This window comes from Cupriavidus sp. (genome assembly GCF_057315035.1).
In genome coordinates, this window is sequence record NZ_DBHKYV010000015.1 from 12,678 (window position 1) to 69,080 (window position 56,403).

The window sequence follows — 56,403 nt, forward strand, 5'->3', positions numbered from 1 at the left end:
TGGGCCTGCGAGTCGGCGGCGATGTCGCGCACGCTTTGCGACAGGGCGTCGCGGACTTCCTGCTGGTGCGTGGCGGCTAGCGTGCTGGCCTGTTGCCACTCGTCGCGCATGGTGGCGGCCATGCCGGCCAGTGTGTCGCGCCACGCGGCCAGGCGTGTCTCTTCCTGCAGGGCGAGTGCGGTCTGGCGGGCCGTATCCTGCGCGGCCAGTTGCGCTTGCAGGTCGGCGTGCGATTGGCTGACCGTGCCGGCGATATCGGCAGTGTGCTGCGCGAAAGCGGCCGAGGCGTCGGTCATGGCCTGGCGGTTGGCGCTGGCGAGTGCTTCGCCCGTAAGTTCAAGGCGCGACAGCGCGCTGTCCCACGTGCTGGCCGCGCCGGCGGTCGCCGTGTCGAGACGGGTGCCAATGCCATCGACCAGTGCGGCCGAACGTTGCGCGAAGGTTTCGCCAAAGCCATCGAGCGATGCACGCAGGTCAGATGTGAGCGTGACGTTTGCTTGCTGGTGGTCGGCGAGGGCAGCACGCCAGGTGTCGGCCACGCTGGTGGTGGTGGCGGCAAAGCGGGTAGAGAGGCTGTCCAGATGCTGCTGCACGGTCTGCGTGACGGTATCGCGCACGGTGGCTGCTTCATGGGCCAGGCCGGCCATGGTGGTGTCCACGGCGGGCTGGATTGCGGCGCTGGCTGCGCGGGCGCTGTCGGCGATGCCTTCCTTCAGTGACTGCCCGACGGTATCGGCCAGCCGCGCGTAGGCTGCCTCGGTGCGCGTGTGGAACGCGTCCTGGCTGGCCGACAGGCGCTCGCCCAGTGCTTCATTCTGGCGGGTCATCGCCACGGCCATGGTGTCGAGTCGATCCACCAGCGCGGGCATCAGTTCGGCCTGCCGTTGCAGCAATGCGAAAACCGTGTCGTGCTGGTGATGGCGGGAATGCACCCGCAACGTGGTGGCAATGCGTTCGTCCAGCAACTGCGCGGCCTGCACGCGCTCGCGGCGGACCAGCGTCGCAAGCAGCCCGAGCATGGCCGAGGTGGCTACGCCCGCCACCGAGGTGCCAAATGCGAAGCCAAGCCCCTTGACCGGTGCCGCCAGCGAGGCACGGATGGCTTGCAGGTCGGCGGCGCTTTCCAGCGCGACGCCGGTGGTGCGCAGCGTGCCTACCATGCCGAGGAAGGTGCCGAGCATGCCCAGCAGCACCAGCAGGCCGACCAGATACGGCGTCATCGACGGGCCGGGCAGCGCCACGCGTTCGCCTTCCACGCGCAGGCGCACGGCATTGCGCAGGCTCGGATGCAGGGTGTCGAGCCAAGCGCCAAGGTTGGCGGGCGGCGCGGTGAGCCTGGCAACCGCGGCGGTCAGCGTGGGCGTGGCCTGCCGGTAGCGGTGCAATTCGAATGCGCCGCCCACGTAGAACCCGCCGATGATCAGCGTGACGGCCAGCGCCAGCGCATTCGTGCCCGCGTAGCCAGCGCCGACCCAGCCGACGACGGCCAGGCCCGCGAGGAAGACTACGGGTGCAACGAGTGGTGTGAGGTGTCTGTTCATGTCAATCGGTCAGTTTTCGCGCAGGGCGGCGAGCAGGGCGTCTACCGGCTGGAAGCGGATCTCCAGCTCAGCCAGCAGCACGCTCCGCATGTCCATGCGAAATACGTTAAGCCACGCGCCTTCTGCACCGCGCAGGCGTGTGAAATGTGGTTCCAGCATCCCCGGCACCGCGGCAAGCACGGCCTGTTCCCGCGCGCCAAGCACCTGTTCCATGACGGTATCCAGCATGGCCAGTCGGGCTGCCTGTGGCGAGCGCGCTGCCAGTGCCGTCCGTAGCCGGCCGCGCAGGCCGCCGATCTCGCGCTCCATCTGCAGTTGCAGCGTGATATAGCGCTGGCGATGGACGGCAAAGTCGGACTCGGCCGCATCGGGCATGGCCTGACGTGCCGGCATGCGTCGGCGGCTGTCGGATGCAGCACCTTGCCCGGTGATCGCGGCAGTCAGCATGGCGCGCACATGGCTGCCGGCCGAGTCGCCAATGCCTGCACCGCTACCTTGGCGCGTGGGTGCCCCGGAGGGCACTTCCGGTGGATTGCCGTTAAGCGCCGCAGACAGCGAGATGGCGTCGGTCCAGCCAAGCCACCGGCTCATCACGGCGGACAGCGACGGCGCGGCGCCGGCGGCCTCCGCGTCGGTCAGGCGGGCCAGCAGGCGTAGCAGTTTCGGGCCGCTGAGACCCGTGCGCTGTGGCACTTGCGTCATGTCGCCTGGATGCAAAAAAACGGGAAGTTTACACGGTCGCGGCCGTGACGGAACGGGCTTCGGGTTTGTCCCTGCGAATAGGGGAGTCTGGAAGGAGCCTGGGCGAGCCTGAGTGGCTGCAGGGCCCCGAACCATCGCTGGTTCCGGTGGCCCCAAAACCGCGGGTCAACCGATGTGATCAGTCACTAACCATTAGTCACCAATCACTAATCACTAATCACGCTCAGCTGTCGGATTTCTCGCGTACCGCGTTACGCAGGTGCAGGCGCATGAAGTCGGCTGCGGCTTCTTGCTGGCCGGCCAGCAGCATGTCGATCAGCGTCAGGTGTTCGCGGCAGCGCCGCTCGGCCTGGTCGCGGTCCACCGCCTTGCGGTATTCCATAAGTCGGCGCAAGCGGTCCAGCCTGCGCAAGCCTTCGAGGATAAATGCGTTGCCCGAGCATGCGGCAATGGTTTCGTGCAGACGGCTGTTGGCGTCGAACAGGGCGGCCGCGGTTGCCGTGTGCGCGCCGCCGTTGGCCAGCGCTTCCTGTTCGGCGCGGCAGCGCAGCAGCGCTTCGCGGTCGAGTTCGAAGGTCGGTTCCAGGATGCCTGCGGCTTCGATCAGCAGGCGATAGCGGTAGCCCTGCTTGTAGGTCTCCGCGGAAGTCAGTACCGGCAAGAACATCCACCCGTGGCCGGGCAGCCGTTCGACCCATCCCTCCTGCGTCATGCGGCGCAGGATCGCGCCCAACTGGGCGCGCGTGATGCCGTACCGCCGCATCAACTCGTTTTCGGTGAAACGATCGGGCAGTCCGCCGTTGAGCCGCTCCTCCGCAATCCGGAAGTAAATCGCCTCGTTGTCATCGCCTTGCGTGGCATCGGGCTCCAGGCCGTTCGCCGGGACGGCAGGGCCGCCAACGGCTACGGCATAACCGCCCTCCGGGTGAGCGGTGACCACCGATTGCGATGCCAGCCGGCGCAGCGCTTCACGTACTGGCGAGCGCGACACCCGGAACTGCTCGGCTAGCGCACGTTCGGGCAGGCGAGTGCCCGGCGCCATGCCGGCTGCGGAAATGTACTGGTGGATGTTTGCCGCAAGGACGTCGGCAAGTTGGCGGGCCATGGGAGAGCGTTTCAAAGCGGTTGGCAGATGCTATCACATTAAACGTGGGTCTTTTAGCGCGTCAAAGTTCCATCATGTTGCAACGTTCACAGGCGTCTGTGATGCTTCACACCGGCTCGGCTATTCAGCTGTGTTTCGGGTAAACCATGGTGAAAGACCGCCAAGCCTTGCACAGCAAGGGCTACTGGGTTCTGTGGTTTCTGTTGGTTCTTTATAAATTCAAAAAACCCTTTACATGGTTCTTTGAATTTATAAAATGCCAACCATCGCGTCACTGGATGTCGACGCAACCACAACAACAGGAGACAACAGTGCATCGCAGACAAGTGCTTCAGGCCGGACTTGCGGCCATCGGCGGACTTTCTCTCATTGATGCGATGGCGGCCGATGCCACTGGCTTCACTACACAAGGAAACGCCGTGAACCCGGACCTCGTTCGTCACGTCAGCGCCCCGGCCTTCAAGCCGCCCCCCGGCAGTTGCGATTGCCATGTCCACGTTTTCGACGGTGCGCGCTTCCCGTTCGCGGCCAAGCGTTCGTACACGCCGGGCGCCGCGCGGGTGGAAGACCTGGTCGCTTTCGAGCAGCAGTTGGGCATCGACCGCATCGTGCTGGTGCAACCCAGTGTCTACGGTGTCGACAACGCCGCGCTGCTCGATGCCCTGGGCCGGTTGCGCGAGCGCGCACGCGGTGTGGCCGTAATCGATCTGGAGAAAGCCAATCACGCCGCGCTGCAGGGTATGCACGAGAAGGGCGTGCGTGGCATCCGCCTGAACCTTGAAGTCAGCGGCCAGCGCAATCACGACTTCGCATTGACCCAGTTGAAGCGTGCGGAGCAGGTGGTCGGGCCGCTTGGCTGGGCGGTCCAGGTCTATGCCGACGTGGACGTGATTGCCGAGTTGGCTGCCGCTATCGCCGAACTGAAAGTGCCGGTGGTGCTCGACCACTTTGCCGGTATCAAGACCCACAAGAAGGAAGAACAGAAGGGCGCCTTCGCGAGCGTGGTGGAACTGGTCAGGCGCGGCAATACGTACGTGAAGCTGTCTGCCCCGTATCGCGCGTCGCGCGCTGCGCCCGGCTTCGACGATGTCGGCGAGTTCGCCCTGGCCTTGATCCGGGCAAGACCGGACCGGATGGTATGGGCCTCCGATTGGCCGCACACGGGTAGCTCGGGCAATCGCAGCGGCAACCTTGACCAGATCGAGCCGTTCCGCAAGGAGGACGCGGGACGCGCATTGAACCAGCTTGCGTCGTGGGCGAATACGCCCGAGTTGCTGCATCGCATCCTCGTCGACAACCCGGCCCGGCTATACGGCTTTGGCCAGGCGACGGCCTGATCCATCCCGGTTCCTTTCTTGTTCACCACATACAGCGAGTTTTCTGGAGTTTCATCATGTCGATCAAGACCCCATCCGGCGCCGTGCTGCTCAAGCCGGATCAACTGCCAACTTTCGATCGCGGCGGCGGCGCCAGTACCACACCGCTGGTTGGCAAGTCGATCGGTTCGGACAGCTTCATCACCGGCTACACGACCTTCGCCCCCGGCGTCGAGATTCCGTTCCACAGCCACAACTGCCAGGAAAGCGTAGTGCTGGTGGAGGGCGACGCGATGCTCGATATCGACGATCTCGAATACCGGCTCAAGCCATTGGATACCACGTTCATTCCGCCCAATGTGCCGCACCGGTTCCGCAACCTGTCGAAGTCATCGCCAATGAAGATCCTGTGGATCTACGCCACGACAGACGCCACCCGCACCCTGGTCGAGAGCGGCGAAACACGCCCTGTATCGGCCGAGCACCACACCCCCAAGGCTTAACTGAGAGTTTCCATCATGCGTATTCTTGTTCTCCCGGGCGATGGCATTGGCCCCGAAATCGTTGCCGCCTCGATCGATGTCCTGAAGCAGGCCGACCAGGTCTTTGATCTGCAACTGCAGTTCGACTATGAGGATGTGGGGTTCGCCAGCCTCGAAAAATACGGCACCACGCTGCGCCAGGAGGTGCTGGACCGCGCCACGTCGTATGACGGCGTGATCCTGGGCACCCAGTCCCACGCTGACTATCCGACCCCGGACAAGGGCGGCCGCAATATCTCGGCGGCGTTCCGATGCGACCTGGACCTGTACGCCAACGTGCGTCCTTCCCGTTCGCGCGAGTTCCTGGGCAAGGGCGCCAGGAACATGGACCTCGTCATCATGCGTGAGGCCACCGAGGGCTTCTATCCCGACCGTAATATGTACGAAGGTTGGGGCGAGATGATGCCGTCGAAGGACATGGCCATCTCGGTGCGCAAGATCACGGCGCATTGCTCGGAGCGCATCGCCCGTCGTTCATTCGAACTGGCGATGAAGCGCAAGAAGCATGTCACGGCCATCCACAAGGCCAACAGCTTCCATATGACCGATGGACTGTTCCTGCGCGAAGTGCGCAAGGTAGCGGCCGAATTCCCCGAGGTGAAGTTCGATGACCTGCTGGTCGATGCGTCGACCGCTTACCTGGTGCGCGACCCGTCGCGCTTCGACGTGATCGTGGCGACCAATTTCTACGGCGACATCCTGTCGGACCTGGCCAGCGAACTGTCGGGCAGCCTGGGTCTCGGCGGCTCCGTGATGGCGGGAGATGCACTGTGCTGTGCGCAGGCCCAACATGGTTCGGCGCCCGATATCCAGGGGCTGGACAAGGCCAACCCGACGTCGATGATCCTGTCCGTCGCCATGCTCGTGCAGTGGCTTGGCGAACACCGCGACAAACCGAATTTTGTTGTGGCAGCCGCGGCCATCGACGCCGCCGTGGACAAGGTGCTGGCGAACCCCGCTACACGCACGGCAGACCTGGGCGGCACGATGGGTTGCGACGCATTCGGCAAGGCCGTGGCGCGGAGCATCTCCGCGGCCTGAGTCGCAGCCCCGCCTCGCCTTGCACGGACGCGGTGCCATACCTCGGCCACCGCGTCTCTTACATCCAGAAGAACATCCGGAGACAGCATGCACGCATTCAAGTCATGGCTGGCGGTGGCGCTCGCCAGTGTTTCGTTCATCGGCGGCGCCAGCGCCAACGACAGTTACCCGGCGAAGCCGGTCAGCATCATCGTGCCGTTCGCGCCAGGCGGCGGTAGCGACAACGTTTCGCGCTATATCGCCACGCGCCTTTCCGAAAAGACCAAGGCCACGTTCCTGATCGACAACCGTCCCGGTGCCGGCACCAATATCGGCAACGAGGCCGCGGCACGCGCGGCGCCCGATGGCCAGACGCTGCTGTTCGGCCAGGTGGCGTTGTCGATCAACCCGTTCGTCTACAAGAAGCTCCGCTACGACACCGAGAAAGACTTCGTGCCCGTCGTGCTGATTGCCACGTCACCGACCGTGCTGGTCGTGACGAAGGATTTTCCGGAGAAGGATCTCAAGGGTGTGATCCGGTATATCAGGGCCAATCCGGGCAAGGTCAACTTTGCGTCGGGCGGCAAGGGTACGTCGGTGCATCTGGCTGGCGAGCTGTTCCGCAGCATGATCCACGCCGACATGGTCCACGTGCCATACAAGGGCAGTGGTCCGGCCGTAACCGATTTGATCGGCGGACAGGTCCAGATGATGTTTGATACCGCCGCGTCCGCGTTGCCCCAGCTCAAGGGGGGCAAGCTGCGCGCCATCGCCGTCACGGGTACGCATCGTCTGCCCGAACTGTCCGATGTGCCGACCTTCGCCGAGGCCGGCCTGAATGGCTTCGAAGCCCCCGCATGGTACGGGTTGCTGGCACCGGCCGGCACGCCGAAGCCGGTGGTCCAGTTTCTCAATACGCAAGTCAATGACATCCTCAAGGAGCCTGCCACAAGGCAGCGGCTGGCGCAGCTTGGCGCCGAGCCCGCAGGTGGATCTCCCGAGGACCTCGCCCGCTTCATGCGCACCGAATCGGCCAGATGGTCGGCGGTTGTGAAGAGCGCGAACGTGGCAGCCGATTAGCCCCGACCAGTCCATTCCTCAACCCTCCGTCGCACCCGATAGCCATGAGCCAAACCATTACGACCTATGACCCCAGCACCGGTGACGTGCTGCAGACCTACCAGGGCTGGACCGCTGAACAGATTGAATCCGCCGTCAGCGCCGGCCATGCCGCAGCGCAGGCATGGGGCAAGCAAGCGTTGGCGGATCGCGTTGCGGCGGTGCGCCGCCTGGCTGCGGAACTGCGCCGCCAGGCCATGCCGTTTGCGGAGTTGATCACCGCCGAAATGGGCAAGGTCTTGCCAGAAGCCGTCGGCGAAATGGAAAAGTCCGCGGTCACCGCGCTCTACTACGCTGACAATGCCGCGCGCATCCTGGCCGGCGAACAGGCAGCCATCGAAGGCGTGGAAGCGTGGGTCAGCTACGAGCCGATCGGTCTGGTACTAGCGGTGATGCCGTGGAACTTCCCGGTGTGGCAGGTCATGCGTTTCGCGATCCCGGCGATTACAGCCGGTAACGGGGTGTTGCTCAAGCATTCGCCTAACGTTACCGGTTGCGCGTTGGCGCTGGAGAAACTGTTCCTCGACGCCGGATTGCCAAAGCATCTCGTTACCACGCTGGTCGTCGCCGAACCGCATGTGCCACAGGTGATCGATGGCCTGATCCACGACGACCGTATCGCGGCCGTGACGCTCACGGGTTCCAACCGCGCTGGTGCCGCCGTTGGCGCCGCCGCCGGTCGCGCGTCGAAGAAGTCGGTGCTGGAACTGGGCGGTTCCGATGCATTCATCGTGCTCGACGATGCCGACCTCGACAAGGCCGTGGCAGCGGCCGTCAAGGCGCGCTTTCACAACGCGGGCCAGAGTTGTGTCTGCGCCAAGCGCTTTATCGTCTCGGAGGGTATTGCCAACGCATTCACCGAACGGTTTGTGCAGGCCACACAGGCACTGGTCGTCGGCAATCCGAACGAGTCCGCCACGCAGATGGGACCGCTGGCACGTCCCGACCTGCGCGACGCGCTGGACCTGCAAGTGCGCCGCTCGGTCGACGCCGGGGCAGTGCTGCTGGCGGGCGGCAAGGCGGTGGAGGGGGCGGGGAATTTCTATGCGCCTACCGTGCTTGGCAATTTGCGGCCCGGCATGGCGGCCTTCGATGAAGAGACCTTCGGACCCTTGGCCGCCATCGCCGTGGCCGTGGACGATGCCGACGCGGTGCGTCTGGCCAACGCCACGCCGTTCGGCCTGTCGGTGAGTGTCTGGGCCGGCTCGAACCAGCGTGCGCTGGCGGTGGCCAAGGGCATTACCAGCGGTGCCGCCTTCATCAACGCGATCACAGCCTCCGATGCGCGCGTGCCATTCGGCGGCACGAAGAAGTCGGGATACGGTCGTGAGCTTGCCGCCGCGGGCATTCGCGAATTCACCAATGCCCGCACTTACTGGGCCGTGGCGCCTGCCTGAACCTGACTGCAGCTGCCATGCGCGCATAACGTTCTGCGCGTTTGTTCGTTCCTTGCGCGGGCGGCAGCCTCTAGAGTCGGTGGCTTGTCCCCATCCTGCCTTTCTGGCCATCGACATGAGCGCATCCCAAGCTTCGCTGCCTGCCGCCGCAGAACCCGACATTGCCAGCCGCCGCCATCGGGCCGTGGCCGCTTTTATCGCCGAGACGCGTCGGCTGCTCGGTAGCGCCGCGGTGACCGACAAGGCCCGGCTCGAACCCGTCGCACGGGCGCTGGAGGCGCTCGGCCAGCAACGCGAGCTGTTTCCGGAGCGGCACTTTCCGGTCTCGGCGGCCAACCCTGCGCAGGTGTACCGCCTCGCCGAGGATCTTGACGGAAGATTCGCACTGTATGTATCGGCCGGCTTGCCGGGAAAGGCCCAGCCGCCGCACGACCACACTACCTGGGCGATCATCGCGGGTATCACCGGTCGCGAACGGAACAACTTCTTCGCGCGTGAAGCCACCGACGATCCAACCCGCGACACGCTGAGAGAGATCAACGAATCGGATGTGGTCGCCGGCACATCGGTGACCTTGCTACCCGATGACGTGCACACGATCGAACTGATCGGCCAGGAAAACGGGCTGCATCTCCACTTCTACGGACTTGCGCTGGATCGGCTGTCTGGCCGCGTGGTGTTCGAAAGCAAGGCGGGTGGCGCCTACCGGCACTTTGGCCCGCCGCGGCGCTTGGCCGCGCCGGTGATCGATGCCGCGGCGTTGAAGTCGGCGCTGGCCGATGGGCGGGAGATTGCGCTGCTCGATGTCCGCGAGACCGGTGTCTACACGAAGGGCCATCCGCTGCTGGCCGCGTCGGCGCCGTTGTGGCGCCTGGAGTTGCTGATCGATCGTCTGGTGCCACGGCGCGACACGCGCATCGTGTTGCTCGACGGTGGCGATAACGCCGACGCGCTCGCCCACCAGGCCGCGGCAAAGCTGGTGCGCCTGGGCTGGGGCAATGTATCGGTGCTCGAAGGCGGTGTTGCCGCGTGGGCGGCGGCGGGCCATGAACTCTTTACCGGCAGCAATGTGCCCAGCAAAGCGTTCGGGGAGATCATCGAGCACCAGAAGCACACGCCGTGGATCGATGTGGACGAGTTGCATCGCCGTATCGAAGAAGGCGAGGATATCGTCGTGGTGGACAGCCGTACTACCGAGGAATTCGCCGACTTCAGCCTGCCGTTCGCGCATAGCTTGCCGGGTGCGGAACTGGTCTACCGGATTGGCGAACTGGCGCCGAACCCTGACACGCTGGTGGTGGTCAACTGCGCGGGCCGCACGCGCAGCATCGTGGGCGCGCAGACGCTGATCGACGCGGGCATTCCGAATCCGGTGGCTTCGCTCAAGGACGGCACCATGGCCTGGCTGCTGGGTGGCCGCACGCTTGCACACGGCCGCGTGACCCCGCTGCCGGAGCCTTCGACCGGCACGCTCGAAGGCGCCCGTGAGCGCGCCGCGCGCGTGGCAACGCAGGCAGGCGTGCGCCGGATCGACGCCGCCGGGCTTGAGCAACTGGTGGCTGCGTCGGAGGCGCGTTCGCTATTTCGGTTTGACGTCCGCACGCGCGGCGAGTATGAGTCGGGCCATCTGCCGGGCTGGCGCTGGGCGCCCGGTGGGCAACTGGTGCAGGCAACGGACGAGTATCTTGCCACGCGCCGCGCGCGTATCGTGCTGGCCGATTTCGATGGCGTGCGCGCGTTGACCACGGCGGCGTGGCTGGCGCAGCTTGGTGGGCATGAGGTCTTCGTGTACGCACCGTCCGCCGATGCGGAGCTCGTGACCGGTGCGGAGCCCGTGCGCGTGCTGGCATCGAGGCCTGCCGCGGCGTCGGTGTCGGCACAGCAGGCCTCGCAGCAGGAGGCGTCGGGCACCGCGAGGCTGTTTGACGTGGAGCGCCGCTCGGCCTATGAGAAGCGTCATGCAGCCGGTGCGTACTTTGCGGTGCCCGATCGCCTGGAGGCAGTGATTGCCGACCTCGCGGCCGATCATGCGATCCTGATCACCTCATCGGATGGCGTGCTGGCGCGTGTGGTCGCTGCGGAACTGGCTGCGCGCACCGGCCGCGATGTGCGTTACGTAAGCGGTGGCACGCAGGCCTGGGCGGCTGCGGGGTTGCCTGTGGGGGCGGGTGAGGAGAGGGTGCTGACTGGCGACGACGACTACTGGTTCAGCCCGTATCAGCATGCCGACGTGGCCCAGCGCAATGCCGGTTTCCAGGCGTATCTCGACTGGGAGGTCAATCTTGTGGAGCAGCTTGGGCGCGAAGGCGACATTGGCATCCGGTTGATCGGGGCAGCCGAAACCGCAAGCTGAGCCGAACGGTAGCGACAAACGACACGAACAAGGGGGCAGGCACTGCCCCCTTGTTTCATCTATCAGCCACGCCAGAGCGCATGCTCGTACAGTTCAGGGCCAAAATCGGGTGCCACATCGGCATGCGCACGGGCCTGATGTAGTTCCAGGTCCGCGGTGAACAGGTCGCGGCTCACACGTGACACGATCACCGGGATATCGCGCCGCATGCTCGGGATATCGCCCAGGGGCACGCCAGTGCTCGCATAGCCGGCCGGATTGAAGACATGGATTGCGCCGAGCCATGGCGCGGCGCCGCGATGCTTCTCGGTATATTCGTGGCCGCTGCCCAGGTAGGGCGAGGCGCCTAGTGCGTCGTCGCGCTCGCCTGGCAACGGCTCGTAGCGATCACGCCAGCGTGCGATCAGCGGTGCGATGCTGGCCAGTTCGGCGCGGTCGGCCGGGTCGGTGGTGTAGCCGGTGCCGGCAATCACAAAGTCGAACGCGAACGTGTGGCCTGCCACATGCGCCTCGACTACGCGATCACGCAAGGTAGCGGCCTCCCATGGTGAAGCCAGATGCAGATGGAAGTTGGCGTGGGCGGTGGCGCGCTTGACGGCGTCGGCGGGTGGCGTGGAGCCGGCGCGGCGGTAGCGTACCGCGTGTTGCCAGCGGTGTGCGTCCGACAGGCTCGCGTAGTTGTCGAAGAAGCCGGGATACATGCGTGGCTTGGCTGCGGCACGGGCGGCAATATGGTCGCGCCGGGCAAACAGGCGTACTGCATGCGCACCCGCTTCCAGCGCCACGGCGGCGGCATCGAATGCCGACGCGGCCGCACCGATCACCGCCACGGTCTTGCCGCGCAACGCCGCGAAGTCGATCCCGTCAGCCGTATGCGCTGCCAGGCCTGATTGCACCGCCGGGCGCAGGTAGCCCGGGATGTAAGGCGCACCATTGCCGGCCACCCCATTGGAAAGAATCAGCTTGCGAGTCGTTTCGAAGCGGCGCTCACCGTTGGTTTCGAGCGTGATCCGCAAGGCCGGCACGCCAGCGCCATCCCACGGGGTGATGTCGATCAGGCGCGTTGCATGGCGGACGTCGATATCAAGAAACTCGCGGAACCAGGCCAGGTATGCGGCCCAGTCCGCGCGCGGAATGCGGTCTAGCGCCGCAAAGGCTGCCTGGCCGTGCCGCGCTTCGAACCATTGCTGGAATCCCAACGCAGTGATGCCGAGTTCAGGTCCCACCAGCGACTTCAGCGTACGCAGCTTGTGCATGCGCGCGCGGGTCAGCCAAACGCCGGCGCCGGCGGCATCGGCCGCTGCGTCGATCACGGATACGCCGCCGATGCCAGCCCGCCGCAATGCGTGCGCGATGGCACAGCCACCCTGGCCGCCGCCTACGATCAGCACATTGTGGTCGATGCCGTCGCGTTGCGGCACCCAGTTGTCCGGGGCGGGGCCCAGCAGCCGCAGCGTGTCCCGCGCGAAATGGTCGATGTCGCTCATGTCAGGCTCAGGCAATGGAGAGTTGGAACGCTTGCCGCAGGTCCGCGATCAGGTCCGCTGGATCTTCCAGTCCAACGTGCAGACGGATGACCGGCGCGTTGTTGCCGCTATGCTGCCAGCTGCGGGACGCATTGAGCCGTTCGGGCGGTGCCACCAGCGCCAGGCTCTCGTAGCCGCCCCACGACGCACCGATCGAGAACAGCCGCAAGGCATTGACCAGCCGGCCGGCAGCGCTGTGGTCGGTGCCGTGCAGGGCAAACGACACCAGGCCGCTGGCGCCGGTGAAATCGCGTTTCCACAGCGCGTGGCCGGGGTCTTCGGGCAGCGCAGGGTAGAAGGTGCGCGCTACTGGCGACTGCTGTTGCAGCCATTGTGCAACCTCGGTGGCGTTGCGCTGGTGTTGCGCCAGCCGTACCGGCAGCGTGCGCAGCCCGCGCAGTGCCAGGTAGGCGTCGTCGGCGCCAATGGTCAGGCCCAGCGCTTCGTGCGTGGTGGCGATGCGTTCGGCCAGCGCGGGGCTGTCGACCACCAAGGCACCCTGCATCACGTCGGAATGGCCGGCAATGTACTTGGTGGCGGCCTGGATCGAGATATTGGCCCCGAGTCGCAGCGGCTGCAGGAACCAGCCGCCGCTCCACGTGTTGTCGATGGCCACGGGCACACCTTTCGCACGCGCGACCGCGGTCAGCGCGGGCAAATCAAGCACGTCAAACAGCAGCGAGCCCGGCGACTCCAGGTACACGAGCCGCGTGTTGGCGCGGATCAATGCATCGAGGTCGTCGTGTTGCGGCGAGAAGTACTCGATCTCCACGCCGAGCCGTTGCAGCAGCGTCTGGTCGACGCGGCGCAGAGGTGCGTACACGGTGTCCGAAACAAGTGCGTGGTCGCCGGGGCCCAGCAGCGACAGCAGCACCAGCGTAATCGCGGAGAGCCCGGAAGGTGCCAGAAATGCTCGATGTCCGCCTTCGAGCGTACACAGCGCGTCTTCGAGCGCTTCGTGCGTGTCGAGGCCGTGCCGGCCATAGGTTGCGATGCGTTCGCCGTGTGAGCGGCGATGTTGACGGTCGGCCAGCGTCTCGACATTCTCGAAGCGGACCGTGCTGGTTCGCACCACAGGTATGTTGACGGGGCCCACGCCATCGCGCAGGCGCGCGGAGCCGGCGTGCAACAGTCGCGTGTGGATGCCGTCTGTGGAATTCTGGCTCATCGATGGTCCTTGTCAGGCTTGAAGGGTTGCAGGTGCCGGCGCGAACGCCGCATTGAATTCGGCGGGCAGGCGCGGGATGGCGCCTAGCGCGCGACGCAGGAAGGCGCGCGTGCGTTCGTGGCCGGGGTTGCCAAAGATCTGCTCGGGCGGGCCGTGTTCGACGATGCGCCCGGCCTCGGTGAAATAGATGTGGTCACTGATCTCGGCGGCGAAGCGCATCTCGTGGGTGACCAGCACGCAGGTCATGCCGTCTTCCACGAGTTCGCGGATCACGGTCAGCACTTCGCCAACCGTTTCGGGGTCGAGCGCGGATGTCACCTCGTCGAACAGGATCAGTTCGGGCCGCATCGCCAGCGCCCGCGCAATGGCCACGCGTTGCTGCTGGCCGCCCGACAGTTCGCCCGGATAGGCATGGGCCTTGTCGGACAGCCGTACCTTGCCCAGCAGCGCATGGGCTTCCTGCTCGGCTTCGCGGCGGCTGCGGCCAATCACGCGCGTGGGGGCGATCACCAGGTTTTCGAGGACGGTCAGGTGCGGAAACAGGTTGTACTGCTGGAACACAAAGCCCACGCGCTTGCGCAGCGCGATCAACTCGTCCTCGGTGCGCAATGCTTCCACTGCGGTATCGCCAACGCGGATCTGCCCGGTCTGCGGGCGCAGCAATCCGGTGATGCATCGCAGGATCGTGCTCTTGCCAGAGCCCGACGGCCCGATAATGGTCACGGCCTCGCCACGCCGGACTTCGACATCGATGCCCTTGAGCACGGTGTTGTCGCCGAAGCTCAGGTGCACGTCGCGTAGCGCAACGAGCGGCGTGGCTGGCGCTGAAGTCTGGTGGTTACGCAAGAAGGAATCAGTGGCGGTCATGACGACGCTCCAGCGCGCGCGTGGCGCGCGCGATCGGATAGCAATAGGCAAAGAACAGGGCCAGCAGCGTGAAATAGACCAGCACCGTGAAGTCGGTGCGGGCCACGGTATTGCTGGCCACCTGGGCGGTATCGACCACGTCGTGTACGCCAACCAGCGAGGCCAGTGACGTGCTCATGGTGATGCTGGCGTAAAGGTTCATCCACGGCGGCAGCATGCGCCGCACGCATTGCGGCAGCACGATGAGCCGGAAGATCTGGCGGCGCCGGAAGGCCAGCGAATGGGCTGCCTCCCACTGCGCGCTCGGGATCGACTGGATGGCGCCGCGGAAGATCTCCGCCACATTGGCACTGGCTGGCAGCGCCAGGCCGAGCACGACCTTGATCCAGTCGGGAAACGGCACTGTCCACTGCCCGATGTGCAACTCGAACGGGAACACATAGGTGGTGAAGTACACGAGCACCAGGATCGGTGCGTTGCGGAACGCCTGGACCCACAGCCGCGCCGCATGGCGTACCCAGCCTTGCGTGGACAGCGACAGCGCGCCGATCAGCAGGCCAGCCAGCGTGCCGAGCGCCATCGCCAGGATGCTGATCTCGATGTTGGCCCACATGCCGCGCAGCAGCGCGGGCGACCACGTCCAGAGGTTGCGGAACGCGGCCGGGGTGCTGCCGGTGGCCGTCCAGAATCCGACGATGGCCAGCACGCACAGTGCCGCGAGCGCCCATGGACTACGCAGGACATCCCTGACGGGCCGTGGCGCGGGGCGCCAGGGTAGGGCAAGCGGGTTACTGGCCATAGCCGGGCATCCTTAGGCGTAGTTCCAGCCAGCGGCCCGTGCGGCTGACCAGCCAGGTCAGCACGCCGAAGAACGACAGGATCAATAGCAGCAGTTCCAGCACGTTGTCGCGCTGGGTCCAGATCATGATTGACTCGTATGTCACATCGCCCACGGCGATGGCCGATGCGACCGCGGTCATCTTGACCAGGTCTACGAGGTTGTTGACCAGCGCGGGCAGCGCGAAGCGCACCGCCAGTGGCAATTCCACCTGCAATAACAGCTGGCGGCGCGAGAAGCCCAGCGAGCGCGCGGCTTCGAGCGTGACGCGCGGCACGGCCTCGATACCGGCGCGCAGCGCTTCGGCGTGAAACACGGCCTTGTGCAGCGATACCACGGCGATGACCCAGAAGAACGGCGTAAGCGGATTACTGCTGCCCAGGCTGTTCAGATGCTGGGTGATCAGCATATTGAGCACCAGAAAGCCGCAATACAGCTGTACCAACGTAGGCGTGTTGCGCGTCAGTTCGACGAACGCACGCGCCGGCGTGGCCAGGGTTGCCTTGCCTGACGTCAGCAGCGCGGCCAGGATGGCCCCGGCCAGCAGGCTGCAGGGGATGGTCAGCGCGCACAGTTGCAGCGTGACGACCAGTCCATGAAGAAACGCCGTGCGCTCGGTGTGATCCAGCACGAAGGCATAGTTGAGGCCCAGCGGCTTGAGCGCGGCAACGATGGAGACAAGCCAGGCATCGATCATGGGCGGCTTTCGGTGTAGACCGCGAAGTCCTGGGGCGCCACATCGAACTTGCCCTGTTTGGCATGGTCGTGCGCGGGCCGGATATAGGCGCCGTCCGGCACGCCGGACTTGCGTGCCACGTTGAGCAGGAAGCCGCTGCGGTGCCAGTCGCGGATGGCCTTGTCGACGAAGGCGACCGTGTCCTGTTCGCCGCGCCGCGTCCAGACCACGGTAGGCGATGGAATCAACTGGTCGTCGGTGGCGAGCGTGAATGCGGTCCACTCGGCCTTGTTGGGGCCGCTCAGCGTCTGGTACAGCGCCGGCTGGATATGCACCGATGCGGCGCAGGTGCCGCCCTTGAGTGCCAGTAGCGATTCCGGAATGCCACGCAAGCCCTTGACGATGGCGCCATACTTTTCGGCCAGTGGCTTGGCGAAGTTGCTTCCCTGGGATACACAGGCGACCTTGCCGCGCAGGTCTTCCCAGCGCTTGATGCCACTCTGCTTCGAGACCATGGCCGCTCCGCCCACAAGGTCGTATGGCGTGGGTGCGAAGCTCAGGATTTCGCTGCGTTCCTGCGTCCACTGGATATTGGCCACCAGCAGGTCGACCTTGCCCGCCTGCAGGAATTGCACGCGCGTGGAGGCGGTCACGGGGACGGTTTCCAACTCCACGCCCAGGCGTCGCGCAAGATCAGCGGCCAGTTCGGTCTGGTAGCCGCCGGTCTTGCCGGTGGCGGTATCAAGAATGCCGAAGGGCGGACTGGGACCGTCGATGCCCACCGACAGCTTGCCGCGTTGCCTGATCTTGTCGAGCGTGGCGTCAGCCCACGCCGTGTGGGCTATGGCGATGCCGCCTAAAAGCAGGGTGGCCGATACGAGATGCCTGTTCATCATGTGTTCGCGCTCAGCCCTTGTATTTTGCTTGCAGTTCGGGCAGCAGCGGCTGCGGCGGCGTGATGCCGAGCCGCTTTTCGGTGCCGATCAGCCAGCCCGTGCGGTGCCACTCCTGTACGACCTTGTCCACGGCTGCCACGGTATCGGCATCGCCCTTGCGTGCCCAGACCACCGATGGCGCGGGCAGGATTTCCGTTGGGATCGGTGCGGTGTAGTTGGTCCACTCCGCATTGCTACGCAGCAGTGGGTGGATCAGCGTGGCGTCATGGACTGCCGCCACGCACTGTCCGCCGCGCAGCGCCAGCAGTGATTCGGAGGCGGTCTTGAATCCGCGTACCTGCGCGCCATACTGTTCCTGCAGCGGTTTCACGAAGCTGCTGCCTTGCGATGCGCATACGGTCTTGCCGCGCAGGTCTTCCCATTGGTGGATGCCGCTGGTCTTGAGCACCGCTGCGGTACCGCCCACGCGATAGAACGGCGTCGGGGCATACGAGAGCAGTTCGCCGCGATCGGCGTTGTATTCCATCGAGGCGATCAGCAGGTCGACCTTGCCTTGCTGCAGGAACTGCACGCGGTTGGACGGATTGACCTGTACGAGCTCGGCCTCGACACCGAGCCGCTTGGCCAGGTCTCGCGCGAGTTCCGGATTCCAGCCAACCAGTTGCTGGGTGGCGGGATCGATCGAGCCGAAGGGTCCGCCGTTGACCAGCACGCCGATGGCGACCTTGCCGCGCTGCTTGATCTTGTCGAGCGTGGCATCGGCGCGTGCCGGCTGGGTAGCGAAGGCCGTAAGCGTGGTAATAGCGAGCGCCGCGATGGCGCGCAGCGTGTGAGTGGTTTTCATAAGGCGTAGGAAAGTTAGTGCTGGGTAGCCGGATAAGGCTTGTGGATATGGGTTCGCTACTAGTTCAGCTTGATGCCCGATGACGCAATGACCGCCGCATAGCGCGGCAAGTCCTTCGACAACGTGTCATCGAGTGCCTGTGCCGATGAAGCAACCACGACGAAGCCGGCTTCTTCGAGCTGCTGCTTCGTCGCCGGTTGGGCCAGCACGGCCGTGGCGTCGCGATTGATGCGATCGACGATTTCAGCTGGTGTGTTGGCTGGCGCCAGCAGGCCTTGCCAGCTTTCCACGGCAAAGCCCGGTGCGCCCGCCTCGGCCATGGTGGGTACTTGCGGCAGCGCCTTCGAACGATACGGCGTAGTCACGGCCAGTGCGGTCAGGCGCCCGTTGCGCACATAGTCGGAAACGGCGGCCAGCGTGATCAGCGTGGCATCGATATGGCCGCCCAGCAGATCGAGCGTTGCGGGACCACCGCCGGGGTAGGGGATGTAGTTGACCGCGATGCCGAGCTGGCGCGACAGCATCTCATGCGCGACGTGAGCGATGCCGCCGTTGCCGGGCAGTCCCAATGCGAGTTCGCCAGGCTTGCGCCGCGTCAGCGCAAGGTATTCGCTGAAGGTCCGCACGCCCAGGTCGGGACGCACCACCAGTATCTGGGGGCTGACCACGGCCTTGATTACGCCGCGGAATGCATGGTGGGTGTCGTAGGGCAGCCGCTTGAACAGTGACGCGTTCAACGTCACGCCTTCGCCGCCAAGCAGCAGCGTGTAGCCGTCCGGCGCGGCGCGGGCTACCTGGCCGGCGCCGATCGTACCGCTGGCGCCCGACACGTTCTCAACCACCACGCTCTGGTGCCAGCGCTCGCTGAGCTTTTGTGCCAGCGTGCGGGCCAGCTTGTCCGCGCTGCCGCCAGCGGCCACCGGAACGACGATGCGGACCGTCTTTGCGGGAAACGTGTCGGCCGGTGTATTGGCGAAGGCAGGCGTGGCGCAACTGGCGTAGGCAAAGGCGACCAGTGCGGATTTCAGCAATTTCACGGAGTGAAGCAGTCTGCGGCGCAGCATGATGAAGGCAGGTATAAGCCCGGACGCGCCTGCCGACACGATGTCGGCATGTAGTAAAGCGATTAAGCGATGTCACGGACCAACCAGCTTATGGAGTGCGACGCGCGATACGAACAAATCTTTTCGTACTTCGATATGCACGGCGGACTTGCGCGCTCAATTGAACGGCGGTCGATCCGAGGCGTCGCCGTCCTTGTGCGGCGGGTACAGCGGATGGCGCAGTGCCACGTAGACGAGCACCACCACGCAAGTGGCCGTGAACCAGTCGAGAAGGTCGGTCATGGCAATGTCTCCGTGTTGGTTGAGGTTCGATCTCGTGGGCGGCCACCCGCCTCACTGCGGGTTCGGCAACTCAAGGTGCTCGCGCAACGTACGACCGTCATAGTCGCGCCGGAACGCGCCACGGTCCTGCAGGATCGGCACAACCTCGCGCGTGAAGTCTGCGAATCCACCGGGGAAGTAGGCGGGCATGATATTGAAGCCATCCGCTGCACCAGCCTCGACCCATTCGATCATGTGATCGGCGATCTGCGCCGCGGTGCCGACCACGATCTGGTGGCCGCGCGCACTGGCCACCAGGTGATAGAGCTGGCGCAGCGTCAGGTTGCGTTCGCGCGCCAGCTTGATCAGCAGCGCGCTGCGGCTATGCACGACGATGTCGGTGGGTAAAGTTGGTAGCGGCTCATCGAGCGCGAAGCCGGAAACATCGACGGCAAGTTGCTCGGCCAGGATGGCAAGCGCGTTCGACTGGTCCGTGAAGGATTGCAGTTGCGCGAGCTTGCCATGGGCCTCCGCCTCGGTCGCACCAATGATCGGCATCAGGCCCGGCATGATCAGGCAGTGCCGTGGATCGCGTCCCGCCTCCGCCACTTGCCGGCGCAGACCGGTAGCGAATGCAAGCGCCGAATCGAGATCCTGTTGCGCGGTGAATACCACTTCGGCATGGCGCGCGGCCAATGCCTGTCCGGGGCCCGACGAGCCGGCCTGAATCAGCACGGGCTGGCCCTGTTCGCTGTTGGTGACGTTAAGCGGACCGGCGACGGAAAAATGCCTTCCCTCGTGGTTCAGTGCGTGCATCTTGGCGGTGTCGATATAGACGCCGCGCGCCTTGTCCTGGACGTACGGATCCCGGTCCCAAGAGCGCCAGAGTCCCTTCACCACCGAGACAAACTCTTCCGCGATCGCGTAGCGTTCGTCATGATCGGGGTGGCGGCTGCGGCTGAAATTCACCGAGCCATCGGCGAAGGTGGTCACGATATTCCACGCCGCGCGGCCGTGCGACAGCTTGTCGACGGTAGCCAGCGTGCGCGCAAGGTTGAACGGTTCGCTATAGGTTGTGGATGCGGTGGCGGCCAGCCCGACATGCGTGGTCACCATCGACAGCGCTGCCAGCATCGCCAGTGGATCGGGCCGCGTGATCATGGACGGATGGGCGTCGGCGGACGTCAGCAGACGGTCGCCAAAGAACACCATGTCGAACTTCGCGCGCTCGGCGGCCTGGGTCATGCGCACCACCAGGTCGATATTCTCGGTGCCGGATTCGGCGCCGGGATACCGCCAGCCGGCCGCATGATGCCCGGCCGCGAGCAGGAACAATCCGAGTTTCATGATCGTCCCGGCTCAATTGCCCTGCATGGTGCGATCAGCCACCACGCGCGCAGCAATCTCGTGCACCTGGCGGATCCGTTGCGAGGTCTGCTCGGGCGTCAGGATCTGCACGTCCACCTGGACGCGGCTCAGTGCGGCTACGGTATCCGGCTCGGCCAGGATCTCGCCAATCCACTGGCGCAGTTTCGCTAGCACGTCGGGCGGAACGTTGCGAGGGGCGGTGATAAAGAACGCGCCGGCCAGGGAGTCTTCCCAGCCCTTGACGCCGGCATCGCGAATACTGGGCACGTTCGGCAGGTCCGGCGAACGTGCGCCGCCGAAGTAGGCCAGCGCGCGCAGCTTGCCTTGCTTGATGAACTGTGTGCTGAGCGGATCGAATACCAGATCGACGTGACCGGCTACCACATCGGCCACGGCGGGTGCGCTGCCCTTGTAGGGCACGTGGCGGATGTCGATGCCGGCCTGACGCTTGAGTAGTTCGCCGGCCAGGTGCCCCGGCGTGCCGTTGCCCGAACTGGCAAACGTGAGCTTGCCAGGATTGGCGCGCGCATAAGCGATCAGTTCCGGTAGCGTGCGGATCGGCAACGACGGGTTGATGGCCACGGTTGCAAGCGAGTTGCCAATATAGGCTACGGGAACGAGATCGTGGAATGGATCGAACCTAACGGTCATCAGTTGCGGCGCGATAGCGAGATTGCCAATCGACGTATTGAGCAACGTGTAGCCATCTGCCGGCGACGCAGCCACATAGCCCGCGCCGAGCGTGCCGCCCGCACCGGCCTTGTACTCGATGACCACCGGCTGTCCGGCTTTCTCGGCCAGACGCTTGGTGATGATCCGGGCAACGTTGTCATTGGTGCCGCCGGGCGTATAGGGCACCACGTAATTGATCGGCTTCGACGGGAACGGTTGTTGTGCCGACGCGGTCGCGGCGGTGACGTGAAGTACGGGCAGCGCTGCCAGCGCCACTAGTGCGGCGCGCACGGGCGCGGGGAAGGCAGGAAAGAAACGCATGACGATCGGATGGGACTGGAATTGGATGCATGAAGGAGACTGGTCATCGTAGGTTGATAACCCTGCAACCGGAACTGCCGATTCGTCATGTCGTTAGCCGCTCAGGTGATAAGCGGCGATGCAAGCTCGGAAGCTTGCGGCGCAACGGTGGCGGGATGTGGCGGCCGTTTCAGCCCGAGATGCTCACGCAGTGTCGAACCCGTGTACTCGGTGCGGAACAGGCCGCGGCGGCGCAGTTCCGGCAGTACCAGCCGGATGAAGTCGTGCAGCCCGCCGGGCAGGAACGGCGCCATGATGTTGTAGCCGTCCGCGCCGTAGTGGCGGAATCGTTCTTCGAGCTGGTCGGCGATCTGCGTCGCGGTGCCCACCAGTTGCCAATGCCCGCGCGCGCCGGCCACGCGCTGGTAGAGCTGGCGAATCGTCAGGTTCTCGCGGCGGGCCAGGTCCACCACCAGCTGCTGGCGGCTCTTGGTGCCATTGGTTTCGGGTAGGTCGGGAATCGGTCCGTCGAGCGGAAAGGACGACAGATCGAACCCGCCGGTCAGGTTCGAAACCAGCGTCAATCCCACCACAGGGTCGATCAGCGCCTGCAACTGCTCGAATTTTTCCTGCGCCTCCGCCTCGGATGCACCCACGACGGGGAATACGCCCGGCATGATCTTGAGGTCATCAGCCGTGCGGCCATGACGGGGCAGCCGTGACTTGAGGTCGGCGTAGAACGCGACCGCTTCATCCAGGGTCTGCTGGGCCGTGAAGACGACCTCGCCGCTTCGCGCCGCAAGCTCCTTGCCGGCTTCGGAGGATCCGGCCTGCACGACCACCGGGTGTCCTTGCGGCGGGCGCGAGACATTGAGCGGTCCCTGCACCTTGAAATGCTCGCCGTTGTGGTGCAGTACATGGCGCTTGTCGCGGTCGAAATAGACGCCAGCGGACTTGTCGCGCAGGAAGGCATCGTCTTCCCAGCTATCCCATAGTCCTGTTACGACGTCGACGAACTCCGTGGCGCGCGTGTAGCGGTCGGCGTGCAGAAAGTTGTGGTCGCGGTTGAAATTGCGGGCCTCGTGATCGTTGCCTGTGGTGACCACGTTCCAGCCGGCGCGGCCGCGGGACAGATGATCGAGCGACGCGAACTTGCGCGCGATATGATACGGCTCGTTGAACGAGGTTGACGCCGTGGCCACGAGGCCGATACGCTCGGTGACGACCGATAACGCCGACAGCAAGGTGATCGGCTCGAACTGCGCCTGGTAGTTGTGGGCCACGCGGCTCAGGAACTCGACGTTGTCGCCGCGCGTGCCGACACCATCGGCCAGGAAAATCAGGTCGAACTTTGCGGCTTCCGCGGCCCGCGCAAGGTCGGCATAGAAGCGCAAGTCCGTGCCACCGTCCGCCCGGGCCTGCGGATGACGCCAGGCGGCAATGTGATGGCCGGAGGGGTAAAGAAAGGCCCCGAGGGCAAGTTGTCCGGTGCCTTGTGGCATGGCGGTACGATGGATCGGCGTGATTCAAGCCTCTCAGCGTATCCAACCAGCGCTGCATTGCTAACGATGATTACCGCATGTCGATAACCATCCTGGCCGTCGATCGATATGCGAAACTGCAGTCGGCAACCATTCAACCCAATTCTGTTGACTGAAAATCTCCATGACAAACTGGAACCCGGACGTACCCGATACCGTCTCGCAACTCGATCTCGATCTGCTGCGCCAGTCGATTGCATTGTCGGACGAATCGAAACAACGCGGGCGCCATCCGTTTGCGGCACTCGTCGCCGACGAGGCAGGCAATATCATCGCTGCCGCAGGCAACAACTCGATGCCGCCGGAAGGCGATCCGACCCAGCATGCGGAACTTGTGGCTGCCGCGGCGGCCGCCCGTGCGCTGACGCCGGAACAGTTGGCGCACTGCACGCTGTACACCAGTGCCGAACCATGCTGCATGTGCGCTGGCGCGATCTACTGGACCGGCATCGGGCGCGTGGTCTACGCGCTGTCGGAACATGCGCTACTGGGCCTGACCGGCGATCATCCCGAGAATCCGACCTTCTCGCTACCATGTCGCGAAGTCTTTGCGCGGGGGCAACGCCGCGTGAAGGTGGCCGGTCCGATGCTCGAGGACGAAGCGGCGCGGCCGCATGAAGGGTTCTGGAAGTAAGGTACGGCGCCGCGGCAATCGGCTGCGGCTACCGTCTGCATCATTCCCGCTTCATTCCATCAGCTTCTCCTTGGTGATGGGAAGTTCGCGTATGCGTTTGCCGGTCGCGTGGAACACGGCGTTGGCAACGGCTGCGGCCAAGCCCGTAATGCCGATCTCCCCGATGCCGCGCGCGCCGAACTCGTTGAACCCGAGGTCGGGGTAGTCAAGCAGTATCACGTCGATTTCCGGTTGGTCGGCGTGTACCGGCACCGCGTACTCGGCATAGTTGTTGTTGCCCGGCATGCCATTGCGTTCGTCGTACTCGGCAGCCTCGAACAGGGCCATGCCCACGCCCATCACAATGGCGCCTTCCACCTGGTTGCGTGCCATGACCGGATTGATGACGCGGCCGACATCGATGGCACTGACTACGCGCGAGACGCGCAGGCGCGAGATTCCCGGGTCCCAGCGGACCTCGACGAAATGGGCGCCAAACGACATGTACGACACCTTGTCGAGGTTCGATGCGCCGCCGGTACGCGCAAAGCCTTCGGCGCTGGCAAAGCGCTGGCTGGTGAGGATCGACGCATAGTCGACGGTGCGCTGGCCATCGGTCAGTTGGCCATCCTGCAGTTTCAGTGCCTCGGGTGCGATGCCGGTGAACATCGCGCCGTCCTGCGTTGCGAACGCGCAAAGCTGGGCAATCGCGACACGCGTGGCCTCGGCCACGGCGGGCAGCACGCTGGCGGTGGCCCAGGATCCACCGGCCACCGGCGCAGCGGGGGATGACGAAGCGCCGAGGCGGACGTCGATTCTCTCGAACGGCAATCCTGTCAGATCGCTTACCGTCTGCGCCACGATTGTGTACATGCCAGTGCCGATATCCTGGATGGCGCAAGTCACCGATGCCGTGCCATCGCTGTTCAGGTGCACGCGCGCCTCGGCGGGCGTGCGCCATGCGTCCCAGTTGCATACCGCCATGCCATAGCCGACCACTTCAGTGCCGTCGACCATCGAGCCAGGGCGAGGATCCCGCTTGTCCCAGCCAAAAGCGCGGCCGCCTTGCACGATGGCTTCGCGCAGGTGGTTGCTGGACCACGGCAGGTCCATGCTTTCATCTCGCGTGGAGATATTGGCAAGACGAAACTGCAGCGGGTCCATGCCACAGGCCAGCGCCAGTTCATCGATCGCGGATTCCAGCGCGAACAGGCCCGGTGCCGCCCCCGGAGCCCGCATCGAAGTTGGCGCACCGCGATGCACATTGGTGGTGTGATGGCTGGCCATGACATGGGGGCATGCGTACAGGCTCTTGGTCATGCCGCCGCAGTTTTCGACGTACTGGTCGATAAACGACGTGGTGTTGACGGACTCGTGCCGGATCGATGTGATCCTGCCATCGGCACCGGCGGCCAGGCGCATGCGCTGGCGCGTTTCCGGCCGCTGCCCCGTGGTGGTAAACATTGCCGCGCGCGGCACCACCAGCTTGACCGGACGACCGGTCATCCGCGCGGCGGCGCTGGCCGCCACCGAATGCGGCCACAGGAACAGTTTCGCACCGAAGCCGGAACCGATAAACGGTGCATCGACGGTCACGTTCTCTGGCATCAGGCCGAAGATCTGCGCAATCGTATTGCGATGCACGGTCGCCCCTTGGGTGGCCTCGTACAGATGCAAGGCTTCGTCATCCCACCACGCCAGCGTGGCATGCATTTCCATGGGGTTGTGCACCTCCACGGGCGTACGGTACACCGCATCGACCTTGACCGCTGAATGATCGAAAGCGGACTCCGGCGTGCCGCGCGAATAGGCCTGGCCAGCCTCCTGCAGGCCGTTGGCCTCGATGCCGTGCTCGAGGTCGATGATCGCCTCGCCACTTTCGTACTGCACCTTGATGCGAAAGGCAGCTTCGCGCGCATGCTCGAACGTGTCGGCGACCACCAGCGCCACCATCTGACCGCCATAGTGGATCGTGTCGTCCTCGAACGGCAGCCGGTGTTCGTCGGTGATCGATGCGACCAGGATCGTGTCAAACGATATGGGGCTCTTCGGTGTCCGGTAGAGCCTTGGAAAATTGCCGTGGTGCAGGATTTCCGCTACGCCGGGTACGCGGCGGGCGTCGTCCAGTTCCATGCCGGCGATACGGCCGCTGGCAACGGTGCTGAACACCCCGTAGGCGTGAAGCATGCCGGGCAGTGCACGGTCGGCCGTGTACAGTGCGCCGCCGGTCACCTTGAGCCGGCCGTCGATGCGGCGCGGTGATGCGCCGATAGCAGTGTTGTTCACGCTGATCTCCCTTGCGGCGACGAAGCGCGTGGCGTCACGCGGTCAGGCGTGTCAGGTTGCGGATCACGGCCTGCTGGCCGAGCAGGAGCTTGAAGCCGTTTTGCCCGTAGGAGCGCGCGCCCGACATCGCAGCGGCGGCTGCCTGGCGAATCAGGGCCTCGGATACTGGCTTGCCGCGCATGACGGTCTCGGCCTCCACCGCTCGCCACGGCTTGGTGGTGACACCCCCGAGCGCGATGCGGATGTCGCGGACCGTCCCGCCATCGAGTGCGATCACCACGGCGCTGGACGCCAGCGCGAACTGATACGAGCCGCGGTCACGCAGTTTCAGGTAAGCGGATCTTGCGCCTGGCATAGGGGCATCCAGCGTGATGTGCGTGATGATCTCGCCGGCCTCCAGCGCGTGTTCCTTCCATGGCGTGTCGCCTGGCAACAGGTGGAAGTCCGCGAATGCGATATCGCGCTTGCCCTGCGGGCCCTGGGCGTGAACCGTGGCGCCGATCGCCACCATGGCCACGCACATGTCCGACGGGTGGGCGGCGATGCACTGCGCGCTGCCGCCCAGCACGGCATGCACGTTGCGGTTCAAACCATCGATGGCGGCGCAACCGGACCCCGGCTCGCGCTTGTTGCAAGGCGATATGCCGTCGCGGAAATAGCCACAGCGCGCGCGTTGCATCACGTTTCCGGCGGTTGTCGCCTTGTTCCGCAACTGAGTGCTGGCGCCTGACAGCAGCGCTTCCGACAGTGACGGATAGTGCTTGCGGATATGGTCATGTCGCGCGAGCTCGGTGTTGCTCACCATCGCGCCGATCCGCACCCGGTTGCCATCGAGCATTTCGATCTGATCGAGCCCGAGCTTGTGGATGTCCACCACATGGGCCGGTTGCATGATGTCGAGCTTCATCAAGTCCAGCAAGGTGGTTCCACCGGCCAGGTAGACCGTGCCGCCGCGTGCGTAAAGCGCGATGGCCTGTTCGACATTGTCGGCCCGCGCATAGTCGAAGTTTCTCATCAGGCTTTCCTTCCGATCTTCCCGCGCGCATCCTGGATGGCGGCCACAATGTTCTTGTATGCCCCGCAACGGCAGATGTTTCCGCTCATCGCCTCGCGTACCGCGGCATCGTCGGGTGGAATCCGCTGGTCCTGCAGGATACCCACGGCACTCATCAACTGGCCTGCGGTGCAATAACCGCACTGGTAAGCGTCGTGATCCCAGAAGGCCTGTTGCACGGGGTGCAGGCAGCCATCGGTGCACAGTCCCTCGACCGTGGTGATCTCGTCGCCGTCGTGCATGACGGATAGCGAGAGGCATGCGTTGACCGAGACACCGTTGACCAGCAGCGTGCACGCGCCGCACTGGCCATGGTCGCACCCCTTCTTGGTGCCGGTCAGGTGCAGCTGATCGCGCAGGGTGTCGAGCAGGATCGCATTGGCCGCAACGGTCAGGCGGTGCACGGTGCCGTTGACGTTCAGTGTCAGGGGATAGGCCGGCGATGTATCGCGTCCATCGCGTCCATCGTCAGGCCTGGCATCCGCGCGTTCGTCGGACAGGTTTGCGGGGCTTTCCATTGCGCTTTCTCCTTTCGGGGAGCGGGGCGGTGCGCTCTAACTGTATTCACATCGCCGACTTTTTCAAGGACGCTCGACTGGTCTGAGTAATTGCCTGCGCTGGGCCTGCGTTGGCGCGTAAATGTCTCTACATCTCGGCGTGAGCCGGCGTGGTGCGGCGTGGGGCGGCGTGGTGTGGGCGCCTGAATGAAGGAGCGCACTTCGATTGAGTATTTCTCAACCACATGCCAGAATCCACGCCATGGACCGTCTTCCTCCTCTCAATGCGATCCGGGCCTTCGAAGTGGTGGCGCGCCGGCTGAGCATCACGATTGCCGCCGAAGAGCTGCACGTCACGCCGGGCGCCGTCAGCCGCCAGATCCGCACGCTCGAGGATGCACTGGGTATTGCACTGCTGGTGCGCGGTCACCGGCAGATCGCGTTGACGCGCGCGGGCGAGGAATACTATCGAGCGGTGACCAAATCGATGGATGTCCTGCGCGAAGCCACGGTCCGTCTGACACGGCGCACACGTCGCACGCAATTGAAGGTGCGGGCCTACACGACGTTCGCCATGCGCTGGCTGATTCCGCGGCTATCGAGCTTTCATGCGGCCAATAGCGGCATCGAGGTGCTGCTGACGGCGTCGCTCGACCCGGTTGACTTTCGTCGCGAGGACATCGATGGAGCGATACGTCTTGGTGATGGCAAGTGGAGCGGCGCGAATGCCCACCGGCTGGTATCCAACATCCTGGTGCCGGTGTGCAGTCCGACGGTGGCAAAAAAAGTCCGCAAGCCGGCGGACCTGCAGCGCCAGGTGCTGCTCCACTCGATTGCACGTCCTGACGATTGGGCCTGCTGGCTTGCTGCGGCGAAGGTCGATGGCGAGGTCGATGCGCGCAGCGGCATGACCTATCAGAGTTCGGCGATGGCCTATGCGGCTGCACTCGAAGGGCAGGGATTCGCCATCGCGCAACGCTTTCTGGTGGAAGACGACCTTGGTTCGGGCAAGCTCGTGGCGCCGTTCCGCAAGGCCGTGGATATGGGCGACTTTACCTACTACCTTGTCACACCTGCTGACCGCAGCGAAAGCGCCAGCATGGCGACGTTCCGCAAATGGCTGCTCGCGCAGTTCGAGCAGGACCCGCCTGCCTAGCCCGGGCTAGGGCGTCATGGCTGGCGTGTCCGCGCGAACGTGGCAAGCAATAGCGCCGCGCGCGGCCAGCGTGGCGATCTGCTCCGCGTCGAATCCAAACCTCTGCAGGACCGTGGCGGTATCTTGCCCACAGGCAGGCGCCGGGCGCGCCGGCCGTGCATTGGCGCTGGCACTGCAGATCGGGAAGGCCGGCATGCGGATCGATCCCAGCGTTGGATGCGCGACCTCGTCAATCATCCGGTTAGCCGCTACCTGTGGATGGTCCACCACATCGGCGTAGGTGGCCACCGGCGCGCAGAGGATATCCACAGCCTGCAACGCCGCAAGCCACGCCGCCGTGGTGCGCGTGACAAACCGCCGGGTCAATGCGTCGACCATCGCGGCACGGTTCGCCACGCGCATGGGCGAGGTCGCGAAACGCGCGTCGTCGGTCAGGTCGCCAAGGTCCAGCGTCTCGCAAAGCCGGCGCCAGCGGTCGGGCATGTAGGCGGCCACCATGATCCAGCCATCCGCGGTTCGGAATGCCTGGTTCGGTGCCGAGTAGGGCGCTGCACTGCCCGTGCGTGCCGGCAGTTCGCGGTCGGCCAGGTAGCTGGTCAATGACGACTGCTGGAGCGCCAGCGCGGAGTTGAGCAGGTTCACATCCAGATGGCCGCCTTTGCCGTCGCGCTGGCGTTGCGCCAGTTTGGCGAGGACGCCGACCACTGCCACATAGCCGGTCATCACGTCGACCACCGGCGCCTGAACCTTGCATGGTTCGCTGTCCGCCATGCCGATCAGGCTCATCAGTCCCGCATCGGCCTGCAGGATGCCGTCCACCCCGGCGCGGTCCGCGTAAGGGCCGGTCTGGCCATAGGCGGAGATCGAGCAGTAGATCAGTGCCGGATGCTCGGCGGCCAGTTGCGGATAGCCCAGCCCGAGCCGCTCCATCACGCCGGGACGCATGCTTTCGACCACGATATCCGCGCTGGCGATCAGCCGCCGCGCCACCGCAAGGCCATCGGGCGTCTTGAGATCGAGCGCAATACCATCCTTGTTCCGGTTGAAGGCATGGAACAAGGCGCTTTCCTTGTTAGCCTCGTTGCCACCCTCGTCTCCAATCCATCCCGGCCCGAGTCCGCGTCCGAGTTCACCGGCAGGCGGCTCTACCTTGATCACGCGCGCGCCCATGTCAGCCATCAGCATGGTGGAGATCGGCCCAGCGGCGATCTGCGTGAAGTCGATCACGGTCAGTCCTTCGAGCGCATGACTCAGCATGGCGGTAACTCCTGTGCCCGTTTGAACGTGCCTTGTGCGGTAGCGATGCATCCGTCCGTATCGCTAACGAGTTCGGCCGACGAGAAATAGATATTGCGTCCAGCGTGGGTGACCGTGGCGCTGGCGCGTACGCGCCCGCTGCTCACTTTGCCGAGATAGCTGATCGACAGCATCAACGTGACGGCATGGCCCAAGGCACCATCAGCCTGCTGCAAGCCGGCGTAGCCGCAGGCCGCATCGAGCATCGTGGCACTCACGCCGCCTTGCAGCGTGCGCTGGCGATTCAGATGCCGCGGTTCGATCGCAAGTTCGAGAGTGCAGGTACCAGGCCCGACATCGATAAGCTCAACACCGAGCGATTCGAGCAGGGGGTTGTCGAGAAGGAGCGGGTTCACATGGACACCTTGATATGGTTCTCTGAGATCACGCGCTGCCAGCGTGCGAGCTCGTGGCTGATATAGGCCTTGAGTTCATCGGGCGTGGAGCCCTTGACCTCGAATCCCTGCCGGGTGAACTGGTCGGACAGGTCTGGTGATTTCAGCGCGGCCAGCAAGGCACTGTTGAGCTTGTCCACCACGGCGCGCGGCGTCTTGGCCGGGGCCAGCATGCTGTACCAGAGTTCGACGTCGTATCCCTTGAGTCCGGCTTCCGCAAAGGTGGGAAGGTCTGGCATCAACGGCGTCCGGCGTTGACCGGCGATGCCAAGTGCACGGAGCTTGCCAGCCTTTACATACTGGATGGCCGATGCGAAGGTCGCAAAGGAGACCTGTACCTGGTTGCCCATCAGATCGGAGATCGATGGCCCCGTGCCACGGTATGGCACATGCAGCAGGTCGGTCTTGTTGAGTTTGGCAAACACCTCGCCAGCCAGGTGTTGCGGCGTGCCGGGGCCAGGACTGCTGTAGCTGACCTTGCCCGGATTGGCGCGGGTGAAATCGACGAATTCCTTCAGCGTCTTGTACGGCTGCGTGGTGTTCGATACCAGCATCAGCGGTACCGAGCCGATGCGGCCGACCGGTTCGAAGTCCCGCTCGATATTGAATGGCACCTTCATGTCGAGGTACGGATTCATCGTGACCTGGCTCGACGCAATCACGAGCGTGTAGCCATCGGGCGCGGCATGCGCGACGTAGTCCGCCCCGAGGTTGCCACCGGCACCGGGCTTGTTCTCGATGATCACCGGTTGCCCGAGTTGCTGGCTCATCTTCGGTGCGATCAGCCGGGCCAGGATGTCATTGCCGCCGCCTGGCGCAAACGGCACCACGAGCGTGATTGGCTTGGACGGGAACGGTGCCTGCGCCGCGGCCGGAGCGGCAGCACTGGCGGCGTAGGCCGCGATGCCGACGAGGCCGGCGAGGCGCAGTACATGTCGTAGTCTGCGGGTTGCGGATCGGATGTTCATATTGGTCTCCTGTCTTGTTGGAATCGGTAATGGTGGGTAACCGCGCGCAGTGTCTAGCGGCCGGTGAACCGCGGTTGACGCTTTTCGGCGAATGCCTTGCGTCCTTCGATGCGGTCCGCGGTGTCGCGCAGCGCGCCCCAGTAGAGCTCGGTCAGGTCCTGCGCATCGGCCTCGCCCAGATGTGCGGTCTGGCGTGCGAGCTTCTTCACGGCCTGCACGGCCAGTGGCGCGTTGCCTGCCACCTTGTGTGCCAGTGCGAGTGCGCGATCGATCAGGTGCTCCGACGCAACGACTTCGGAAACCAGCCCGATACGCGCGGCCTCGGCTGCGTCGATACGCTCACCGGTCAGGACCATCTGCATCGCATGTGCCGAGGGCACGGCCTTGAGCAGCCGATGCAGTCCCGAGACCGCGGGAATCGAGCCCACACGCGCCTCGGGCAGCCCAAAGCTGGCCTGCGTGGCGGCCACCCGTATATCGCACTGGAGCGCGATCTCGAGGCCTGCGCCAAGGCAGTGCCCGTTGATTGCCGCAATCGTCGGCTTCCAGCATTGCAGGCCGCCCAGGTCCATCAGCCGGATATACAGGCCGAGTTCGGCTGCGGGATCGGGAGCCTGGAACAACGCCTCGGCGTAACTGGCCGGCGATGACTGGGTACCCTTGAGATCGGCGCCCGCGCAGAACGCCCGCGTGCCGGCGCCGGTGAGAACGGCGACATGGACGTCGGGGCGGTCGCGGACTTCGCAAAGGTGCTGGCGTAATGCACGCAACGTGGTGAGGTCCAGCGCGTTCAGCGCGTCGGGCCGGTCGATGGTCAACACGGCCACTGCGCCATCGAGGTTCATATGTACGGTCATCGCGGCTCCTTACACACTTGGCGACGACAGGCTGCGCCCGCCGCAGACATAAAGGGTCTGGCCGGTTACGTACGATGCCGCCGGGTCGACGAAGAAGCTGACCGCATTGGCGATGTCTTCCGCGCTGCCAATGCGCTGCACCGGCACCGACTTTTGCAGCCGCGTTTGCACGTCTGGCGCAAAGGTCCGGAACAGCGGCGTGTCGACGATGCCCGGTGCAATGGCGTTGACCGTAATGCCCTTTGCCGCGAATTCAATCGCCAGCGACCGGGTCAGGCTGACCACGCCGCCCTTGGCCGCGGAGTAGTTGGCCTGGCCGAAGCCGCCGAGCCAGGCACGCGATGAGATATTGACGATGCGCCCGTGGCCGCGCTCGACCATGCCGGGCAGCGCGGCGCGGCAGCACAGGAACTGGGCGCGCAGATTGGTATCGACCACTACATCCCAATCCTCGTCGCGCATCTTGAGAAAGCGCATGTCGCGCACCACGCCAGCATTGTTCACAAGGCAATCGACGGGTCCCAGCGTGGCGGTCACGTGCTCGAACGCCTGGTTGACCGCTGCGGAATCGGTCAGGTCGACCGTAACGCCCATGGCCCGATGGCCGTCGTGTATCAGGCCGGCCACCGCATCTGACAGCGCCGCGGCATCGCGATCGAGCAACGCTACGGCCATGCCCGACGCAGCCAGACGCGTGGCGATGCCCAGGCCGATGCCGCGCGCCGCGCCGGTGATGACGGCAACCTGCCGGGAGTCGGTGGAAGATGTGGAAGACGTGCTCATGTCAGGCTCCGAGGATATGTACCGACGACGCGGCATGGTCAACGCCGGCGATGCCGCCGCCCGTGCATTGCGTGAGGCCGATACGGGCATTGGCTACCTGGCGGCCGTCGGCCCGGTCCTGCAGGTGCCACATGACTTCCACCATCTGTGCGATCCCCGTGGCGCCAAGCGGATGTCCTTTTGCCAGCAGACCGCCGCTCGGATTTACCGGGACGCGGCCGCCGAGTCGCGTGGCGCCTGAACGCAGCAGCGGCACGGCATCGCCCGGTTTGGCCAGGCCCAGCGCTTCGTAATAGAGCAGTTCGGCGATCGTGAACGCGTCGTGCAGTTCCACCACGTTGACATCGTCCGGTCCAAGGCCGGCCTGCTCGTAGGCCTGTCGTGCGGCGCGGGCGGTGATTTCAGCGTCGAGGATGTCGTCATCGGCCTGTTCGCGCATGCCCGACACCACGACCGAGGAAAGTACCTTGACTGGCCTGGTCTGGCTTGGGCGTCGCGTGGTCATGACCACGGCAGCGGCGCCATCTACCTGTGACGGGCAGCACTGCAGCAGCGTCAGCGGATCGGCGATCATGCGCGAGGCCAATACTTCCTCGAGCGTGGTCTCGCTGCGTTGCTGCGCGAACGGATTCAGCGAGCCATGATGGCGGTTCTTGACGGCCACCGTGGCAAGGTCTGCGGCCGAGGCATCGCGTTCATGCAGGAAGCGGGTGCCGCGCATGGCATAGACCGCCGGAAGGACCATGCCTGCCGTTGCGTAAAGATCGGTCTTGGCGTCATTGCGCTGCATCGGGATGGTGCCTCCGCCCAGCGCTGTCAATTGCTCTATGCCGAAGACAAGCACGGTGGAGTACTGCTGCGCCAGCAACGCGTGGCGGGCAAGGTGCACGCCGGTGGCGCCACTGGCGCAAGCGTTCTCGACGTTATAGACCGGTATGCCACGCAGTCCCAGGTCACGCACGATCAACTGGCCAAGAATCATGCCGCCGAGCACATTGGCGCAGTACACCGCTTCGATGTCATCGAGCGCAATACCGGCGTCGTCGACGGCCTTGAGGATGGCCTGTTGCGCCAGTTCCGGCGCCAGTACGCCGGTGTGCCGGCCAAAGGTCGTCATGGCGCCGCCGGAAATGTAGATGTCTTGCATGATTTCGCTCAGTCCTGGATTGCCTGGAAAACGTAGCCGTAGGTGTCATCGGCCTGCGGTGCATAGCGGTCGCCGATTGCCGGGCGCGCCTTGCCCTGCAGGCGGCCGAAGATGCGCAGCGGGCCGTCGAAGTCGACGTAGCCCAGCGCGTAGGGCGGCAAGCCCGTTTTAGGCGCGGGATGAATCACGGTGAAGCTGTAGACCGTGCCGATGCCGGTCACCGGCACCGTGGCATGGTCCGGGGCGAGCGGTGAATGCGCGGGCAGGGCAGGGAACAGCCATTCGCCGGTGGTGTGGTGGCGCGATGCCAGCAGCCTGGGCTGGGCATCCGAACTCCATAGGGAAGGGGTGGCTGGGATGGTTGAGGCGGTGGTTGGCAAGAGAGTCTCCTTTGTCGATGCGATGCGCGTTGCCGTGCGTTGACTGGATAGTCGTATCTGGATGGCGTGGCGACAAACGAGTTTTCTGACTGCTTTGCTTGCGTTTTTCTCAAGCGAAAAGCCGCATCGAGGTCATTGGCATCGGACTCAGGAACGTCCTATCACTAGTGGCATAGGATCGATCGCGACGAAGATGACGTTTTTTTCTTGTTTGTCAGATTCGTCCCGATCGCATCGACCATGCGGAGGCCGGGATATGCGAATCGGAATGCTTGCCGGGTTGGCGTGCGCGCACGCGCTGGTCTTTTTCGATGGCGGCGTCATGGCCCAGACCGAAGCGGGCATGCCAAAGTCGTCGGCGCCCGCGCGACAGCTGATTGCCATTCAATGTGCCGAGGTGCTTGAGAAAACCGACTGGTTCACCAGCGAGAAGGATGTTGCGCCGTCGAGGCACTGCGGCGGACCGGTGGCCAAATCGATGGACAAGCCGGATCCGGCCGGCACGCTGGTCGGGGCCGGCGATGTTCGCGTGGCGGTCGACACGGCGTCGCTGCTGGCTGCAGCAGCGGATGCGAGCGCGGTTCCGGATCAGGTCCGGCTATTCCTGAACGGCATCGACATGGGGCGCAACGGCAGGCTGATTGCGCGTGAAGATGATGGCAATTTTTCGACACTGCGCTTTCATGTCGATGCAGGCAAGGATAGTCAGAAGCTGTGGGCGATGCTCTACCGCACGGTTGGCCTGACCAGCCAGGACGGGCTCAGCGTGGGCCTGGGGTGGGATGGCGGCACCGCCTCGCTTGCCTATACCGCGACGCAGGGCAATCTGCGCGTTGCGGTGACGCACGCCGCCATGCCATGGATTGCGCTGGCCGTGGTGGTAGCCCTGCTGCTGGTGTTCGTACGGCGCGGCGCCGCCAGCGATGTCTTTCGCGATGCGCCGACGCCGGCCTGGTGGCGCACGGCCATGGTGTTGAGGCGGCAGGTGAGGGCCGAGATGCGGCGCGGTCGCGATGAGCCTGATAGCGATGGTGGCGCCGCCAACTGGACCTCGGCCGCATTGTCGGTGCTTGCCGCGCAGAACGCTGGATTTGTAGCCGATGATCCGGCTGCCTGCGCGCGCGCGGCGCATGCGGCAAATGCTGCATTGTCCGGAAGGCTGCCCGACCCGCGCGACGAATCGATGACGATTGCCGGTCTGGTGCTGCGCCAGCAGGAATGGATGCCCGTGCGTGCCACGTTCAGCCTGACCCGCGTGCAGTTGGCACTCTGGTTCGCGTTCGCGGTCTGCGCGGGTGTTTTCCTGTGGGTCATCTATGGTGACCTGCCGCCCATCGACGGTTCCGTGCTGGTACTGCTCGGCATCAGCGTGGGCACGACCGGGGCCTCATTCGCGGTGGACCAGAATTTCGGCGGCCACCCGTTCGAGCCATCGGGTGGCTTCCTGCATGACCTCGTCACCGGGTTTGCCGACGACAAGCAGCAGATCCACCGGCTGCAGGCCGTGATCGTGAACCTGATGCTGCTGGTGGTGGGCATCGTGCATGTGGCGCAGAACCTGACCTACCCAACGTTCGAATCGACCTGGCTGGTGTTCCTCGGGGTCAGCGGTGGCACCATGGTGCTCGGCAAGCAGTATGTCGAAAAGTGATTGACAAAAAGTAAGTAACAGTCATATTTAGTGCGCTAAGGGCCTCATTTCACTACTGGAAGCAGGGTCCTTCCGAGCTTCCGGCCATTTTTGTGGCATGGTTACGGATTCCGTCCAATTTCCGGGTGTTTTACCCCCCCGGCGTGTTCTCCCGTGAGCAATCTCAACCAACAATCCGTTCTTTCCGTCCACCACTGGACCGATACGCTGTTCAGCTTCACCACCACGCGCGATCCCGGCTTCCGTTTCGAAAACGGCCAGTTCGCCATGGTTGGCCTGGAAGTGTCAGGTAAGCCGCTTTTGCGTGCCTATAGCATTGCAAGCGCCAATTACGAGGAAACGCTGGAGTTCTTCAGCATCAAGGTGCCGGACGGCCCGTTGACCTCGCGCCTGCAGCATCTGCAGCAAGGCGATTCGATTTTCGTTGGCAAGAAGGCCACCGGCACGCTGCTGGCAGACAACCTGCTGCCGGGCAAGACGCTCTGGCTGCTGGCCACTGGCACCGGGCTGGCGCCGTTCCTGTCGATCATTCGTGATCCCGATATCTATGAGCGGTACGACAAGATCGTGCTGACGCATACCTGCCGCTTCGTTGAAGAGCTGGCCTATCGCGAACTGATCCAGGAGCATTTGCCCAAGCATGAGTACCTGGGCGAACTGGTCAGCGAAAAGCTGGCCTATTTCCCGACCGTGACGCGCGAGGAATTCGAGAACCGTGGCCGTATCACGGACATGATCGAATCGGGCGAACTGTTCGATCGCCTGGGCGTGCCCGGGTTCTCGACCGAGAACGACCGCGTCATGCTCTGCGGCAGCCCCGACATGCTCAAGGAAGTTCGCACGCTGCTCGAAGCGCGTGGCTTTGTCGAAGGCAACATGAGCCATCCGGGCCATTTCGTGCTGGAAAAGGCGTTCGTCGGCTAAGCTGGTCGGCACTGACGCCTGCCCATCGCTGCATGGGCATCGAACCCCGCAAGACCCACGTCTTGCGGGGTTTTTGTTTTTGATGCCCTCGATATGCTGCCCTCTCCCCCGCACCTCTCCCGCCGTGCGGGAGTAGGGGAGACCACCACGGGCGTAACCAGCGCTTGCGGTGCTCCGCCCATGCTCCATTGGCCTTTTGGCCAATGGAGCATGGAACAGCCCGGCGCTAGAGTGCTTCGATTGGACGGCACATGCCGTACAGGAGAAAAGCAGATGACGATGACCGAGTCCCCGCGTCTCGCCGTTTTCGCATGTCTTGCGTCGATGTTGCTGGCCGGCTGCAACACGGCGCCGATTCCTCCTGGCAAGACGGTGCCGATCCAGGCTGCGCTCGACGCCATCGTCAGCGACGTGTGTGCATTCCAGCAGAAGTTCGCACAGACCCCGCAGGGCCAGCGTACCGGGGTGGAGTCTTATACGGTGGAGCTCGTGCTAAGTATCGATGCGGCCAAGGCAGCGCCGGTGTCGGTGGCGCCCGATATCGCATTCATGCCCACAGTGACCTATGGCAACACGCTCATGATGGCCAAGGACAGCCGGCTGATGGTCACCTTCAGGAATACCGGGCAGCCCGGCGGCCAGGGCGACTGCCCGATCCAGCCAGCGCCACAAGCTCCGCCGCCACCGGCTCAATAGGCCGCTCAGTATAGGCCGGCTCAGTACGCCGGCACGCCGGCCGAGGCCAGCCGCCACTGGCCCTGGTGCACCGACACGGTAGTCAGCGTGAGCGGCGCGATATCCAGTTGCCGGTACGCCTGTTCGGGCGCCTGCAACAGCTGGACGACAAAGGCCTTGATCACACTGGCATGGGTCATGACCAGCGTGTGTCCCGGTCCCCACGGATAGTCGGCGGCCCAATGTGCCACGCGTGCCAGTAGCACGCGCAGCGATTCGCCGCCGTGCGCGGCAGCCGATGGATCGGATAACCATGCCGCAAGCGCGTCGGGCTCTGCCTCGCCAACCTCCTTGAGCGACAGTCCGGCCCAGCGGCCATAGTCCATCTCGCGCAGCGCAGCTTCGGCATGTGCCTCGAACCCCAGCGCACCTACCGCATCGCGCGCGCATCGCATCGGACTGCACAGGACCCGATCCGGCGCTTCAAATGAAAATGCCGCGGATGCGGCAAGGGTGGCGAGTCCGTCGGTTTGCTCGGCATCGAGCGGTTCATCGGCCGGGAAGCGTCCCGCACGCAGGGCGGCGGTGGCGGGCAGGCAAAGCAGTGAGATGCGGATTGTCATGCGGTCGGTCTTCGAGTCGACTAGAATGCACGGATTCCGATGAGAGGAAGCCGGTGGGAATCCGGCACGGTCGCGCCACTGTATCTTGATCCGCAGGTTGTTTCGACAATGCGGATTGACAAGTCAGACCTTCTCACCGAGCCAACATCCGTTACGGGACGCGTCATCCTCAAGGAGAAACAACTTGCACGCAAGCGCTACGTTCACGCCCACCATCGCGCCGAACATCGCACCAATCTCGATCCCGCTGCGCGAACTGCTGCCATGGGCCGTGTTCGGCACGGTACTGATGCTGCTGGCCATCTATTTCGTCGGCGTGGAAGAAGGTGCCATGGCGATCTTCAATACCATGTATGTGCATGAGTTCGTCCACGATGGGCGGCATCTGCTCGGCTTTCCCTGCCACTGAGGAAGCGCGCGCATGGTAAGAAGTCTGCTGGTCCGCGGCATGCTCGCGGGCTTTCTGGCCAGCGTGCTGGCCTTTGGTTTTGCAAAGATGGTTGGCGAGCCCCAGGTAGAGGCTGCGATTGCCGTCGAGGAACAGATGGCCGAGGCGATGGGCGGCAGCCACGCGCATGAGATGCCGGAGCTGGTCAGCCGCGACGTGCAGTCGGGGCTTGGCCTGCTGGTCGGGCTTGGTGTGTTCGGCAGCGCCGTCGGCGGGCTGTTTGCGTTGGGCTTTGCCGCCGTGTACGGCCGCGTTGGCGCCATCGGTGCGCGCGCCACATCGCTGATGCTGGCGTTGCTCGGCTATATCGCCATCGTCCTGGTTCCCTTCCTCAAGTACCCACCCAATCCTCCGGGCGTAGGCGATCCGTCGACGATCGGCATGCGTACCGCACTGTTCTTCACCATGATTGGCCTGTCGCTGGCAGCCATGGTGATTGCGCTCGTGCTGGCCCGCAGGTTCGTGGTTCGTGTCGGCGCGTGGCGCGCATGGCTGGGCGCAGGCGCACTGTTCCTGGTCCTGACGGCACTGGCACAGGTGGTGCTGCCGGAAATCAACGAGATCCCCGGGCATTTCCCGGCGGTGCTGCTGTGGCAGTACCGGGTGGCCGCATTCGGTATCCAGGCCGTGATGTGGGGCGCGCTGGGGCTGCTGTTCGCCAGCCTTGCGCAGCCGTTGCTCGCGCGACGCTAGGTCCGGCGGGCAGGGCGCTCAGCCCGCGCTGTACACCAGGCTGGGTTCGATGTGAACGTAGACATCGCTGGCCTGTGGCACGTCCGGCATCAACAGCCCAAGGTTCATCGTCCGGCCTTGCGTGGCCTGCAGGAAGGTCCATGCCACGGTGCGGTCGCCGGCGCGCAGCGCCACCGACTCTCCCGATGCCACACGCACATGATGGATGCCGGGCGCGATCGTCACCGTGCGCGTCACGGTCTCGCTCGGTGCCGGAGCGCCAAACAGCCTGGCATCGGGGCTCACGGGCGCCGGCGTGCTCCAGGCAAGCGCGGGAGCGAGCAACAAGGCAGGGATCAAGGCGGTAATCGGCAGTGTCTTCGAAGTCATGATTCTTCTTTCGTTATGCGGTATGGACAGGGTAGTCGTCCGTTATCGATTCCAGAAATGACTTGAATTCACAGGGTGCAGTCGATTTTTTCCGCGCCATGTTTGTGATGTCTGCCCTGCGCCACGACCGTGCGCGCAACGGTGTAGTATCCGTGGCCGAACCTGTCTCAAAGTTGGAGAGCAAACATGATCGTATTTGTCACCGGTGCCACCGCGGGATTCGGCGCTGCCATTGCCAGGCGTTTTGCCACGGCCGGCCATCGTGTCATCGCCGCCGGCCGTCGTGAAGACCGGCTGCAGGCCCTGGCCGACGAGCTGGGCCGCGACAAGGTGCTGCCGCTGGTGCTCGACGTACGCGACCGCGACGCCGTGGCCGCCGCCGTGGCGGGCCTGCCGGCCGAATTCGCCGAAGTGGACCTGCTGGTGAACAACGCTGGCCTGGCCCTGGGTCTGGAGGCGGCACAGAATGCCGACCTCGATAACTGGGACGCGATGGTCGATACCAACGTCAAGGGCCTGATGTACATGACGCGAGCGATCTTGCCCGGCATGGTGGCCCGCAACCGCGGCCATGTGATCAATATCGGTTCTACTGCCGGCGCCTATGCGTATCCCGGCGGCAATGCCTATGGCGCCACCAAGGCGTTCGTGCGCCACTTCACGTTGAACCTGCGCGCCGACCTGCTCGGCACGCGCGTACGCGTGACCGACGTGGCCCCGGGTCTGGTGGGCGGCACCGAATTCTCGTCGGTGCGCTTCAATGGCGACCAGGCTCGCGCTGGCAAGGTGTATGAAGGCACCGAAGCGCTCGTGCCTGACGATATTGCCGAGACGGTGTTCTGGGCCGCCACGCTGCCGGCACGCGTCAACATCAACTTTGTCGAGGTGATGCCCGTGACGCAATCGTTTGGCCCGCTGATGATTCATCGCGAGAAGGCCTGAGGCAACAGGCAACACTCCGGCACCAGCAATGCGGAAGGGGTTTGAAAGCCTGGGGAGACGCAGGGCCGACCTGCGTTTTTTTTCGGGTGTGATGGAATAGCTGATCCGCCCCTGCGTATACCCGGTGAGTCTTCACTCATCGGGAGTCCGCATTGTCTGAAACATCTCCACATCAAGGGGCGCGCATCTGCGTGCCATGCCGCCTGGGTGCCATCGGGGCCGTGGTCCTGGTCCTGGCCGGCGGTTTTGCCTACACCGGTGGCTGGATCGCACCGCACCGGCTGTCCACCCAGACCATCATCGACCAGTTCCAGCGCAACGCGGGCCTGCACGAGGGCTATCGGCGCAATCACGCCAAGGGCGTCTGCATCGATGGCTTCTTCGAAAGCAATGGTGCGGCGGCTGCCCTGTCCAGCGCTGCGGTGTTCGCGGCGGGACGCACGCCGGTCACTGGCCGCCTGGCCATCCCGGGTGGCAATCCGCAGGCGCCCGATGGCAGCATACCGATTCGCAGCCTGGCGCTGATGTTCACGCAGGCGGACGGGCAGCAGTGGCGCACCGGCATGAATTCCGTGCCGCTGTTTCCGGTACGTACGCCCGCGCAGTTCTACCAGCAACTGGTGGCGGCGCAGCCTGACCCGGCCACCGGCAAGCCCGATCCCGCCAAAATGAAGGCGTTCGCCGAGGCCAACCCTGAGGTGAAGGGCTTCCAGGACTGGATCAAGTCGCATCCGCCATCGTCGAGCTATGCGAACGGCGCCTACTACAGCGTCAATGCGTTCTATCTGGTAGATGCCAGTGGCAAGCGCCAGGCCGTGCGCTGGTCGATGCAACCCGAGCTTGCATATGCGCCAGTCAGCGATGCCGACAAGGCCCAGCCATCGTGGCTGGCCGCCGATCTCACGCGCAAGCTCGAAGCCGGTCCGTTACGCTGGCACCTGATGCTGACCCTGGCCGCGCCCGGTGATGCCACCGACGATGCCACCCAAGCATGGCCAGATGACCGCAAGCAGGTGGATGCGGGCACGTTGGTAATCGAACATGCCAGTGCGCAGGACGATGGCGCATGCCGCGATGTCAATTTCGATCCGACCGTGTTGCCGGCTGGCATTGCTACCTCCAACGATCCGCTGCTGGCGGCACGTTCGGCCGCCTATGCGGTGTCCTACCAGCGCCGCACACGCGAGGTGGCGCTCGACGCGCAGCACCAGCAGGCACGCTAACAGGAGTCAGGGATGATGGTTTCGCAATCGATTTCGCTTTCACATACCCGCACGCGCTTCAGCGGCCTGCAGAAGCTGCTGCACTGGCTGATGGCCGTATTGATCCTGGCGATGCTGTTCGTTGGTGTCGGGATGGTCTTCACGGTTTCGCAAGCGCACGACACGCTGGTCAACCTGCATCGCCCGCTGGGCATTGCATTGCTGTTGCTTGTGATCGTACGCATCGTGGTGCGCCTGCGGCGCGGCGCCCCGGCATTGCCGGGCAGCATGCCCCCGCTGCAGCGCGCTGTGGCCAAGGGCTCGCATCTGGTGCTGTACGCGCTGATGCTGGCCATGCCCCTGATTGGATGGGGCATGGTGTCGGCCGGCGGTTATCCGGTGACGATGGCCGGCGCGTTCCACCTGCCGCCGATCCTGCCCGCCAATGTGCAACTGTTCGCGCTACTGCGCGCACTGCATACCTGGCTGGCGCTGGCACTGTTCGCCGTGGTGCTGATGCACCTGGCCGCCGCGCTGCTGCATGCGCTGATCCTGCGCGACGGCGTGTTTGCGACCATGGCCCCCGGCGCAGGGCAGCGCCGGTAGGCCGCAGGGGAAGCATAGGCAAACGCAGGCCGGTACGGTCAGGCCGGCACGGGCTCGTCGCTGAACGCGGCGAGCTCGTCGATCAGGCTACGCGCGGCCAGTGCCACCAGCGCGCCGCCTTTTTCCGGCGTGGCCTGGTTCGGATCCGAGCCCAGGCGGCCATCGGGGAAGCGTGCGCGGAAGTCCAGTGCTTCGCGGATCGGACCCGAGGGCGCGATGCGTGGCGCATAGTCGGCGTGCTTGATCGCTTGCGGAAACGCCCACTGCGTGATGGCAATCTCGGACGGCGTGGCGTGCGCGCCATGGCCGGTCGGGAATTGCTCGCGCGCCAGCTCGTTCACGCCAGCCAGGTCCCACCAGTTGCAGAGTTTCAGTGCAAAGCCGGCACGGCGCCCGGCAAAGCTAGATTCGGCATAGATCTCGGAGAACGCGGCCTCGATCGATGCGATGTTGCCGCCATGGCCGTTCAGGAACAGGATCTTTTCAAAGCCGTGGCGCGCCAGCGAATGTACCCAGTCAACCAGCGCCGCGATAAACGTGGAAGGGCGCAGCGAAATGGTGCCTGCGAAAGCCAGGTGATGCTGGGCCATGCCGATATTGAAGGTCGGCGCCACCAGGATATCGGCGTTTTCTTCCGCTTCGCGGCAGATGATCTCGGGGCACAGCCAGTCGGTGCCAAGCAAGCCCGTGGGGCCATGCTGCTCGTTGGAGCCGATCGGGATGACGATGGTCCGGCTACGCTTCAGGTATTGCTCGACTTCAGACCAGGTGGACAGGTGCAGCAACATGGTTCACTCCTTGTGGGGGGATGTTCGGGGATTCAGCGGCGCACGGGCAGCTTGTTGGCGAGGATGATCAAGGCGGCCGTCAATGGCATCGCGGCCATGATCAGCACGCCGGGATGCAGGCTACCGGTCGCGGTCTTGGCCCAGCCGATGATGGCGGGGCCCCAGAAGCCGCCGGACAGCCCGACGGTGTTGATCAAGGCAATGCCACCGGCCGCTGCAGGGCCCTTGATGTATTCGGACGGCATGGCCCAGAACACGGTGTAGGTCATCCATAGCGACGTGGTGCCCAGTGTCAGCAGCGCCAGCGTCAGCACGAGATTGCCGTCGGCCAGCGTCGAACCCGCCAGCAAAGCGGCACCGGCCAGCGCGGGAATCGCGGCGTGATAGCGGCGCTCGCGCTTGCGGTCGGAGCGGCGTCCCATATAGACCATGCCGATGGCACCGCCCACGTAGGGCAGGGCCGAGTACCAGCCAAGCTGCACGGTATCGGCCACGCCCTGCGCCTTGATCAGCGTCGGCAGCCAGAAGCTCAGTGCATAGATGGCGGCGATCACGCAGAAGTAGGCGAAGGCCAGCACGTAGACCTTGGGGTCGCGTGCCACGGCGCCGAACGAGTGCTTGTGCGCTGCCGGTACGGCCAGTTCCTGTTCGAGCAGGCGCTTCTCGTCGGCGGTGAGCCATTTCGCATCGGCGGGGCGGTCCGGCACCATTTTCAATGCCAGTATGCCGAGCACCAGGCATGGCAAGCCCTCGACCAGGAACATCCATTGCCAGCCGGCCAGGCCGCCATGCCCGGCCAGCGCGGTCATCAGCCACGCCGACGCGGGGCCGCCAACGATGCCACCGATCGGGCCCGCCAGGAACACGATGGCAATGGCGCGCGCCATGCGCTGCGGCCCATACCAGCACGACAGGTAATAGATCATGCCCGGGGCAAAGCCTGCCTCGAATACGCCCAGCATGAAGCGCATCGCGTAGAACGTGGGCACATCGCGCACGAACAGCATGCTGGCCGATGTAATGCCCCACAGCACCAGGATGCGGCTGAAGGTCTTGCGTGCCCCTACGCGTGGCAGCATCAGGTTGCTCGGGATCTCGAACAACACGTAGCCAATGAAGAAGATGCCGGCACCCACGCCGTAGGCCGCATCGGAGAAACCGAGGTCGCCCTGCATCTGCAGCTTGGCAAAGCCGATATTGACGCGGTCCAGGTAGGCAAACAGGTAGCAGACCAGCAGGAACGGCAGCAGCCGCAGGTTGATCTTGTTGTAGAGCGCCGCGGTGTCGTCGACGGTGCTGGTATTCGACATCACTAACATTGCCAGTCTCCAGAGCGTTGTGATGGTTGGGGGATTGGCTTTGATAGTGGCAGCGCCGTAGACTTGCACCAACAGCAACAAAGTCCACACTTCGTTCTTTCCAGGGCAACACAGCGCGCTGGTTGCTTGAATAAGTGCTTATTAAGACATATAAAGGTGCCAGGAACGCCATGCGCGAGATCAATCAGCAACGTTTGCGTTACTTCCGCGAGGTGCTGGCCCACGGCACGATTCGCGGTGCGGCGGAAAGCCTCAATACCTCGCCGTCGGTGATCACGCGGCAGATCCGCCTGCTGGAAGACGAACTGGGCACCACGCTGTTCGAGCGCCAGGCGCGCGGCGTCAGGCCCACCGAGGCTGCCGCGCATTTGCTGGAGTTCTGGCGCGGCTACCGTTCGCACCAGGAAAAGCTCGAAGACCAGCTGCATGCGCTTCAGGGCCTGCAGCAGGGCATGGTCCAGATCGTGTTGAGCGAGGGGTATGTCGACGCGCTGGTCAACGAGGTCATCGCGCCGTTCTGCGCGCAATATCCGATGGTGGATATCCGCATGGAGATCCTGCCGGTCGACGACGTGCTCAACGAGGTGGCGGAAAGCCGGGCCCATATTGGCCTGGCCTACAACCCGCCATTGCATCCACGCGTCGAGTACCGGGCCAGCGCGGCGCAGCCGATTGTCCTGCTGACTCGCCACGACCATCCGCTGGCGCTGCGCGGGGAGCCGGTCACGATCCACGAGGTAATGGCTTATCCGCTGGCGCTGATGCCGGAGTCGTACGGCATAGGCCATGCGGCAAAGATGCTCGAGTTTGCCGAGAACATCCGCATCCGGCCTACCCTGGTCACCAACTCGCTGTCGGCGCTCAAGCAGTTCGTGGCCTACGATAACTTCGTGACGCTGATTGGCCAGTTCGCGGCCTATCGCGAAGTGGCCGCCGGCAGCCTGGCCACGGTACCGATCGACCATGCGCTGTTCCGGGGTACGCAAGCCAGGCTGCTGGTAAAAGCGGGGCGGCCGTTGCCGGCGGCGGTGCTCGAAGTACTGGAGTTCATCACGCATCGGATGTCGATTTTTGCTGCGCCCGGGGTCGAAGGCTGAGGCGCTTTGATGCGATGTTGGCCGTGCCACGTATCCCGCGTGTGTGACGGCAGGCGGCTTTTGTATCGGCGTGTAGCCGGGCGCACGGATTTGGGGCCGGCAATGCCCCGCAAGACCCGGCGTGCCGCTACACTACCGGCGGGCACCAGCCCGTCCGGCCGGGAGGATGCATGTTCCAAGACATGTTTCGCATCGAGAATGGACCCAATGGCGAGCATCACCTGTTCGTCCATACCGACAGCCTGCTGGTGGCTATCGTGCTGGTGGCCGCGCTGCTGCTTGCCATCGTGCTGGCCAGTGTGGTCTGCTACTACATCACGCGCACCATCATGCTGTGGGTGGTCGGGCGCCTGGCACGCGGCCAGCATCGCAAGTGGCTGCGCGCGGCCGAACGGCGCGGCGTATTCCATCGGCTGGCGCCGATCGTGCCCGCGCTGATCGTCTACCTGTCGGCGCCGCTGCTCACGGGCATCACGTTCCCGGTGATCTCGATGCTGGGTACGCCGGTGGCCGTGGTAGCTGCATGCTTCATGGTGTTCACTGCGCTACGGGCCGGCTTTGCGTTCCTGGCCAGCATCGAGGACCGCTACAGCCACTATCCCAACGCCGGCGAACGACCCATCAAGAGCTTTCTGCAGGTGGCCACGATCATCCTGTACCTGATTGCTTTCATCGCCATGGTCTCGCTGCTGCTTGACCGCTCGCCAACGTACTTCCTGACCGGCGTCAGCGCGATGACCGCGCTGCTGATCATCGTCTTCCGCGATTCGCTGCTGGGCTTCGTGGCCAGCATCCAGCTTGCGTCGTACGACATGCTGCGCATCGGCGACTGGATCGAGGTGCCCGGCTATGTGGCAGATGGCGTGGTGACCGACATCGCACTGAACACCATCAAGGTGCGCAACTTCGACAATACGATCGTGACGCTGCCCAGCTACGTGCTGCTGACCAACGGCGTCAAGAACTGGCGCGGCATGGTGGAATCGGGCGGCCGGCGCGTGCAGCACAGCATCCCGCTCGATGCGGATAGTGTGCGGTTCTGTGACGAGGCGCTGCTTGGCGAACTCAATGCCTGCCGCGAACTGAAGGCACCGGTCAGCGCCAAGGCTGGTGAGCAGAGTCTGACCAACCTTGGCATGCTGCGCCGCTACATGATCGGCTATTTCCGTCAGCATCCGGCGATCCGGCAGGACTTGCCGCTGGTGGTGCGCCACGTGCAGTCGACCAGCCAGGGACTGCCGCTCGAAATCTTCCTGTACGTCAACGACACGCGCTGGGAAGTCTACGAACAGATCCAGTCAGACCTGTTCGACCATGTGTACGGCGTGCTGCCGGTATTCGGGTTGCGGGTCTGGCAGAAGCGGTAGGGGGTGGCGGGACCGCCTGGGCGGGCTTGATGTGCAATCGAGCCTGCTGCGACAAATCTCGCATTGCCATATGCGCCCCGTGCGGTTTTGGATAGAACAAACGCGTCGTTCGTGTCTTGGTCCTGCCGCAGTAAGGTGTCGAAAACCGCGCCGTGGCGTTGTTACCCGTCCGGCTTCTGCCGGCGTCACCGCGCCTGCGCCGCGCACCTTCCGACTCTCCATGACCGACCTTTCCGATATCCACGCCGTGGAACCACACGCCACGGCCCGACATGAACCGCGCCTTCCCAATCCGTCCCGCGTGCGCCGTATCCGTACCGATGCGGAAGCCATCGACGCGGCGCGCACGCTAGCCAGCGTTTTTCGACAGGGCGCATCCGCGCGCGACCGCGAACGGCTGCTTCCCTGGGAAGAGCTTGAACTCTGGTCCGAAAGCGGCCTGGGTGGCATCACCGTGCCAAAGGACCATGGCGGCGCCCAAGTCTCATTCGCCACGCTGTCTGAAGTCTTCGAGATTCTCAGCGCAGCCGACGCGTCGCTCGGACAGATTCCGCAGAACCACTTCGGCTTGCTGGGCGTGCTGCGCGAGGCGGGGACCGAAGCACAGCAGCGCCGGTTCCATGCCGAAGTCCTGGCAGGTCACCGGCTTGGCAACGCCGGCCCCGAGCGACGTTCCGCGGGCAGCCGAACCGTGCTCGACGGCAGCACGCGCCTGCAGCGCACGGCCCAGGGCCTGAGGCTCAGCGGCAAGCGATACTATTCGACAGGGGCGCTGTATGCCCACCGTGTTCCCACGCGTGCACTCGACGACGATGACCGGCCCGTCCAGGTTTGGGTCCCGCGCAACGCCGCCGGGTTGACCGTGGTCGACGACTGGTCATCGTTCGGCCAGCGCACGACTGCCAGCGGCACCGTGGTGTTCGATCAGGTTGCCATCTCTCAGGATGACGTGATTCCGCTTTGGCAACTGGCAGACAAGCCGGGGCTTTACGGGCCCAATTCCCAACTGCTCCAGGCAGCCATCGACCTCGGCATTGCCCAGGCAGCATTCGACGATGCGGTGCATTTCGTGCGGGAGTACGCCCGGCCGTGGATGGACGCCGGTATCCAACGCGCAAGCGACGACCCCCACCTGATCGCCGACGTCGGTCGGCTCGCGGTTGAGATCGAAGGCGCCCGCGCCGTGCTGCGCGAAGCCGGCCTGACACTCGACGAGCTTGCGGCGCATCCCGTCACCGAGGCATCGAGCGCTCGCGCATCCGTGGCCGTGGCAGAAGCCAAGGTGTTAACCACTGAGGCTGCGCTGCACGCGAGCGAGAAGCTCTTCGAGTTCGCCGGATCATCGGCAACGCGTGCGAAGCACAACCTCGACCGCCACTGGCGCAATGCACGCACTCACACGCTGCATGATCCCGTGCGCTGGAAGCTCCACCTGATCGGCAACTATCACCTTAACAACGCGCTGCCAAAGCGGCATTCCTGGAACTGACATGTCGTTGCTATTCACTCCGCCGCCGGCCGAAGGCCGCGCGCGTCCTGCGCCTGCGCCCGCGACCACACCGCATGTCATCGCTGACGATGCCGAAGCCATCACCATCGCGCATCGGCTCGCCGCGCAGTTCGCACCCGGCGCCACCAGACGTGACCGCGAGCGACTGCTGCCGTGGGACGAACTGGAGGCCTTCAGTGCCAGCGGCTTGTGGGGTATCACCGTGCCAGGCGAATACGGCGGGGCGGGCGTGTCCAGTGTGACGCTGGCTGAAGTCATCGCCATCATCGCCGCCGCGGACGGCTCCCTAGGACAAATTCCGCAGAATCATTTCTACGCACTGGAAGTGCTTCGCGTTGGCGGCACGCCGGCCCAGCAGGCCTTCTTTTATCAGCGCGCATTGGCGGGCGAACGCTTCGGCAACGCATTGGCCGAGATTGGCCACAAGGACTTCAAGCGCCGCACGCGACTGACGCGTGATGGCGATGGCTTCCGAGTGGATGGCCAGAAGTTCTACTGCACCGGCGCACTGTATGCGCACTGGATTCCAACGCTCGTGGTAAGCCAGGAGGAAGGCCGCGATGTGACGTGGCTCGCTTTCGTCCCGCGCACGGCGCAAGGCGTCAGCATTACCGACGACTGGGATGGCTTCGGCCAGCGCGTGACTGGCAGCGGATCGGTCACGTTCGAGAACGTGCAGATCGAGGCCGATTGGGTGATCCCGTTCCTGGCATCGTTCGAGCGTCCCACGACGATTGGCCCATTCGCACAGCTACTGCACGCCGCCATCGACCTTGGCATCGGACGTGGCGCGTTTGCCGCCACGCTGCCATACGTGCGCGACCAGGCGCGGCCATGGGTCGACGCCGCAGTGGCCAGCGCATCGCAGGATCCGCTGACGATTCATCAAGTCGGCGACACACAGGTCAGACTGCGCGCCGCCGAGGCGTTGGTGCGCCGGGCTGGCCGCGTTACCGACGCTGCACAGCAGGCACCCGACGAGCAGAGCGTCGCGCAGGCTTCGTTGGCGGTTGCCGCTGCGCGCGCAGCAACCACGACGGCATCGCTGCTCGCAGGCACGCGGCTGTTCGAACTCGGCGGCACATCGGCCACGCTCGACAACCAGGGGCTGGATCGGTTCTGGCGCAACGCGCGCACACATACGCTGCACGACCCCGTACGCTGGAAGTACCACGCCCTTGGCAATTTCCACCTCAACGACACATTGCCACCGCGGCATGGAGCCATCTGATGGGCGGTCATTCGCAGCGGCGGCACATCCTGCTCAACGCGTTCAATATGAACTGCGTCGGACATATCAACCACGGCTTGTGGACGCATCCGCGCGACCGATCCGTCGACTACAACACGCTCGACTACTGGATCGACCAGGCGCGCACATTGGAGCGGGGGCTCTTCGATGGTCTCTTTATTGCGGACATCGTCGGGGTGTACGACGTTTATCGCAATAACATCGACGTCGCGCTGCAGGAGTCGGTCCAGCTTCCGGTCAACGACCCGCTGCTCATCGTGCCCGCCATGGCCGCCGCCACGCGGCACCTTGGCTTCGGCGTCACGGTCAACCTGACCTACGAACAGCCCTACCTGCTGGCGCGCCGATTCTCGACGCTGGACCATCTGACGCGCGGCCGCGTGGGTTGGAACATCGTGACCGGATATCTCGACAGCGCGGCCCGCGCGATGGGCCTGGAGGCGCAACTGGCCCATGACGAACGTTACGAACGCGCCGACGAGTACCTGGAAGTGCTCTACAAACTCTGGGAAGGCAGCTGGCAGGACGGTGCGGCTCTGCGCGACAAATCTGCGCGGGTATTCGCCGATCCCGCGAAAGTCCGCAAGGTGAGTCACCACGGCCGCTACTACAAGGTCGATGGCTATCATTTGTCCGAGCCCTCGCCGCAACGCACACCCGTCCTGTTCCAGGCCGGCAGTTCCGGCCGAGGACAACGGTTTGCCGCGCGCCACGCCGAATGCGTGTTCATCTCCCCGCCCAGCAAGGACGCGGCGCGCAAGACAGTCGCGGCACTGCGCGAACAGCTTGCGGCAGCGGGGCGCCGCCCTGAGGACGTCAAGGTGTTCATGGGGGCAGCCGTCGTCACGGGCAGCACCGAGGCCGAGGCCCGTGAGAAACACGCCGAGTATCGCGACTATGCGAGCCGGGAAGCCGGCCTGGCCCACTTCGCCGCCAGCACGGGGGTGGACTTCGGTCGCTATGGATTGGACGATCCCGTCGATTATGGCGGGGGTAACGCGATCGAATCTGCCACAAAGACCGCCGCGCAGCACGGCTGGACGCGCCGCAAGCTGCTCGATCTGTTCGAGCTTGGGGGACGCTATCCGGCGATCGTCGGCGATCCATCCCAGGTGGCCGACACACTCGCGGAATGGATCGACGAGACCGGCATCGACGGCTTCAACCTGAGTCGTACCGTCGTGCCGGAAAGCTACGAAGACTTTGTCGACCTGGTGGTGCCCGCTTTGCAGGATCGCGGCCGCTACAAGACCGAGTATGCCGAAGGATCGCTCCGGCACAAGCTGTTCGCGGAAGGCGACCGGCTACCCCAGCGTCATGCTGCCTCAGCATTCCGCGCACTTTGAACCTCATCACCTGCCATCCACAACACTCATGAAGCGCCTCCTTTCCCATACGGTTGCCACACTGCTCACCTCGCTGACCCTCCTGTCGGCCCAATCGGCCCATGCCGCGCCGTTGCGGATCGGCGTCACACCGGGGGCGCTTGCCGATTCCGTCGAAGTGGCCGCCGCCGAAGCCCGCAAGCAGGGCCTGGACGTGAAGGTGGTGGAGTTCACGGACTGGACGACGCCGAACGTTGCCCTGTCGGCTGGCGATCTCGATCTGAATTACTTCCAGCACCAGGCCTTTCTTGATAATGCGGTCAAGGAGCGCGGCTACAAGTTTCGCAGCGTTGCCACCGGGGTGCTGCCCAATATCGGACTGTATTCCAGCCGCATCAAGCGCTTTGACGACCTGAAGGAAGGCGCCCGCGTTGGCGTGGCCAGCGATCCGGTCAATCAGGGCCGCGGGCTGTTGCTGTTGCAGAAGGCCGGACTGATCAAGTTGCGCGACGGCGTGGGGGCAAAAGGCAGCGTCAACGACATCGTGTCTAATCCAAAGAAGCTCAAGCTGATCGAGGTGGAGGGCCCGCAACTCGTGCGTGCACTTGACGACGTGGACCTGGCCCAGGGCTATCCGGCGCACTTTGTCAACGCCGGCAAGCCGCAGGTTGCCGGTGCCGGACTGCTGTATTCGGGCATCGACGACACCTATTTTGCAATCCGATTCGTCTCGCGCGAAGACAATGCCGCAGACTCCCGCGTGGCACGCTTCGTAAAGATCTACCAGGACTCGCCGGCGGTTCGCAAGCAACTGGCCGAGTCCTACGCCAACAATGACAAGCTCTACAGCCTGCCATGGCTCAAGGCGCAACCGTGACATTCCCGGCCATGACCACGCTCACTGCCTTGTGGCGACGCGGCCCGCTGCCCAACAGGGCCGCCGGCGCCACCGCGCGCGTCGAGACCCGTGCGGCCACCGACCATCGGACGCCATCTGGCGGACACATCCGTTTCGAGAAAGTCTCGAAACGATATGCCAGCAGCGCCGGCGTGGTTCAGGCGCTGACCGACATCGATCTGGACATTCCCGCAGGCAGCATCTTCGGCATCATCGGACGCAGCGGCGCGGGCAAGTCATCGCTACTGCGCACCATCAACGGGCTGGAAGCGCCCACGGACGGACGTGTGCTGGTGGACCACGAGAACGTCGCCACGCTGGACGACGACGGTCGCGTGGCGTTGCGCCGCCGGATCGGCATGATCTTCCAGCACTTCAACCTGCTGTCAGCGAAGACAGTGCGGCAAAACGTGGCGCTTCCCTTGAAGGTTGCCGGTGTCCCGCGCGACATCATCGAACAGCGTGTGGATGAGGTACTGGAGCTGGTGGGCCTGAGCGACCGGAAGCACAGCTACCCGGGGCGGCTCTCTGGAGGCCAGAAGCAGCGCGTGGGCATTGCCAGGGCGCTGGTGCATCGGCCGGAAATTCTACTGTGCGATGAAGCCACGTCGGCGCTGGATCCCGAAACCACGCAGTCGATCCTGCAATTGTTGCGCGACATCAACCAACGGCTGGGCATCACCATCGTACTCATCACGCATGAGATGCGCGTGATACGCGAGATCTGCGACGAGGTCCTGGTGCTGGAACGCGGCGCGATTGCGGAAACCGGTCCCGTGTGGCAGGTTTTCGGACATCCGCGCCATGCGGCCACCCAGGCGCTGCTGGCACCGCTGGTGCCAGGCGTGCCGGACGACATTGCGGCAAGGCTGCTGGATTCGCCGCCTCCAGCGGGCGCCTGCCAGCGCATCCTCGAACTACACCACACAGGCGATGCCGGCCCCCCAGCGCTGGGAGAGCTGACTGCCGTACTCGGGGCCGACGTGCGCCTCCTGCACGCGTACCTGGATCGCATCCAGGGGCACACTCAGGGACGACTGCTACTGTCCGTTCCGAATGCAAACGCCACTTCCCTTCCGCAGACTTTCCGGACACTGGGCTATGTCGCCGATTCTCATTGACCGCCTCTGGCAAGGATTTGTCGATACCCTGACCATGGTTGGCGCTTCGTCGGCCTTTGCCGCGCTGGCTGGTATCCCGCTCGCACTCATACTGGTTGTCTCCGCGCCCGGCGGCGTGCGACCGGCACCGCGACTGCATCGCGTGCTGGGCAGCGTGGTGAACGGCTTTCGCGCGACGCCGTTTATCGTGCTGCTCGTCGCCTTGCTGCCATTCACCAAGCTGGTCGTCGGGGCCACCATCGGCGTTTGGGCCGCCGTGGTGCCGTTGGCGATCAGTGCCACGCCGTTCTTCGCGCGCATCGCCGAAGTCAGCTTGCGCGAAGTCGATGCTGGGCTGGTCGAGGCCGCCCAGGCAATGGGCTGTCGGCGCCGCCACATTCTTCTGCACGTGCTGCTGCCTGAGGCGCTGCCGGGCATCGTCGGCGGCTTTACCATCACCGTGGTTTCGCTGATTGGTGCGTCCGCAATGGCCGGCGCGGTGGGCGCGGGCGGCCTGGGCGATCTGGCCATCCGCTACGGCTATCAACGGTTCGATACCACGGTCATGGTGATCGTTATCGTGATCCTTATTGCGCTCGTAACGGTCGTGCAAACGGTAGGGGACCGAGTGGTACGGCGTCTGCATGATCGCTAGCGTCGAGTTGTGATCTCGTTAGCCGCGAGTTGGCGTTTGATGAGGTGCCGCGCTGGGCCGGTTTGGACCGGTCTGGTCCGGCTGACGACCGAATGAGAACAAATCCCTAGCGGTGCCGCAATGGCGCCACGCCCGGTACATCGCTCGATTCGACCAGGCGGATCATCATCAGCATGAAGAACTGGCGCTCGGCAGGTGTCAGCGCCTCGATCGTGCGGTCATGGGCGCGCACCACCGCCTCCTGCATGCGCTGTACCAGCGCGCGGCCCTTGCGCGCGATGCGTACCAGCTTGACCCGGCCATCGAGTGGCGACTGGCGCCGTTCGATCAGTCCGCGCGTTTCCAGGCGCGGTAGCACTTCGGCCACGCTGGTGCGCTCCAGTCCGATCTCCATCGCCAGCGAGATCTGGTCGAGTTCTCCCTGTTCCAGCAATGCCGACAGCAGGCTGTATTGCACCGGCGTGATATTGAACTCGCTGGTCTCTTCGAGGAACAGGCCGCTGTGGAGCTGGTGCAGACGCCGGATGAGGAAGCCGGGGCGCGCATAAAGAACCGATCGTTGCTGGATGCTGGCGAGTTCCGCTTCAAGCATGGGCAGGCTGTCTTCGCGAATCATGTGGACAGGGCAGGTGGTGCCGTACGTGATGATTTACGAAGTATGCCACGTATATTTTCATGGTGAGAAGCCCCGTGACTGGTAGGCCAAGATGCGGCCTGCATGTATTCCGTGCATGACATGAAACGGGGTATGCCCCATTTCTGCGTATGGCGCCGGGTTAGGTCATCGCGCTGGTGCAGTTGCACCGGTTGCCTGGTCGGTCTTCGGCCTGATTAGGGGGTATGGCCCTTAATTCGCTGCTGATTTTTTCCATGCCAGATCAATGGGTTATAGCAGGAGGGTGGTGCGGGTGATGCGCGTGTGGCACGGCGGTTGCTTTATGAAGCCGCAACCATAACCAGATTTGCGAACACGCCCCCGCTCATGAATGCTCCACCCACCAGGGAATCTCTTGCGCCGCCGGTCCGTGCCCAGGGCATTGGCGAACGCGTGCCGCGCAAGGAAGACCAACGCCTGCTATTGGGGCGCGGTCAGTTTGTTGGCGACATGCGCATGCCCGACATGCTTGAGGTGGCATTCGTGCGCAGCCCAGTGGCCCATGCACGGCTGAATGGCATCCACAAGCCCGACGGTCTTGAGTCCCTGGTGTTCACGATGGCTGACCTGACCGGCGTCAAGCCGATCCTGGCGGCCTCGGGGCTGCCCGGTTTCAAGCGCTCGGTGCAGTTTCCGCTGGCCAGCGACAAGGTGCGCCATGTGGGTGAACTGGTGGCGGCCTGCATCGCACCGACGCGTGCGCGTGCGGAAGACATTGCCGCGCAGGTCGAGGTCGACTACCAGGACCTGCCGGTGGTGGCCAGCATGGAGACCGCGCGTGATCCACACGATGTGGCGGCGCGTGTGCATGACGCATGGGCTGACAATGTCTACGTCGAAACCCATGTCGAGAAGGGTGAGATGCCGGTGGGCAAGTCACTGCGGCGCTATCACCGGCGCCTGCGTACCGCGCGCCAGTGCATGATGCCGATGGAAGGCCGCGCCGTGCTGTGCTGGTGGGACCATCGGCTCGATCAACTGGTCATGTACTCGGCGGCGCAGGTGCCGCACGTCAATCGCACCGGACTGGCGGAATGCCTGGGGCTCGACGAAGGGCAGGTGCGCGTGATCTCGCCCGATGTGGGTGGCGGATTTGGCTACAAGGGCATCCTGTTGCCCGAGGAAATCTGTTGCGCATGGCTGGCGCGGCATCTGAATCGCCCGGTGCGCTGGCTCGAAGACCGTCGCGAGCAGTTGAGCGCCAACGCCAACTGCCGCGAGCATGCCTATGACATCGCCATCGAGGTGGAGCCTGATGGGCGGCTGGTCAGTATCGCTTGCGATGCGATGGTCGATTCCGGCGCCTACTCGCTCTATCCGTTCAGCGCCTGCCTGGAAGGCGCGCAGGTGGCATCGATCCTGCCCGGTCCGTACATGATGGACCACTATGTCTGCCACACACGCTCGATGGCGACAAACAAGCCGGGCATCCTGCCGTATCGCGGCGTGGCGCGTACCGGCGTGTGTTTTGCAATCGAACTGATCCTCGATGCGGCCGCGCGCGACCTCGGCATCGAGCCTCATGCGCTGCGTGCACGCAGCCTGGTGCCAGCCAGTGCCATGCCGTACGTGAACATCACGGGCAAGCTGTTCGATTCGGGCGACTACGCGGCCAGCATGGAGCAGGCCGTGGCGGCGCTGGACTGGGACGCGTGGCGCGCACGGCAACGGACCCACAACGCCGGGGACGCCACGCGGCGTATCGGGCTTGGCCTGTCGGTCTATTGCGAGCAGGGCGCGCACGGTACCTCGGTCT

The 56,403-nt window shown here is 64.5% G+C and carries 55 protein-coding genes (1 of these 55 cut by a window edge); 25 read left to right on the forward strand and 30 right to left on the reverse strand.

The annotated features are described in order from the left end of the window. From ACO550_RS18765 to ACO550_RS18775, 3 genes are all read right to left on the reverse strand, one after another. Window positions 1–1,541 (reverse strand): DUF802 domain-containing protein (locus tag ACO550_RS18765; RefSeq protein WP_485994934.1); only part of this gene is annotated, 1,541 nt, incomplete at its 3' end. Window positions 1,542–1,550: 9 nt separating this feature from the next. After that, window positions 1,551–2,243, reverse strand: a complete 693-nt coding sequence (locus tag ACO550_RS18770) for a DUF3348 family protein (protein WP_315593981.1) — start codon at window positions 2,241–2,243, stop codon at window positions 1,551–1,553. A 223-nt stretch (window positions 2,244–2,466) separates the two neighbouring features. Then, entirely contained in the window at window positions 2,467–3,348 is an 882-nt protein-coding gene (locus tag ACO550_RS18775; RefSeq protein ID WP_315593982.1) for a GntR family transcriptional regulator, read from the reverse strand. Window positions 3,349–3,659: 311 nt separating this feature from the next. Here ACO550_RS18775 and ACO550_RS18780 point away from each other — a divergent pair, with 311 nt between their 5' ends. From ACO550_RS18780 to ACO550_RS18805, 6 genes are all read left to right on the forward strand, one after another. Then, on the forward strand, window positions 3,660–4,685 hold the full coding sequence (locus tag ACO550_RS18780; protein ID WP_315593983.1) for an amidohydrolase family protein: 1,026 nt from the start codon (window positions 3,660–3,662) through the stop codon (window positions 4,683–4,685). A gap of 56 nt (window positions 4,686–4,741) precedes the next feature. After that, window positions 4,742–5,167: a cupin domain-containing protein gene (locus ACO550_RS18785; RefSeq protein WP_315593984.1), complete on the forward strand. Its 426-nt coding sequence runs from the start codon at window positions 4,742–4,744 to the stop codon at window positions 5,165–5,167. Window positions 5,168–5,182: 15 nt separating this feature from the next. Next, window positions 5,183–6,247 carry an isocitrate/isopropylmalate dehydrogenase family protein gene (locus ACO550_RS18790; protein WP_315593985.1) on the forward strand — a complete coding sequence of 355 codons (1,065 nt, stop codon included), beginning with the start codon at window positions 5,183–5,185 and terminating at the stop codon, window positions 6,245–6,247. Between the two features lie 87 nt (window positions 6,248–6,334). Next, entirely contained in the window at window positions 6,335–7,306 is a 972-nt protein-coding gene (locus ACO550_RS18795) for a tripartite tricarboxylate transporter substrate-binding protein (protein WP_315593986.1), read from the forward strand. Window positions 7,307–7,350: 44 nt separating this feature from the next. Next, complete coding sequence (locus ACO550_RS18800; protein WP_315593987.1) at window positions 7,351–8,742, forward strand: aldehyde dehydrogenase family protein; 1,392 nt, start codon at window positions 7,351–7,353, stop codon at window positions 8,740–8,742. Window positions 8,743–8,857: 115 nt separating this feature from the next. Further along, window positions 8,858–11,095 carry a rhodanese-like domain-containing protein gene (locus tag ACO550_RS18805; RefSeq protein WP_315593988.1) on the forward strand — a complete coding sequence of 746 codons (2,238 nt, stop codon included), beginning with the start codon at window positions 8,858–8,860 and terminating at the stop codon, window positions 11,093–11,095. Window positions 11,096–11,157: 62 nt separating this feature from the next. Here the strand turns inward: ACO550_RS18805 and ACO550_RS18810 are convergent, their stop codons facing one another. From ACO550_RS18810 to ACO550_RS18865, 12 genes are all read right to left on the reverse strand, one after another. Then, window positions 11,158–12,582: an FAD-dependent oxidoreductase gene (locus ACO550_RS18810; RefSeq protein WP_315593989.1), complete on the reverse strand. Its 1,425-nt coding sequence runs from the start codon at window positions 12,580–12,582 to the stop codon at window positions 11,158–11,160. A gap of 7 nt (window positions 12,583–12,589) precedes the next feature. After that, window positions 12,590–13,789, reverse strand: coding sequence for a cystathionine beta-lyase (metC, locus tag ACO550_RS18815; protein WP_315593990.1), 1,200 nt, complete (start codon window positions 13,787–13,789; stop codon window positions 12,590–12,592). A gap of 12 nt (window positions 13,790–13,801) precedes the next feature. Next, window positions 13,802–14,656: an ATP-binding cassette domain-containing protein gene (locus ACO550_RS18820; protein WP_315593991.1), complete on the reverse strand. Its 855-nt coding sequence runs from the start codon at window positions 14,654–14,656 to the stop codon at window positions 13,802–13,804. Then, the gene (locus tag ACO550_RS18825; protein ID WP_315593992.1) at window positions 14,643–15,455 is read right to left on the reverse strand and encodes an ABC transporter permease subunit; all 813 of its coding nucleotides are present in this window, start codon (window positions 15,453–15,455) and stop codon (window positions 14,643–14,645) included. Before ACO550_RS18825 ends, ACO550_RS18820 begins: the two co-directional genes overlap by 14 nt. Beyond that, window positions 15,445–16,191 carry an amino acid ABC transporter permease gene (locus ACO550_RS18830; RefSeq protein WP_315593993.1) on the reverse strand — a complete coding sequence of 249 codons (747 nt, stop codon included), beginning with the start codon at window positions 16,189–16,191 and terminating at the stop codon, window positions 15,445–15,447. Before ACO550_RS18830 ends, ACO550_RS18825 begins: the two co-directional genes overlap by 11 nt. Then, window positions 16,188–17,063 (reverse strand): transporter substrate-binding domain-containing protein, encoded by an 876-nt coding sequence (locus ACO550_RS18835; RefSeq protein ID WP_315594103.1) that lies wholly within the window; start codon window positions 17,061–17,063, stop codon window positions 16,188–16,190. Before ACO550_RS18835 ends, ACO550_RS18830 begins: the two co-directional genes overlap by 4 nt. Before the next feature lie 13 nt (window positions 17,064–17,076). After that, the gene (locus ACO550_RS18840) at window positions 17,077–17,910 is read right to left on the reverse strand and encodes a transporter substrate-binding domain-containing protein (protein ID WP_315593994.1); all 834 of its coding nucleotides are present in this window, start codon (window positions 17,908–17,910) and stop codon (window positions 17,077–17,079) included. A 59-nt stretch (window positions 17,911–17,969) separates the two neighbouring features. Continuing rightward, window positions 17,970–18,974, reverse strand: a complete 1,005-nt coding sequence (locus ACO550_RS18845; protein WP_315593995.1) for a tripartite tricarboxylate transporter substrate-binding protein — start codon at window positions 18,972–18,974, stop codon at window positions 17,970–17,972. Window positions 18,975–19,130: 156 nt separating this feature from the next. Next, window positions 19,131–19,256: a hypothetical protein gene (locus ACO550_RS18850; protein WP_315593996.1), complete on the reverse strand. Its 126-nt coding sequence runs from the start codon at window positions 19,254–19,256 to the stop codon at window positions 19,131–19,133. Between the two features lie 51 nt (window positions 19,257–19,307). Beyond that, window positions 19,308–20,582: an LLM class flavin-dependent oxidoreductase gene (locus ACO550_RS18855; protein WP_315593997.1), complete on the reverse strand. Its 1,275-nt coding sequence runs from the start codon at window positions 20,580–20,582 to the stop codon at window positions 19,308–19,310. A gap of 12 nt (window positions 20,583–20,594) precedes the next feature. Further along, window positions 20,595–21,596 (reverse strand): tripartite tricarboxylate transporter substrate binding protein, encoded by a 1,002-nt coding sequence (locus ACO550_RS18860; protein WP_315593998.1) that lies wholly within the window; start codon window positions 21,594–21,596, stop codon window positions 20,595–20,597. 101 nt (window positions 21,597–21,697) lie between these two features. Further along, entirely contained in the window at window positions 21,698–23,077 is a 1,380-nt protein-coding gene (locus ACO550_RS18865; RefSeq protein ID WP_315593999.1) for an NtaA/DmoA family FMN-dependent monooxygenase, read from the reverse strand. 163 nt (window positions 23,078–23,240) lie between these two features. Between ACO550_RS18865 and ACO550_RS18870 the strand changes: the two genes are divergently transcribed. Then, window positions 23,241–23,750 (forward strand): deaminase, encoded by a 510-nt coding sequence (locus ACO550_RS18870; RefSeq protein ID WP_315594000.1) that lies wholly within the window; start codon window positions 23,241–23,243, stop codon window positions 23,748–23,750. Between the two features lie 51 nt (window positions 23,751–23,801). On the opposite strand, the gene ACO550_RS18875 is transcribed toward ACO550_RS18870, so the two are convergent. Genes ACO550_RS18875 through ACO550_RS18885 form a run of 3 tightly spaced genes read right to left on the reverse strand, consistent with a single transcriptional unit; the run spans window position 23,802 to window position 27,587 of the window. Then, entirely contained in the window at window positions 23,802–26,015 is a 2,214-nt protein-coding gene (locus ACO550_RS18875) for a xanthine dehydrogenase family protein molybdopterin-binding subunit (RefSeq protein ID WP_315594001.1), read from the reverse strand. 34 nt (window positions 26,016–26,049) lie between these two features. After that, a complete protein-coding gene (locus tag ACO550_RS18880; protein WP_315594002.1) occupies window positions 26,050–27,030 on the reverse strand; it encodes an FAD binding domain-containing protein in 981 nt (326 codons plus the stop codon). Then, window positions 27,030–27,587 (reverse strand): (2Fe-2S)-binding protein, encoded by a 558-nt coding sequence (locus ACO550_RS18885; protein ID WP_315594003.1) that lies wholly within the window; start codon window positions 27,585–27,587, stop codon window positions 27,030–27,032. Before ACO550_RS18885 ends, ACO550_RS18880 begins: the two co-directional genes overlap by 1 nt. Before the next feature lie 241 nt (window positions 27,588–27,828). Between ACO550_RS18885 and gcvA the strand changes: the two genes are divergently transcribed. Further along, a complete protein-coding gene (gcvA, locus tag ACO550_RS18890; RefSeq protein ID WP_315594004.1) occupies window positions 27,829–28,722 on the forward strand; it encodes a transcriptional regulator GcvA in 894 nt (297 codons plus the stop codon). A 6-nt stretch (window positions 28,723–28,728) separates the two neighbouring features. Here gcvA and ACO550_RS18895 read toward each other — a convergent pair whose 3' ends face one another. Genes ACO550_RS18895 through ACO550_RS18925 form a run of 7 tightly spaced genes read right to left on the reverse strand, consistent with a single transcriptional unit; the run spans window position 28,729 to window position 34,548 of the window. Further along, on the reverse strand, window positions 28,729–29,979 hold the full coding sequence (locus tag ACO550_RS18895; RefSeq protein WP_315594005.1) for a CoA transferase: 1,251 nt from the start codon (window positions 29,977–29,979) through the stop codon (window positions 28,729–28,731). Beyond that, the gene (locus ACO550_RS18900; protein ID WP_315594006.1) at window positions 29,973–30,374 is read right to left on the reverse strand and encodes a hotdog fold thioesterase; all 402 of its coding nucleotides are present in this window, start codon (window positions 30,372–30,374) and stop codon (window positions 29,973–29,975) included. Before ACO550_RS18900 ends, ACO550_RS18895 begins: the two co-directional genes overlap by 7 nt. Further along, window positions 30,371–31,381, reverse strand: coding sequence for a tripartite tricarboxylate transporter substrate binding protein (locus ACO550_RS18905; RefSeq protein ID WP_315594007.1), 1,011 nt, complete (start codon window positions 31,379–31,381; stop codon window positions 30,371–30,373). Before ACO550_RS18905 ends, ACO550_RS18900 begins: the two co-directional genes overlap by 4 nt. A 53-nt stretch (window positions 31,382–31,434) precedes the next feature. Further along, window positions 31,435–32,238, reverse strand: a complete 804-nt coding sequence (locus tag ACO550_RS18910) for an enoyl-CoA hydratase/isomerase family protein (RefSeq protein WP_315594008.1) — start codon at window positions 32,236–32,238, stop codon at window positions 31,435–31,437. Window positions 32,239–32,247: 9 nt separating this feature from the next. Next, the gene (locus ACO550_RS18915) at window positions 32,248–33,021 is read right to left on the reverse strand and encodes a 3-oxoacyl-ACP reductase FabG (protein WP_315594009.1); all 774 of its coding nucleotides are present in this window, start codon (window positions 33,019–33,021) and stop codon (window positions 32,248–32,250) included. 1 nt (window position 33,022) lies between these two features. Continuing rightward, a complete protein-coding gene (locus tag ACO550_RS18920; protein WP_315594010.1) occupies window positions 33,023–34,168 on the reverse strand; it encodes a thiolase C-terminal domain-containing protein in 1,146 nt (381 codons plus the stop codon). An 8-nt stretch (window positions 34,169–34,176) separates the two neighbouring features. Next, window positions 34,177–34,548: an OB-fold domain-containing protein gene (locus tag ACO550_RS18925; RefSeq protein ID WP_315594011.1), complete on the reverse strand. Its 372-nt coding sequence runs from the start codon at window positions 34,546–34,548 to the stop codon at window positions 34,177–34,179. A gap of 256 nt (window positions 34,549–34,804) precedes the next feature. Here ACO550_RS18925 and ACO550_RS18930 point away from each other — a divergent pair, with 256 nt between their 5' ends. From ACO550_RS18930 to ACO550_RS18940, 3 genes are all read left to right on the forward strand, one after another. Then, window positions 34,805–36,199, forward strand: a complete 1,395-nt coding sequence (locus ACO550_RS18930) for a hypothetical protein (protein ID WP_315594012.1) — start codon at window positions 34,805–34,807, stop codon at window positions 36,197–36,199. 153 nt (window positions 36,200–36,352) lie between these two features. Next, the gene (locus ACO550_RS18935) at window positions 36,353–37,123 is read left to right on the forward strand and encodes an FAD-binding oxidoreductase (protein ID WP_315594013.1); all 771 of its coding nucleotides are present in this window, start codon (window positions 36,353–36,355) and stop codon (window positions 37,121–37,123) included. 273 nt (window positions 37,124–37,396) lie between these two features. Beyond that, a complete protein-coding gene (locus tag ACO550_RS18940; RefSeq protein WP_315594014.1) occupies window positions 37,397–37,819 on the forward strand; it encodes a hypothetical protein in 423 nt (140 codons plus the stop codon). Window positions 37,820–37,839: 20 nt separating this feature from the next. On the opposite strand, the gene ACO550_RS18945 is transcribed toward ACO550_RS18940, so the two are convergent. Further along, window positions 37,840–38,421 (reverse strand): histidine phosphatase family protein, encoded by a 582-nt coding sequence (locus ACO550_RS18945; RefSeq protein WP_315594015.1) that lies wholly within the window; start codon window positions 38,419–38,421, stop codon window positions 37,840–37,842. Window positions 38,422–38,605: 184 nt separating this feature from the next. Here ACO550_RS18945 and ACO550_RS18950 point away from each other — a divergent pair, with 184 nt between their 5' ends. Together ACO550_RS18950 and ACO550_RS18955 are read left to right on the forward strand one after the other, a co-directional pair. Next, window positions 38,606–38,830, forward strand: coding sequence for a CbtB domain-containing protein (locus ACO550_RS18950; RefSeq protein ID WP_315594016.1), 225 nt, complete (start codon window positions 38,606–38,608; stop codon window positions 38,828–38,830). 12 nt (window positions 38,831–38,842) lie between these two features. Beyond that, entirely contained in the window at window positions 38,843–39,562 is a 720-nt protein-coding gene (locus ACO550_RS18955) for a CbtA family protein (protein ID WP_315594017.1), read from the forward strand. A gap of 18 nt (window positions 39,563–39,580) precedes the next feature. On the opposite strand, the gene ACO550_RS18960 is transcribed toward ACO550_RS18955, so the two are convergent. Next, complete coding sequence (locus ACO550_RS18960; protein ID WP_315594018.1) at window positions 39,581–39,931, reverse strand: CzcE family metal-binding protein; 351 nt, start codon at window positions 39,929–39,931, stop codon at window positions 39,581–39,583. A gap of 186 nt (window positions 39,932–40,117) precedes the next feature. Here ACO550_RS18960 and ACO550_RS18965 point away from each other — a divergent pair, with 186 nt between their 5' ends. The 3 genes from ACO550_RS18965 (at window position 40,118) to ACO550_RS18975 (ending at window position 42,681) form a co-directional block, all read left to right on the forward strand. Beyond that, window positions 40,118–40,873, forward strand: a complete 756-nt coding sequence (locus ACO550_RS18965; protein WP_315594019.1) for an SDR family NAD(P)-dependent oxidoreductase — start codon at window positions 40,118–40,120, stop codon at window positions 40,871–40,873. A gap of 152 nt (window positions 40,874–41,025) precedes the next feature. Further along, window positions 41,026–42,096, forward strand: coding sequence for a catalase family peroxidase (locus tag ACO550_RS18970; protein ID WP_485994935.1), 1,071 nt, complete (start codon window positions 41,026–41,028; stop codon window positions 42,094–42,096). 12 nt (window positions 42,097–42,108) lie between these two features. After that, complete coding sequence (locus ACO550_RS18975) at window positions 42,109–42,681, forward strand: cytochrome b/b6 domain-containing protein (RefSeq protein WP_315594020.1); 573 nt, start codon at window positions 42,109–42,111, stop codon at window positions 42,679–42,681. Between the two features lie 38 nt (window positions 42,682–42,719). Here ACO550_RS18975 and ACO550_RS18980 read toward each other — a convergent pair whose 3' ends face one another. Together ACO550_RS18980 and ACO550_RS18985 are read right to left on the reverse strand one after the other, a co-directional pair. Continuing rightward, window positions 42,720–43,469: a creatininase family protein gene (locus ACO550_RS18980; protein WP_315594021.1), complete on the reverse strand. Its 750-nt coding sequence runs from the start codon at window positions 43,467–43,469 to the stop codon at window positions 42,720–42,722. A 32-nt stretch (window positions 43,470–43,501) separates the two neighbouring features. After that, on the reverse strand, window positions 43,502–44,788 hold the full coding sequence (locus ACO550_RS18985; RefSeq protein WP_315594022.1) for an MFS transporter: 1,287 nt from the start codon (window positions 44,786–44,788) through the stop codon (window positions 43,502–43,504). A 170-nt stretch (window positions 44,789–44,958) separates the two neighbouring features. Here ACO550_RS18985 and ACO550_RS18990 point away from each other — a divergent pair, with 170 nt between their 5' ends. The 8 genes from ACO550_RS18990 to ACO550_RS19025 all read left to right on the forward strand — a co-directional run bounded on the left by ACO550_RS18990 (window position 44,959) and on the right by ACO550_RS19025 (window position 53,992). Beyond that, entirely contained in the window at window positions 44,959–45,885 is a 927-nt protein-coding gene (locus ACO550_RS18990; RefSeq protein ID WP_315594023.1) for a LysR substrate-binding domain-containing protein, read from the forward strand. Between the two features lie 170 nt (window positions 45,886–46,055). Then, window positions 46,056–47,252, forward strand: a complete 1,197-nt coding sequence (locus ACO550_RS18995) for a mechanosensitive ion channel family protein (protein ID WP_315594024.1) — start codon at window positions 46,056–46,058, stop codon at window positions 47,250–47,252. Between the two features lie 220 nt (window positions 47,253–47,472). Next, window positions 47,473–48,741 carry an SfnB family sulfur acquisition oxidoreductase gene (locus tag ACO550_RS19000; RefSeq protein ID WP_315594025.1) on the forward strand — a complete coding sequence of 423 codons (1,269 nt, stop codon included), beginning with the start codon at window positions 47,473–47,475 and terminating at the stop codon, window positions 48,739–48,741. 1 nt (window position 48,742) lies between these two features. Beyond that, window positions 48,743–49,993 (forward strand): SfnB family sulfur acquisition oxidoreductase, encoded by a 1,251-nt coding sequence (locus ACO550_RS19005; protein WP_315594026.1) that lies wholly within the window; start codon window positions 48,743–48,745, stop codon window positions 49,991–49,993. Continuing rightward, complete coding sequence (locus ACO550_RS19010; RefSeq protein WP_315594027.1) at window positions 49,993–51,360, forward strand: NtaA/DmoA family FMN-dependent monooxygenase; 1,368 nt, start codon at window positions 49,993–49,995, stop codon at window positions 51,358–51,360. The genes ACO550_RS19005 and ACO550_RS19010 overlap by 1 nt, the downstream gene beginning before the upstream one ends. Before the next feature lie 28 nt (window positions 51,361–51,388). Beyond that, window positions 51,389–52,216, forward strand: coding sequence for a MetQ/NlpA family ABC transporter substrate-binding protein (locus tag ACO550_RS19015; protein ID WP_315594028.1), 828 nt, complete (start codon window positions 51,389–51,391; stop codon window positions 52,214–52,216). Continuing rightward, window positions 52,195–53,358 carry a methionine ABC transporter ATP-binding protein gene (locus tag ACO550_RS19020; RefSeq protein ID WP_315594029.1) on the forward strand — a complete coding sequence of 388 codons (1,164 nt, stop codon included), beginning with the start codon at window positions 52,195–52,197 and terminating at the stop codon, window positions 53,356–53,358. Before ACO550_RS19015 ends, ACO550_RS19020 begins: the two co-directional genes overlap by 22 nt. Further along, the gene (locus ACO550_RS19025) at window positions 53,339–53,992 is read left to right on the forward strand and encodes a methionine ABC transporter permease (protein ID WP_315594030.1); all 654 of its coding nucleotides are present in this window, start codon (window positions 53,339–53,341) and stop codon (window positions 53,990–53,992) included. Before ACO550_RS19020 ends, ACO550_RS19025 begins: the two co-directional genes overlap by 20 nt. Window positions 53,993–54,098: 106 nt before the next feature. Here the strand turns inward: ACO550_RS19025 and ACO550_RS19030 are convergent, their stop codons facing one another. Continuing rightward, window positions 54,099–54,608, reverse strand: coding sequence for a MarR family transcriptional regulator (locus ACO550_RS19030; protein WP_315594031.1), 510 nt, complete (start codon window positions 54,606–54,608; stop codon window positions 54,099–54,101). Window positions 54,609–54,974: 366 nt separating this feature from the next. Between ACO550_RS19030 and ACO550_RS19035 the strand changes: the two genes are divergently transcribed. Next, window positions 54,975–56,403 carry the 5' portion of a molybdopterin cofactor-binding domain-containing protein gene (locus ACO550_RS19035; protein ID WP_315594032.1) on the forward strand. The gene runs 968 nt beyond the window's last position, so only the first 1,429 of its 2,397 coding nucleotides appear in the window; its start codon is at window positions 54,975–54,977; its stop codon lies off the right edge, out of view.

Coding starts and splice junctions, on each gene's coding strand:
- ACO550_RS19000 (WP_315594025.1), top strand. CDS start 47,473: ATGACCGACCTTTCCGATATCCACGCCGTGGAACCACACGCCACGGCC.
- ACO550_RS18835 (WP_315594103.1), bottom strand. CDS start 17,063: ATGAACAGGCATCTCGTATCGGCCACCCTGCTTTTAGGCGGCATCGCC.
- ACO550_RS18810 (WP_315593989.1), bottom strand. CDS start 12,582: ATGAGCGACATCGACCATTTCGCGCGGGACACGCTGCGGCTGCTGGGC.
- ACO550_RS18825 (WP_315593992.1), bottom strand. CDS start 15,455: ATGGCCAGTAACCCGCTTGCCCTACCCTGGCGCCCCGCGCCACGGCCC.
- ACO550_RS18865 (WP_315593999.1), bottom strand. CDS start 23,077: ATGCCACAAGGCACCGGACAACTTGCCCTCGGGGCCTTTCTTTACCCC.
- ACO550_RS18980 (WP_315594021.1), bottom strand. CDS start 43,469: ATGTTGCTGCACCTGTCCACCTGGTCTGAAGTCGAGCAATACCTGAAG.
- ACO550_RS18770 (WP_315593981.1), bottom strand. CDS start 2,243: ATGACGCAAGTGCCACAGCGCACGGGTCTCAGCGGCCCGAAACTGCTA.
- ACO550_RS18860 (WP_315593998.1), bottom strand. CDS start 21,596: ATGCGTTTCTTTCCTGCCTTCCCCGCGCCCGTGCGCGCCGCACTAGTG.
- ACO550_RS19025 (WP_315594030.1), top strand. CDS start 53,339: ATGTCGCCGATTCTCATTGACCGCCTCTGGCAAGGATTTGTCGATACC.
- gcvA (WP_315594004.1), top strand. CDS start 27,829: ATGGACCGTCTTCCTCCTCTCAATGCGATCCGGGCCTTCGAAGTGGTG.
- ACO550_RS18880 (WP_315594002.1), bottom strand. CDS start 27,030: ATGAGAAACTTCGACTATGCGCGGGCCGACAATGTCGAACAGGCCATC.
- ACO550_RS18955 (WP_315594017.1), top strand. CDS start 38,843: ATGGTAAGAAGTCTGCTGGTCCGCGGCATGCTCGCGGGCTTTCTGGCC.
- ACO550_RS18990 (WP_315594023.1), top strand. CDS start 44,959: ATGCGCGAGATCAATCAGCAACGTTTGCGTTACTTCCGCGAGGTGCTG.
- ACO550_RS18905 (WP_315594007.1), bottom strand. CDS start 31,381: ATGAACATCCGATCCGCAACCCGCAGACTACGACATGTACTGCGCCTC.
- ACO550_RS18775 (WP_315593982.1), bottom strand. CDS start 3,348: ATGGCCCGCCAACTTGCCGACGTCCTTGCGGCAAACATCCACCAGTAC.
- ACO550_RS18985 (WP_315594022.1), bottom strand. CDS start 44,788: ATGTTAGTGATGTCGAATACCAGCACCGTCGACGACACCGCGGCGCTC.
- ACO550_RS18960 (WP_315594018.1), bottom strand. CDS start 39,931: ATGACTTCGAAGACACTGCCGATTACCGCCTTGATCCCTGCCTTGTTG.
- ACO550_RS18930 (WP_315594012.1), top strand. CDS start 34,805: ATGCGAATCGGAATGCTTGCCGGGTTGGCGTGCGCGCACGCGCTGGTC.
- ACO550_RS18840 (WP_315593994.1), bottom strand. CDS start 17,910: ATGAAAACCACTCACACGCTGCGCGCCATCGCGGCGCTCGCTATTACC.
- ACO550_RS18805 (WP_315593988.1), top strand. CDS start 8,858: ATGAGCGCATCCCAAGCTTCGCTGCCTGCCGCCGCAGAACCCGACATT.
- ACO550_RS18800 (WP_315593987.1), top strand. CDS start 7,351: ATGAGCCAAACCATTACGACCTATGACCCCAGCACCGGTGACGTGCTG.
- ACO550_RS18910 (WP_315594008.1), bottom strand. CDS start 32,238: ATGACCGTACATATGAACCTCGATGGCGCAGTGGCCGTGTTGACCATC.
- ACO550_RS18785 (WP_315593984.1), top strand. CDS start 4,742: ATGTCGATCAAGACCCCATCCGGCGCCGTGCTGCTCAAGCCGGATCAA.
- ACO550_RS19015 (WP_315594028.1), top strand. CDS start 51,389: ATGAAGCGCCTCCTTTCCCATACGGTTGCCACACTGCTCACCTCGCTG.
- ACO550_RS18795 (WP_315593986.1), top strand. CDS start 6,335: ATGCACGCATTCAAGTCATGGCTGGCGGTGGCGCTCGCCAGTGTTTCG.
- ACO550_RS19005 (WP_315594026.1), top strand. CDS start 48,743: ATGTCGTTGCTATTCACTCCGCCGCCGGCCGAAGGCCGCGCGCGTCCT.
- ACO550_RS18965 (WP_315594019.1), top strand. CDS start 40,118: ATGATCGTATTTGTCACCGGTGCCACCGCGGGATTCGGCGCTGCCATT.
- ACO550_RS19030 (WP_315594031.1), bottom strand. CDS start 54,608: ATGATTCGCGAAGACAGCCTGCCCATGCTTGAAGCGGAACTCGCCAGC.
- ACO550_RS18975 (WP_315594020.1), top strand. CDS start 42,109: ATGATGGTTTCGCAATCGATTTCGCTTTCACATACCCGCACGCGCTTC.
- ACO550_RS18920 (WP_315594010.1), bottom strand. CDS start 34,168: ATGCAAGACATCTACATTTCCGGCGGCGCCATGACGACCTTTGGCCGG.
- ACO550_RS18845 (WP_315593995.1), bottom strand. CDS start 18,974: ATGCTGCGCCGCAGACTGCTTCACTCCGTGAAATTGCTGAAATCCGCA.
- metC (WP_315593990.1), bottom strand. CDS start 13,789: ATGAGCCAGAATTCCACAGACGGCATCCACACGCGACTGTTGCACGCC.
- ACO550_RS18830 (WP_315593993.1), bottom strand. CDS start 16,191: ATGATCGATGCCTGGCTTGTCTCCATCGTTGCCGCGCTCAAGCCGCTG.
- ACO550_RS19020 (WP_315594029.1), top strand. CDS start 52,195: ATGGCTCAAGGCGCAACCGTGACATTCCCGGCCATGACCACGCTCACT.
- ACO550_RS18820 (WP_315593991.1), bottom strand. CDS start 14,656: ATGACCGCCACTGATTCCTTCTTGCGTAACCACCAGACTTCAGCGCCA.
- ACO550_RS18940 (WP_315594014.1), top strand. CDS start 37,397: ATGACGATGACCGAGTCCCCGCGTCTCGCCGTTTTCGCATGTCTTGCG.
- ACO550_RS18885 (WP_315594003.1), bottom strand. CDS start 27,587: ATGGAAAGCCCCGCAAACCTGTCCGACGAACGCGCGGATGCCAGGCCT.
- ACO550_RS18895 (WP_315594005.1), bottom strand. CDS start 29,979: ATGCTGAGTCATGCGCTCGAAGGACTGACCGTGATCGACTTCACGCAG.
- ACO550_RS18945 (WP_315594015.1), bottom strand. CDS start 38,421: ATGACAATCCGCATCTCACTGCTTTGCCTGCCCGCCACCGCCGCCCTG.
- ACO550_RS18790 (WP_315593985.1), top strand. CDS start 5,183: ATGCGTATTCTTGTTCTCCCGGGCGATGGCATTGGCCCCGAAATCGTT.
- ACO550_RS18855 (WP_315593997.1), bottom strand. CDS start 20,582: ATGAAACTCGGATTGTTCCTGCTCGCGGCCGGGCATCATGCGGCCGGC.
- ACO550_RS18915 (WP_315594009.1), bottom strand. CDS start 33,021: ATGAGCACGTCTTCCACATCTTCCACCGACTCCCGGCAGGTTGCCGTC.
- ACO550_RS18870 (WP_315594000.1), top strand. CDS start 23,241: ATGACAAACTGGAACCCGGACGTACCCGATACCGTCTCGCAACTCGAT.
- ACO550_RS18850 (WP_315593996.1), bottom strand. CDS start 19,256: ATGACCGACCTTCTCGACTGGTTCACGGCCACTTGCGTGGTGGTGCTC.
- ACO550_RS18995 (WP_315594024.1), top strand. CDS start 46,056: ATGTTCCAAGACATGTTTCGCATCGAGAATGGACCCAATGGCGAGCAT.
- ACO550_RS19010 (WP_315594027.1), top strand. CDS start 49,993: ATGGGCGGTCATTCGCAGCGGCGGCACATCCTGCTCAACGCGTTCAAT.